Here is a 56423-nt window from a genome sequence, read left to right as displayed (position 1 = left end):
GGTTTGCTGCCCCTGGAAATGAGCGCCCGCATCCGCCACGACGACCTGGACGCGGCGGTCGATCTTGGCCTCTCCGATTGCATAGCCTGTGGCTGTTGCGCCTACGTTTGCCCTTCGCACATCCCGCTGGTCCAGTATTTCTATCACGCCAAGGGCGAGCTTTCGGCGCGTCAGCGGGCGCAGTTGCGCGGTGAGGCAACGAAAAAGATGGCTCTGGCGCGGCAGCAACGCCTCGAACGTGAAGACCGCGAAAAAGCCGCTGCCGCTGCCCGCCGCAAGGCCGAACGGGCGGCTCAGCAAAGTGCTCCGAAAGCAGCTGTCGTGGCGGCTACGCGGCTGCCGGAGCAGGCGGGAGAAAGCGCATGAAAGCGGGCATGAAAGCCGCCACGCCAGCTGTCGGCTCGCTCGCTTCGCCGCATGCGCATGGCGGCAACACAGTGGCCCGCACGATGTTTCGGGTGCAGATGGCGCTGCTGCCGGCAACCGCTTACGGCTTCTGGCTTTTCGGCTGGCAGGCCTTCTTTCTGTGGTTGCTGACCATTCTGTCATGCCTTGGCTGGGAAGCGCTGGCGCTCAAGTTGATGGACAGGCGGCCGATCAAGCGCTCGCTGGGTGATGGTTCGGCGCTGCTCACCGGCTGGCTGCTGGCGATGACCCTGCCGCCGTGGGCGCCATGGTGGGTCGCCGTCGTCGGTGGCTTCATCGCCATCGTGGTCGGCAAGCAGGTCTTTGGCGGAGTGGGGCAGAACGTTTTCAATCCGGCGATGGTGGCCAGGGTGGCCTTGCTGGTCTCCTTTCCGCTACCGCTGACGCAGTGGGTGACGCCGCTGCCGCTGACGCCGCTGGCGGCGCCGGGCTTCGTGGACAGCCTGCACGTTTTTCTGACCAGCCTGCCACCGCCCGATGCCATGGCCAGCGCATCGCTACTCGGCTTCTCGAAAACTGAACTGGGGCGCGGTATCGATCTGCTGCACTCGCTGAGCGGCGCGTCGGCGCCGCTGTTGTCGTGGCTTGGAACGCGCGCCGGTAGTCTTGGCGAATCGGCGTCGCTACTGATTCTTGCCGGTGGCCTGTATCTGCTGCGCAGCGGCGTCATCAGCTGGCACACACCGCTTGCCGTTCTGCTCGGACTGGCACTACCTGCGGCGATCGGGCACGCCGTCGACCCGGGGCGCTACCTGAGCGTTTCGGCGCACCTGCTGTCGGGTGCGGCGATGCTGGGTGCCTTCTTCATCGCCACCGATTACGTCACATCGCCGAACACCGGTGCCGGACAGATCGTCTTCGGGACGGGGGTTGGCCTGCTCACCTGGGTGATCCGCACTTACGGCGGCTATCCCGAGGGGATGGCTTTTGCGGTGCTCCTGATGAATGCCCTGACACCGGTGATCGACCGCTTCATTAAGCCCCGCATCCTGGGGCGCGACCGTAAGGGCAAGCCGCTGAGCATCCCGGAAAGCGCGGCATGAACTTTTCTTCCTTCCGCGAGAAAGTCGCCTACCAGCCGATTCTGCTCGGCAGCTTCGCGCTGCTGGCCAGCGGTGCACTCGCCTGGGTTTCACAAGCGACCGGCGAAGCCATTGTCGCTGCCGAAGCCAGGGATTTGCGAACCTCACTCAGCGATGTGCTGCCGCAAGGCTTTGCCGACAATGACCTGCTGGGCGACACGGTGACCATCGAACGTGACGGCCAGCCGGTAACCATCTATCGCGCGCGTCAGCGCGGCAAGGTCAGGGGTGCGGTGTTCAAGGTCGCCGAGCGCGGTTACGCCGCCGACATCCAGCTGTTGATGGCACTCGACACCGACGGAACGACGCTCGGCGTGCGCGTCATCAAGCACGCCGAAACGCCAGGCCTCGGCGACAAAATCGAAGCCGCCAAGTCACCCTGGATCGAGGGCTTCAGCGGCAAGTCGTTGCACCAGCCGTCGCCGGCGCAATGGGCTGTCAAAAAGGATGGCGGCGCCTTTGAGCAATTCGCTGGCGCGACGATCACGCCGCGCGCGGTGGTCAAGGCGGTCAAGGGCGGGCTGGCGTTCTTCAGCGCGCATCGTCAGGAAATTCTGGGAGAAGAATGATGAGCGAAAATCTCCGCCGGGTCATCAAGGACGGCTTGTGGGACCAGAACGTGGTTTTGTCACAGATGCTGGCGCTTTGTCCGGCGATGGCGGTGACCACCAGCGGCACCAACGGCCTCGGCATGGGCCTGGCGACCACGGCGGTGCTGGTCGCCGCCAACATGCTGGTGGCGATGGTCCGTCATACGGTCAGCTCACAGGTGCGAATCCCGGTTTTCGTGGTGCTCATCGCGACTCTGGTAACAGTGGTCGACCTGGCCATGAATGCCTGGCTGCACGACCTGTACAAGGTGCTTGGCCTGTTCATCGCGCTTATTGTCTGCAATTGCGCCATTCTCGGTCGTGCCGAGGCCTTCGCCGTGAAGTCGAGCGTGCTCGCGGCGGCGGTCGACGGCCTGGCGATGGGGCTGGGGTTCACCGGCGCTTTGACGGTGATCGGCCTGATCCGCGAATTGCTCGGCGCCGGTACGCTGTTCGCGCAGGCATCGAATCTGCTCGGCCCATCGTTCGCTTTCCTCGAAATGCAGATTCCCGACTACGGTGGTGCACTGCTGATGATTCTGCCGCCAGGCGGTTTTGCCGTTCTCGGTTTCCTCCTGGCGGGCAAGCGGATGCTGGAAAGGAGCCTGCAGGCTCGCGCCGGCAAAGCGGCCGGCAGTGCCGCTGGCGTCACCGCCTGAGGAGAGCGAAATGCAGATTGGTATTGCCTATTCAGAACCCGGACAGCAGCTCTGGGTAACTATCGAGCTGCCGGAAGCGTCGACCGTCGCCGACGCCATCGAACGTTCGGGCGTTCTCAGGCAGTTTCCGGATATCGACCTGAAAAGACAGAAAGTCGGTGTCTTTGGCCGCCTAGTCAAGCTCGATGCCGCTCTCAAGCCGGGCGACCGCATCGAAATCTACCGCGCCATCTTCGCTGATCCGGAAACCGTTCCACGGCGGCAACTTGAGGGCGACGACTAGGCCCCAGCTGTCGGCTGCCACGGCAGGCAGCCGGTCTGTTGCCTTCTTGCGTCTCTGTGACGTCGTTTTGTCGGCTTTGCGACAAGCGCAAGACTAGAAAAAGCCATGTAAAACAGATCTGTAGGCATGGCACTCATCTTGCTGAGTATCGGGAGGACAACTGGAGTAGCACATGAAGACCAGCGACATCCGGGTACTGCTCGACGAGCCGGCCTGTAGTCACAACCACAAGGAGAAGTCGGGATGCGCCCGACCCGCACCGGGCGCCACGGCCGGCGGCTGTTCCTTTGACGGCGCGCAGATCACGCTGCTGCCGATCGCCGACGTGGCGCACATAGTGCACGGCCCGATTGGCTGCGCCGGATCTTCATGGGACAACCGCGGCACCCGCTCTTCCGGCGTCAGGCTCTTTCGCATTGGCATGACCACCGACCTGTCGGAAACCGATGTCGTCATGGGTCGCGGCGAAAAGCGCCTGTTTCACGCCATCAAGCAGGCCATCGATACTTATTCGCCGGCAGCGGTGTTCGTTTACAACACCTGCGTTCCGGCTCTGATCGGTGACGATGTCGAAGCGGTCTGCAAGGCCACCAGTGAGCGCTGGGGCACGCCGGTCGTTGCGGTCGATGCGGCAGGTTTCTACGGCACCAAGAATCTCGGAAATCGCCTTGCCGGTGAAGCAATGCTCAAGTACGTGATTGGTACCCGCGAGCCCGAGGCCGCTACGCCGCGCGCCGACGGGTTGCCAACCTACGACGTCAATCTGATCGGCGAGTACAACATTGCCGGCGAATTCTGGCCTATCGCGCCGCTCTTCGACGAACTCGGACTGCGCATCCTGGGCACGCTGTCGGGCGATGCGCGTTTTCGTGAAGTACAGACCATGCATCGCGCACGGGTCAATATGGTGGTCTGCGCCAAGGCGTTGCTCAATGTCGCGCGCAAGCTGCGGGACAGCTACGGGCAACCCTTTTTCGAAGGCAGTTTCTATGGCGTGGCGGACATGTCCTCTGCCCTGCGCGACTTCGCTCGCCTGCTTGCCGACGCGGATCTGGCTCGCCGCACGGAAGCCGTGATCGCCCGCGAAGAAGTCCGCTCGACGGCCGCTCTCGAGCCCTGGCGGCAACGCCTCGCGGGCAAGCGGGTGCTGCTGTATACCGGCGGCGTCAAGTCCTGGTCGATCGTTTCAGCCCTGCAGGACATGGGGATGACGGTCGTTGCGACCGGCACCAGGAAGTCCACCGAGGAAGACAAGGCGCGCATTCGCGAATTGATGGGCGACGACGCCCGAATGATCGACGAAGGCAGTGCCAGAACACTGCTGTCGATCTATAAGGAATATCGCGCCGATATTCTGATCGCCGGCGGACGCAATCTCTACACGGCGCTGAAGGCACGCATTCCTTTCCTGGACATCAACCAGGAACGCGAGTTTGGCTACGCCGGCTACGCCGGCATGGTCGAACTCGCCCGCCAACTGGCTCTGTCCATCGAAAGCCCGGTCTGGGAGGCCGTCAGGCGACCGGCGCCGTGGGCCACCCAGAGCAGCCAGGTCAGCGTACCGGCGGTAGGAGCGGTGGCGGGAGTGGGGGAGGGGGCAAGGAAAAATGGCTGAAGTCATCCATTGCAAGAAGGCCCTGGCGGTCAATCCGCTGAAGGTCAGCCAGACGCTTGGCGCTGCGCTGGTCTTCCTGGGCATCAAGCACAGCCTGCCGCTGATGCATGGCTCGCAGGGCTGCACGGCCTTTGGCAAGGTCTTCTTCGTGCGCCATTTCCGCGAGCCCGTGCCGCTGCAGACGACGGCGATGGATCAGGTGTCGACGATCATGGGCGCCGACGAAAACATCATCGAGGCCCTGCGTACGCTGTGCGACAAGAGCGCTCCAGACGTGATCGGCCTGGTGACTACGGGCCTCTCGGAAACGCAAGGCATCGACATCCAGCGCGTGCTGCGCGATTTCCGCAGCGCTCACCCGGAGTTTGCCCACGTCACCGTGGTGCCGGTGAATACCCCGGACACCATCGGCTGCCTGGAAAGCGGCTACGCGCTGGCCGTCGAATCCTTGCTCGAGACTTTGGTACCGGAAAGCCGTTGCATCGGCAAACGCCCGCGGCAGGTCAACGTGCTCGCCCCGGCGATGCTCACTCCGGGCGATATCGAAGCCGTCAAGGAATGGATCGAAGCTTTCGGACTGCGTCCGGTGATCGTTCCCGACATCGGCGATTCGCTCGATGGTCACCTCGACGAAGCCGAGTTTTCGCCGCTGACCATCGGCGGCACGCCGCGCGCGGAAATCGCGCGCCTGGGCGAGTCTATCGCCACACTGGTCGTCGGCGCGTCGCTGAACGCCGCCGCCGACCGCCTGAAAGCTGCCACTGGCGTGCCCGATTACCGCTTCGTCGGCTTGATGGGCCTGGACGCTTGCGACGAGTTTACGCAGCTATTGGCGACGATTTCCGGCCAGCGGGTGCCGCCGGGAATCGAGCGCCAGCGTGCGCAGTTGCAGGATGCGATGGTTGATAGCCACTTCATGCTCGGCTTTGCGCGCATCGCACTGGCCGCCGATCCCGATCTGCTCGCCATGCTGGTCCGCTTCCTGACCGGCATGGGCGCCGAGATTGTGGCCGCGGTGAGTTCGGCGAAGACCGAGGGCTTGCGGCGGTTGCCGATCGCGAAGGTGATCGTCGGCGATCTGGAGGACCTGGAAACGCAGGCGCGTGCTGCTGGCGCGCAATTGCTGATCGCCAATTCGCATGCGCTCGAGAGCGCACGCCGACTCGGCCTGCCGCTGCTGCGTGCGGGCTTCCCGCAGTACGACCGCGTGGGCGCTCATGCCCGCACCTGGGTGGGCTACCGCGGCACACGGCAGACCCTGTTTGACCTCGCAAACCTGATTATGGGCCAACATCATGAACTCGAACCCTATCAATCCATTTACCGGACCGCTGCCCGCAAGGACGAACGTCGCAGTCAAGTCGACAACCTCGCGTCGCCTGCAACTGGTCTGGTCCCTCAAGGCTGAGCCGGTGGTCATGGTCAGGGTGGCATTTGCCAGTAGCGACCGTGTTCGCGTCGATCAGCACTTCGGTGCCGCCGAGAGCTTCGCGATCTATGAGGTGACACCAGAGCAGGCAACGCTGTTTGCGGTTGGCGATTTCAGCCGCGAAGCGATGGACGGAAACGAGGAGAAACTTGCCGCCAAGGTCGAGTTCCTCGACAACTGCGCGGCGGTCTATGTGCTGGCGATTGGCGCCTCGGCGATCAAGCAGCTGCTGGCCAGGGGTATACAGCCCGTCCGAATCAACGCCGACGACGACGTCCAGGAACTCCTCGACGCCATCGTTCTGGCATTGAACCAGGGCGGCGTGCCGTGGATCGAGCGAGCTTTGGCCGCCCGTGCCGGGCAGCACTCCGAGCACTCCGAGCAGCGCTTTGCGCGCATGGAGGAAGAAGGCTGGGAAGGTTCGGAAGGATGAACGCCGCAATGATCGAACATCGTGCTGTCGTCCAGCGCGTCGAGGGCGGCAGGGCCATTCTCGCCATCAATCTCGCTGCCTGCGCCTCCTGCAGCCAGGGCGGATGCGGTATCGGCAAGATGGGCGGCGGTCGCCCCACGCTGCTCACCCTGCCGGTCAGCGGCCCGCTCAGGGCCGGCGACATGGTGGTCGTCGCGCTGCCCGAAAGCCGGCTGAGCGTGGCTGCGCTTATCGGCTATCTCTTCCCGGTCCTGGCGATGTTGCTCGGCGCTGGGAGCGCAGTCAGTCTGGATGGTAGCGACGCCGCCGCGGGCCTGGGCGCCATCGCCGGGTTGGTCGTCGCGCTGTCCCTTGGCCGTTTGCTCATCGGCCGGCTTCCCGGCCTGATGCCTTCCCCGCAACTGATTCGCCTGGTCCACCAGCACCGTATTTCCAGTCTTTCGTCACAGGAGTTCGACCATGAGCGTTGATCCAATCTTCGAAACCGATTTCGTCAGGGAAATGGCTCGCCAGATGCGTGCCCTGGACATGTACGGCACCTACAGCGGCTGGAGCGTCGAGAAAATTCTCGACCCCTACATCCTGACCAGGGAGCGCCGCGCCGGAATCCCGCTGATCGGCGACCCCGACGACGAAACCATCTCGCGCGTCAAAGCCTTCTACAACGCCATCGCGGTGCTCATCGAGAAGGAATGCAAACTGCTCGCCGTGCCGCTGGTGCACCTGACGCACGAGGGCTTTGGCCGTGCCCTGATTACCGTCGGCAAGCTGCTCGCGGTCGATCGGACGCTACGCGACGTGCATCGCTTCGGCTTTCCCAGCCTGTCGAAGATGAACGATGAAGCCGACAAAATACTCTCCGTCGCCCTCGAACGCATCGGCCAGTACCCGGCCGTCGCCGGGCTGTAGAGGGAGGGCGAGCGCATGAGCAAGGAAGACCTGGTGGCTCTCGACAAGGAAGTCAGGCGGCTGAAGCGAATCGCTTCCGAATGGGCGGCGCGCATGCACGACCTTGTGGAAGAGCGCCTGCCGGCAGCCTATACGGAGATTCCCGCAATGTCGCAATTTACCTTCGACGCGTGCAAGGCCTGGGCTGACGCCAGCGCTCGCCTCACCGCCGCGCAGCAGAAAGGACCCGCAGCATGATCACCGGACTTACCCGTGGTGGCGCCGAATGGACGCCGCAATTCGTCACCGCTCTCGATCAGGGAAAGTGCATCGGCTGCGGCCGCTGCTACAAAGTCTGTCCGCGCGACGTCCTCGACCTGGTCGAGCGCGAACTCGACGCCGAGGATGATGGCGACAACGATGACGACAACACGATGGTCATGGCCCTGGCCAATGCCATGGACTGCATTGGCTGCGGGGCCTGCGGCCGCGTTTGTCCAAAGGATTGCTATACCTACGCGCCCGCGTGATGAGGGTGTTTGTGCAATCCCCTTGCGGCGTTTCTCGGGATCATATCGTCGGGCCGCGACGGCTCGCCGCACTGGCGCTACATAAGGCGGTCGGAGGCGTCAAAAATTGGCCGCTCCTTCCGTTCGAGTGCGCGTCCGGATCTCCGGCAAGCCGTCTTCGCGGCAGCGCCGGGCCGTTCGCCACTGGCAAGCCTGTCGGCTTCGCGTGGTGAAGACGACCCGCTGTCGCAAAGACGACAAATCAGCGATGCCGGAAAAGGCAATGAATTCAGAGCTTACAGTGCAATTCGCGGATGGCACGGGGCTTGCAGTAGTTATTTCAGTAACCCTGGGAGAACGCGCATGATCAATTTGACCCCCGCCGCGATAGACGCCGTCCGGCGTTTTATCCGTGGTTCCGCAACGCCGGTTGCCGGGCTGCGTTTGACGGTCGCCGGCGGCGGCTGTTCGGGACTGCAATACGGCATGAAGCTGGAGGCCGAGAAGGCCGAGGACGACTGGGAGATGGAAGTTGACGGCCTTAAGCTGCTGGTCGATGCACTGACCTTTCCGATGGTGGACAACGTCACCATCGATTTCGTCGATTCCCTGACCCATACCGGTTTCCGATTCGACAACCCGAACGCCAGCGCGCAGTGTTCCTGCGGCTCGTCGTTCTCGGTCTGAGGAGTAGCTGGCATGTGGGAATACTCGGACAAGGTTCGCGAGCACTTCTTCAATCCGCGCAACTCGGGGCCGCTGAAGGACTCCAACGGCATCGGCGACGTCGGCTCGATCCAGTGCGGTGACGCGTTGCGCCTGATGCTCAAGGTTAATGAGCAGACCGAAGTCATCGAGGACGCGCATTTCCAGACTTTCGGTTGTGGATCGGCAATTGCCTCGTCGTCGGCGCTGACCGAAATCATCAAGGGCATGACCCTGGACCAGGCGCTCGAGGTGTCGAACCAGAACATTGCCGACTACCTCGACGGTTTGCCGCCGGAAAAAATGCACTGCTCGGTGATGGGGCGCGAGGCGCTGCAGGCGGCGATCGCCAATTACCGTGGCGAGGAATGGTCCGACGATCACGAGGAGGGCGCGCTGATCTGCAAGTGTTTTGCCATCGATGCCGTGAAGATCGCCGACGTGGTCACCGCCAACCAGTTGAACACGGTCGAGGAAGTCACCTTTTACACCAAGGCCGGTGGCGGATGCACCGCGTGCCACGAGGGCATCGAGGAGATCCTGGTCGGGATCAAGGCCGAACGCGCGGGCCACGGCGAAGTCTCCCCGCCGCTCGTTTCCTCGCTCCCCGCGGCGCCGGCTGCCCTGGTGAGCGCGCCGACTGCGGCGGTCGGCACGCCGCCGCCGGCACGACTCACGCTGGTGCAGAAAATCAGGAAGATCGAGGAAGTCCTCGAATCGGTCCGGCCGATGCTGCAGCGCGATCATGGCGACGTCGAACTGGCTGACGTTCAGGGCAAGACGATCTACGTCACCCTCAAGGGCGCCTGCTCCGGCTGCATGATGGAAGTGGCGACGCTGGGCGGAATCCAGCAGAAGATGATCGAGACGCTGGGCGAACTGGTGAAGGTTCTGCCCGTTTCGCACATGCCGGTCGAAGCCTGACATCCGGTCGTGAAGTCCGAGAAGTCTGAGAAATCCGAAAAGTCAGCCAAAGGCCAGGCAAGCCATTTACAGAGAAGCGAAAGGACGGGACCCATGGAAGCGATCTATCTGGACAACAACGCCACGACGCGCTGCGACCCGGCCGTCGTCGAGGCGATGCTGCCGTTCTTCACCGAGCATTTCGGCAATGCGTCGTCGATTCATTCCTTTGGCAGCGAGGTCGGTAAGGCGCTCAAGAAGGCGCGTGGCCAGGTGCAGGCGCTGCTGGGTGCCGAACATGACTCGGAGATCATCTTTACCTCCTGCGGTACCGAGTCGGATGCCACTGCTATCCTGTCGGCCTTACGGGCACAGCCGGAACGTAACACGGTGATCACCACTGTTGTCGAGCACCCGGCGATCCTGACACTCTGCGACTGGCTCGAGAAGGAAGGCTATATCGTGCACAAGCTCAGGGTGGACAGGAAGGGCCGCCTTGACGTGGACGAATACGGGTCCTTGTTGAACGATCGCGTCGCCATCGTTTCGGCGATGTGGGCCAACAACGAGACCGGGACCCTCTTTCCAGTGCTGGAGATGGCCGAAATGGCCGCTGCCCGCGGGATCATGTTTCATACCGATGCGGTGCAGGCGGTGGGCAAGATTCCCATCGACCTCAAGGACGCTCGGATCGACATGCTTTCGCTCTCCGGTCACAAGCTGCATGCGCCGAAGGGAATCGGCGCGCTCTACCTGCGCCGGGGTTGCCGCTTCCGTCCGCTGTTACGTGGTGGTCACCAGGAGCGCGGTCGGCGCGCCGGGACCGAGAACTCGGCCTCTATCGTTGCCCTGGGCAAGGCCTGCGAACTCGCAAGCGAGCACATGGACGAGGAAAACACGACCGTCAAGCGCCTGCGCGACAGGCTGGAAAAAGGCATCCTCAGTCAGATCGGCCATTGCTTTCCGACCGGCGACGTGAGCAACCGCCTGCCGAATACCAGCAATATCGCTTTCGAATACATCGAGGGCGAGGCCATTCTCCTGTTGTTGAACAAGCTGGGCATTGCCGGCAGTTCGGGTTCGGCCTGTACCTCGGGTTCGCTCGAACCCTCGCATGTCATGCGCGCCATGGGCATTCCCTACACAGCGGCACACGGCACCATCCGCTTCTCGCTGTCGCGCTACAACACCGACGCCGACGTGGAGCGGGTGATCGAAGTCGTCCCCGGGATCATCGCCCAACTGCGCAAGCTCTCGCCCTACTGGACCGACAACGGACCGGCGGAAAATCCCGAGGTCGCCTTTACACCGACCTATGCCTGACATGGGCGCGAGCGGGGGCGCAATGTGGGCAATGTGCGCAGCGTTCGCAATGGGCGTTGCCTGTTCTGCCCCAGGCGGCCAGGCAGAAAAGAGTCAGTCAATCACAAGGACATTCCTTGCCAGGGCGAAGCACTACGCACTGCGGGCAGGGGGCTTTGTCGGCCCGGCTAGCTAGCTCCTGGCGGACGTCTGCTGCCGGCTGTTGGCAAACAGCGACCTGATCCAGTCGCGTTGCGCTGCGGCGCGGCGTTGCTCGGTCAGGCGCTCGATGATCTTCTTGCGGATCTCGGCAAAGGGCAGCGTGCCGTTCGGGAGGACTTCATCGCAGCGCAGGACGTGCAGGCCGATCGGTGATTCCACGACCGTGCTGAGTTCGCGTTCGGCGAGCGCGAAGGCGAGTGCATCGAGTTCCGGGTAGAGCTGCTGGCGTCTGACGATCCCCAACTGGCCACCGTCCATCGCGCTCGGGCAGTGCGAGTGGTGTCGCGCGGCTGCGCCGAATTGCGTCGTCGTGTTCCGTTCCAGGGCGACCCGCAGTGTTTCGAGTTGAGCATTTGCCAGTGCTCGCTCCTGTGCGTTGTCGAAGGTAATCAGGATGTGGCGTAGCCGGCGTGCTTCGGGTCGCGCAAAGGATTGCGGGTGCAGATGGTAGTAGATTTCGGCATCGACCGCGCTCACCGGCGCAACCGCCGACGTCACCCTGTCGAGCAGGGCCTCGACCAGCAGATCACCTTGCACGGCCTTGGCCAGTTCTTCCTCATTGAGGCCGATGCGCTGCAGTTCATCGGCCAGCTCCTGTCCGCTCTGGTAGCGCTGGCGAATCTCGTCGAGTCGCGCGCAAAGCGTGGCGCGCCCTACGAAGACCGACGTCGCCTCGGCACTGGCCAGGAGGTGGCGCTCTATGGTCTGCTGTTTTCTGGCAACCGCAAGCAGGCGCGCGTGCTCGGCTCGGGAAAGCGCTTCCGGCGTCTTCTGGAAAAGTCCCCAGGAGAGTTTCAACGCCAGGTAGGGGTGTGGCATGGTCATCGCGTCTCCTTTCTTGCCGGCGCCAATTCCGCCGCCTGTAGCGCGTCCTCCGAAATCTGCAGGACCCGCCCCGGCAGCGCGTCGAAGTGAACGTGATAGGCGGCACCGTCCGGTGCATCGCGGACCACCTTGACGACCTCGCCTGTGGCGCCGGCGGCGACCAGCACCACGCCGTCGATCGCAAGGCTCTTGGCGGCACAAACACGTTCCCGAAACTCGAAGCGCGAGGGTGCCCACAATTCCTCCGCGCCGATCAGTTCTTCCTCGCGGCAACCCACGGTCTTCGCCTCGCCGAGAAAATTCACGGAGTAGATGATCTGGTCCTGCAGGAAGATACCGATATCGACCACGTAACCAATGCTGCCGCGGCTGACCAGCGGCGCGCCGGCGGCAAGACCCGGGTAGGTGCCATCGTTGCGGATGTTGCGGGTCACGCGCACCGGTTCGCCATAGGCCCAGCGTGCCCCCCTCACTGCTGGAAGACCTTGTCGAGCGGGACGAACGAGGTCGAGCCGCCATCAGCCCTGGAGACGTGGTGAAAGACGGAAAAGACCTTCTCGGTGAGCGCGTCGGACGTAACGAAATCCTGATAAGCGCGCGCCAGCCACGAGCGGTAGACAGCGTGGGCGGCTTCCTCGTCGTCCGGAAGTTCGGCGGCTTGTTTGGCCAGATAGTCGTGAAAACGTTGCAGGATGTGCAGGCGGTTCACCTGTACCACGCCAGGATCAAAGGTGATGTCGAAATACTCGAGAAACTCCTCGGCCGAGTTCAGGTCGGCCAGGGCATCGGCGAGGGGCAAGGGGTCATTCATCGGGTTCTCCTCAGGCTCGGGCAGGGGTGAGAGGGGTGATAGCGGTGATAGCGGTGACTACGGGTTCTTCCTCTTTCTCGAAGGCATCGACGACTGCCAGCAGCCGGGCGGCGCCGAACTGGTCGCGATGGTCGAGCGCGGCAAGCTTGCGCAGCCGATCTCGCGATGCGGCGCTGCGCCCCAGGCGAAGCAGGACTACGCTCGCCGCCTTGAGTGCCAGCAGGTAGAAGCGCAAGAGGCCGAACGAGTTGGCGGCGGCTGGGCCGAGCCAGGTCTCGTCGAGCACACGCCAGTCGGGCGGCAGCCCCAGTTGGCGTCCGGCAAGCTGCATCGCGCGCTCGGCGACCAGCAGGGCTTCTTCGAGGCGTTGCTGCGAGAAGTAGTAGCGATAAAGGCCAACCAATACCGTAAGGTTGTCGGGAAGCAGCAGGTGCGCCTGCAAGAGGGACATTTCGGCGCTCGCTTTTCCGTAATCACCTGCCGCCTGGGCGAGCAGATTTTCAGCTGCGGCGGGCAGCGCCTCTTCGAAATACAAGCTGCAGCCGGAGAAGTCGAGCAGGTTCATGGGCATCTCAGTCCCTTGCGTGCTGGCAGCACAGGTCGCCTGCAGAACAGCTGTCGCACTCGCCGATGCGCCTGAGTGGCGGTGGTTCGTGGCGCAAGTTGGCGAGTTCACGTTCCAGCGTCTCGATGCGCTCGACAAGGCAGGCGATGGACTTGGCGACCGGGTCCGGCAACAGGTGGTGGTCGAGGTTGATGCCCTTCGCGGGGTGTCGTTCGCGGCCGCGCGCGGCGACCACCCGGCCGGGCACGCCGACCACCGTGCAGTCCGCCGGGACGTCCTTGACGACCACCGAATTGGCACCGACGCGAACCCGCTCCCCGATGACGATCGGGCCAAGGATTTTCGCACCGGCACCGACCACTGTTCCGCTGGCCAGCGTCGGGTGGCGCCGGCCCTTGTTCCACGAGGTGCCACCGAGCGTCACGCCGTGGTAGAGCGTGACGTCGTCGCCGACCTTGGCGGTCTCGCCGATCACTACCCCGGCGCCGTGATCGATGAACATGCGCCGGCCGATGCTCGCGCCGGGGTGGATATCGACGTTGGTCAGCGTGCGCCCGACGAACGCCAGCAAGCGCGCGGTGAAGCGCCAGCCGGATCGCCACAGGCGGTGTGACAGCCGGTGCGCCAGCAGCGCGTGCACGCCGGGGTAGGTGGCGAGCACTTCCAGCTTCGAGCGGGCCGCGGGATCGCGCTGAAAGACGCAGGAAAGGTCTTCCTTGAGAACCGTCCACAGGCCGGCTGCGGGAGCGCCGGCGACGGGCATGCTCAGCGCGTCAGACATGCTCGGCACTCCTGGTCGACCGCAGAAGAAGCTGTAGATCGGCCGCTTCCGGCGCATGCTTGTTGGTCGCCACAAAGTTGCGAATGCGTGGCAGAAGCGCCAGTGCGTCGCCTTCGTCGAGGTTGATGCCGAGGCCGGCACAGACCGCCAGCACTGCTCGCGAGCCCGAATGCTTGCCGAGCACGATGCGGTGTGTCTGGCCGACCTCGCGCGGGTCGAAGCCCTGATAGTTGTCCGGATGCTTCAGCAGACCGTCCACGTGGATGCCCGCCTCGTGAGTGAAGACGCCAGCGCCGACGACGCTCTTTTGCCAGGCAACGGCGCGCCCCGAGGCGCTGGCAACCAGGCTGGAGACGGCAGGGAATCCCTTGAGGTCGATACCCGTTTCAATGCCGTAAAGTTTTTTGAGCGCCAACACCACCTCCTCCAGCGGTGCGTTGCCGGCGCGCTCGCCGAGGCCGTTGACCGTCGTATTGACGTGCGTCGCACCGGCGCTGCATGCGACCAGCGTATTGGCCGTGGCCAGGCCCAGATCGTCGTGCGCATGTATTTCGATTTCCAACCCGCAGTTGCGGCGCAGGGCGCTGATGAGCGCGAAGGCGGCAAAGGGTTCAAGCACGCCAAGGGTGTCGGCTATGCGCAGGCGGCAGGCGCCGGCGCGTTCAGCAGTTTCGGCCAGCGCGCAGAGGAAAGCCGGGTTGGCCCGCGAGGCGTCCTCGCAGCCAATACACACCTCCAGCCCGAGGCCTCGCGCGGCAGCGACGAAGCTCGGCAGTTTGCACAGCAGCCAGGCGCGATCTCGGCCGAATTTGTGGGTCAGGTGCTGATCGGAAGCGGGTATGCAAATGTCGACCAGATGCACGCCCAGATCGGCACAGGCGGCGATGTCGGCCGCTCGCATGCGGCTCCAGACCATTAGCCGTGGCGCCAGTCGCAGGGCGACCACAGCGCGTATCGAGTCGCGCTCTTCCTCGCCCATCGCCGGGATGCCGATCTCCAGTTCAGGTACGCCGATCGCTGCCAGTTGGCGAGCGATCTGTAGCTTCTCTGCCAGCGAGAAGGCGACGCCAGCCGACTGTTCGCCGTCGCGCAGGGTGGTGTCGTTGATGGTGACAGGTGGCGGATGGTTCATGGCAATCTCCTCGCAAATGTTTAAGCAAGGTCAGTGCCAGGATCTAAGTCGTGGAAAGATAGGGGAGTTTTTTTCTTTACCGACGAATGTGCGGTTTCGTGTGGTAAACGCGACAGGCTTCACCGCTATCCTGACCTCGCCACCAGCGCGTGATGCCGGGATGAGCAAGGCCCGTGTGCGTTGGATGATCCGCTAACCGGGTCCGGGGCAGGTTCCCTTGCTTCGTGCTGGTGCTGGACAAACTCGCGCAGCACTTGCGATGCTGGCCACTGCGCAGGCTCTGCCTCGGCCATGAACTCCGCGCGCAACTCGTGCAGCTGGGCGGAGGGAGTCATTGCGTGGAGGCGTAGCCGACGCGGCAATCCAGTTCCTCTTCTGACTTCGATTCCGTCGCTGCGACGACAGCGCAAACCGTCAAACCTCGGGATCACCGCTAGCATCATTTTGGATTAGGATGTAGGCCGGTTGCGAGACGCCAGCTGTAAAGATATGCAGTGATCTCGCCCACCACTTGCCAAGTAGCACGCCATTCGACCGGAGGAAGCCAACGCGAGTCGGGACCACGCGAGTGCGACGTCACCGTTTGACTGGTATTCGCCTGGCACCCTACGGAATAGCGTTTGTAGCCACGGGGAAGCTTGCGGACATCTGGAACCTGAGTTGGGGGTGCGGCGCCTGTGGTCGAGTAGCAGCGGTCACTGCCGTTTTGCGGAATGCGGAATGCGGAATGCGGAATGCGGAATGCGGAATGCGGAATGCGGAATGCGGAATGTGGATCCTTGAGCTGCCGGATTTTGTGAAGGAGCACCTTGTGATGAGCAAGACCGCCACGCCACCCCGTTACCGAATTCTCTTTGTCTGCATGGGCAACATCTGTCGCTCGCCGTTGGCGGCCGCGGTAACTCGTGGTCTGGCTCAGCGCGAGGGTCTGGGTGCGCTCGTGGAAACCGATTCGGCGGGGACGCACGGCCACTACCATGCCGGCGAAGCGCCGGATCCGCGCGCCCGCAAGGTTGGCGCCAAGCGTGGCTATGATCTTTCAAAAATGCGCGCGCGCCCGGTCGTGGTGGCCGATTTCGAGCGTTTCGATCGCGTTCTGGCAATGGACCAGCAGAATATGGCCAATCTGCTGCGCCTGTGCCCCGAAGAAAGCCGCGCGAAACTGGGCATGTTTCTCGACTACGTCCCGGAGTTTGGCCTTAGCGAGGTTCCTGATCCCTATTACGGCGCCGAGTCGGGATTCGAACGGGTGCTTGAGCTCTGCGAACTGGCGGCACGAGGCCTGCTCGCCGCCTGTGAGCACGGGCAACTTGCCCCGTGAGCGGCCGAGTCAGGGAAATCGGCTAGCGCCGCACGCCTGATCTGTCCTCGGCGGGTACCAGCTGGGGCAGCAGTTCGGGCGGCAGTTGCAGCCGTGAGAGCAGTGTTTCGCGGCTGATGTTGAGCAGTTTTTCGATGGCTGCGAAGTCCTCCGGGAGGGCGGCATCCGTCCACCCGTCGACCGAGTGGCGGGCCAGGTTGACCGCCAGCTTGACGTTCTGCACGCGTACCAGTTGCGCACTGTCGTTGTCCATCAGCGCGGTGAGCAACTCGGGCAGTTGCCAGGCGCGGCAAAGTGCCAGGTGCAGCTCGCTGAGCGGAAAGCCGAGAACCTCGCGCTGCACGACGCTGCTGCGCAAGTTCTTGTCGACTTGCAGTCGGGCGCGGATAGCGATCGCCTGTTCGGGAGCAAAGCACCACAGCAGGACTTCCGCGAGGTCGTAGAGCAGTGCCGCGAGCGCGACTTCCTCGACGTTCATGTCGTGCCGGGCGAAGGCCCAGTCGTGCGCGTAGCGCGAGGCGCGCTGGCAGCGCAGGATGACCTGCAGTACGCCGAGTAGCGCCTGCGGCTTGCGGCCGAGCATGGTTTCGATGGTTGCCGGGTTTTCAAACTTGTGGAAGAAGGGCTCAACACCGAGCATCATCACCGCCGTGGCGATGTTGGTGACGTCGCTGCGCAGGTGCTTGCTGCCGAAGGACTGGATGTAGGCCAGCACGCGGATGGCGAGCAGGGGATCCTGCAGCACGATAGCGATGATGTCGCGGCCGTTTACCCGGTCGATACGCTGGCGCGCCTCGTCGAGGCGGCGGGCGGTCTGGCGCAGGACGGGCATCTCGGCGCTGCTGAACAAGGTCAGCCAGGCGGCAAGGTCTGGTGGTGCTTGCGGTTCGAGCATGGTGCTTGCCTTGGATAACAGGATCGGGCCGACGAGCGCGGGTCGCCCCTCGCTCAGAAGCGCTCGTCCGCACGCAGATAGCGCCACTGCCCGGGCGGCAGCTTGCCGAGCGAGACGCTGCCGATACGCACGCGCTTGATGTCGGTAACCTGCAGCCCGACCAGTTCGCACATGCGCTGGATCTGCCCTTTCTTGCCGTCCGGCAGAACGAAGCGCATTTGTTGATCGCTGAGCCACGAGACCTGCGCCCGTGGCAGTTTGACGTTGTCGAGCGCCAGGCCGCGGCACAGCAGATCCAGGCCGTCGGCTGCCAACTCGCCTTCGACGCGCACGTGATATTCCTTCTCCAGCCGTGAATCGCCGCCACTCAGACGGCGCGCGACGCTACCTTCCTGCGTAAAGGCGAGCATCCCGCCCTCTTCGGTCTCGAGTCGTCCGGCCTGCGCCAGACCGCGCAGGTGGGTGGGCTGGAAGCTCAATGGGGAATTGTCTTCGGCCCAGTGGTTGTCGGCGCGAATCAAGGCGGCGATGGCATCGCGGCCTTCTTCGGCAGCCGGGCCGGGAAAGTCTCGCGGTTTGTTGAAGACGATGCTGACGCTCTCGCTGCTGCGCGCGCGGGCAACTTCCTTGATCGTGATTTTGGCCTTGGGGTTTACGCGTGCGCCCAGGCGGTTGATGGCCACGCCATCGACGCTGACCCAGCCGTTCTCGATCCATTCGTCGGCTTCGCGTCGCGAGCACTGTGCCAACTCGCTGACCAGCTTCGACAGGCGTGGCGACTCCTTCGCCAAGCCGCGTGGCGGGCTGCTTGTCTCCGTCGCTGCTGCTGCCGGCGCGGGGGAGGGCGGAGCTTGCCGCGCCTCGCTCGGCGATGCTTTGCCGTAGGTGCCGGCCGGCGGCAGGGAGGGCTCGCTGTCAGTGTTCTCTGGCGCTGGCCGGAAGGCGCGCGCTCCGGTGCTGCGTGCGATCCCGCGCGGAGGATGGATTTTCTTGGTCGGCTTGCGGGGTCGGTCGGCAGCGGCGGGGGCGGAGAATTTCTCCCTGAGCGCTGGTCCCGGACGGTCTTCACGGCCGCGGGGGGTGGTGCTCACTACTGACGGGCTGTCGTTACTCGGGGAGGTCGTTTGCGTTTGCGGTGGCGTTTGGGGAGGGATGTCCCTGCTCGCCGTCCTGCTCGGCTTGGCAGTCGGCTGCGGCCTGCTGTCGCTAGGGCGGTAGCCTGCGCGCTTGGATGTCGCTGCGCCGCCGCGGAGCGGTTTACGCGCCGGCGATCTGTTGGGCTCTGCAGCGTTGCCGTTGGTGCTTGTTTTCGGGAGTTTCAGGGTCGGGCGGGGCATGGCAGCGTGTTCCGTTCGGTCGGCCCAGTAGTGTACGCCAGAAGTTGCCAGAGCGCCCCGCGCGAATCTCTTGCACCCCTTCCCGGCCGGCCCTCGGAAGGCGGGCGACGGTCGCTGAGTGCAACGATGCGGCTAGCGCGGTGGTGGCGCGGGGGGGGCGCCCCGCGGTGGCGATGGCGGTGGGGGTGGCGGTGCGCCGAATGGCGGTGCTGGCGGCGGCGAAAGAGGCGCGCCAGCAGGTCTTGTGGTGTAGCCTTCCGATACCGCGAAACCGCCGACCAAGGGCACTTTCTGGCCGCGCGCGTACATGCACTGGATGTAGCTCTGGTCGTAACGTTGCTGCAAGGTGTACGCGGAGGCGTTGCTGGCGGCGACGCCGCCGACGCTGCCAGCGAGCAGGCCGACGCCAGCGCCGACCGCGGCACCGCTCGAACCATCGATCGCGGCGCCCACGGCAGCACCGACGAGCGTTCCCACCGCGGCGCTGGCGACACCGGAATTGACGGCTGTCGTTGCCGGCGTCGCGCCGCCAATCGCCTGGTTGGCGTAGGTCCGGCAAGCTTCATCGTCGTCGCGAAACTTGGTGAAAGACTGTCCCGATCCGGGCAAGGCCATCACGCTCGGTCCGTCCGGCGGATAGCTGGCACAGGCGGCGAGGATGAGGACCAATAAGGGCGCAAAGAAGCGTGGCTGAGGCATGGCTGAACTCATAAAGGGTTTTCGCCACGCCGGGACAAAGGGTGGACGATAGTAAATGTAACGCAGTTGTCCCTTGCGCGCTGACATGCGAGTTCCTCCATGGTCGCGTCCGCTGGCCCGCGGGCGTCGCTTTCTGATACGCTGAAAGGCGCGCCACCAGCAAACCACATCGAGCTGAATGGACCATGACCTTGCCTGAAGAACCGAAAAGCGCCATCGGCAACCTTGCCGACCTCGAGGACGGACAGATCGCCTTGTCGCGCTACATCGTCAAGCGCGCGGACGGCCTGTATGTGAACTTGTCGCGACTCGATTCGCCGGCCGATTTTGCCGACTTTGTCGAGCGCACCTTTGCCTTGGGGCTTTACTTCCGGGCGCTCGATTACGCGCAGTTTCAGTCTCTCCTCTACGACGATCCGGCGAGTCGCGAGCAGGCGGCACCCGCAGAGGTGTTCCTGGCGCTGGATATCGCCACCTTTCGGCCGCAGCGCCAGTCCTTGTACAAGGAACTGCGGATTCAGCGCGGCGAGGCGATTTATCTCTTCGAGCCGATCTACCTCGATGCAGCGAGTGACGAACAGGCAGTGGAAGACAGCGCCAGCAGCCCGCGGCAGCAGTTCGCTGGCGGGCTGCTGGAGACCCGTGCCTGGCTGGATGTGGATGAGTTCATTGCCAGCGCTTGGACGCGCGGGGTGCGCTTCGGAATCGATATCGCGGCGCTGCGGGAGGGCATCCAGCTCGACAAACCCGAGCGGCGCGTGGTCGCCCGCAGCCGGCCCTTCGTGGCCGGCAAGAATGCCGAAGTGACCGAGCAGGCGCCTGGCTTGCATCGCAACAATGCTCCGCGTCGCCTGCTTGGCGACCGGGTCGATCTGCGCCAGTTCGAGACGCGTTATCCGCAAGTCGCTGCCGGCTTGCGCCTGGTGAAGAAGTCACCCCGTACTCTCGGTGTGGACGGGCGGGATGTCACCGGCGAAGCGCTGCCCGCCCCCTTGCCCAAGGATTTCGACCTGGCGCGCATGGCCGGTGCCGGTACGCTGCTCAGCCGCGAAGCAGACGGCGAATTCCTGTTGGCGTCGGTCTGTGGCTTCCTCACTATCGATACTCGCAGCCATCAATTTTCGGTGACCGACAAGATCGTCAGTCACGAGGGCGTCAGCGCACGCACCACCGGCGACCTCATGTTGACCGGCGAAGAGTACGAGCAACACGGTGAAATCCAGGAGAAGCGGGTCGTTACCTGTCGCAGTATCACCGCTTTCGCCGATGTCTTTGGCAGCATCGTGTCCACCGGCGGTACGGTCCGTTTGAAACAGAACCTGGTCGGCGGCAGTGCCAGCAATGACGACGGCGACATCATCGTCGAAGGCGTTGCCTCCGGAGCGACCCTGATTGCGCCGCATGGTTGCGTGACGTTGAAGAGAGCGGACAACTGCACGATCATCGCGCGGCAGGTGGTCATCGAACGAGCGACGCTGTGCGACATCGTTGCCGATGCGCTGTCCCTTGAACTCGCAGAAGCTTGCGCTGCGGCAGCCAGGAATATTCAGGTGCAGAGCGCGCGCATGCGCAAGGAAATCGGCAACGTGTTCCTGTTACTGCTGCCCGATGCATCGAACGAGGAGGCCGGTATTGTCGCCTTGCAGGAGAAGCGCGCCGTGCTGGAAAAAGAAATCGCCGCTCATCGCGCAAAGCTGGACGCCGTGCGTGGCGGCAAGGATGTCACCAGCTATCTGCGCCTGGCCAGCAAGTTTCGGCGCGGCGAAGTGACCCTGACTCCCGAGCAGGAGGCTGGCTGGCGTCGCCTCTCGGCAGTCGTCACCCCGGTCTTGAAGACCTGTTCTTTGTTGGCTGAAGCAATCAATGAGTTGGTCGTCCAGTCGACGCGCATGGGCTTGGAAATCGACGCAGCCCTGGCCGCTGCAGAGCAGGCCTGCGGCGAACTGGCGTGCACGGTCGAGCGCGTCGAAGGCGAGACGCGGATCAGTGCGCTGCAGGTCAAGCTCGCCGATACGCCGCTGAATGCGCTGCCGCGCAAGGAACTGAAGATCCGACTGCGGGCGTCGGATGCGGCGACCAAAGAATTGTTCTCGGGCTCGTCTGGCCGCTTCTCCTGGACCTACCAGAAGCCGCAAGTGCCGCTCTGACGCTGCTCCGCGGCAGCGCCGCGAGAGCAGGCCATTTCAGCCCTCGGCAAGGCGTTTGCTGATGTGTTCGAGAGCTTCTTCGATCTGATCAATCAGGATCAGGCACAGGTCGCCTGGCTGCAATTCGGCCAGCGCGGTGTCGATCGCCAGAAACTCGCCATGAACTTCCTGGACCTTGGACGTGCGCGTGGCGTTGATCAGCCCCTGCTGTAGCAGGGCCAGTACTTCACCATCGGCGCGGCCGCGCTGGCATTGATCCTGATAGAGCACGACACGATCGAAGGCGCCGCCGAGAATCTCGGTCTGGCCGCGGATGTCTTCATCACGTCGGTCGCCGGCACCACTGATGACGACCGAGCGGCGACTGTCGGGCGGCGCCGGCAGGTTGTCGATGGCATCAACCAGGGCCTGGATGGCGTCCGGGTTATGGCCGTAGTCGGCGACCAGCGTGGCGCCACGATAGTTGAAGACGTTGAAACGTCCGGGCGCCGTCTGGGCGTCATTGACGAAGCTGGCCAGAGCGCTTTCGATGGTCGCCCAGGGAATCTCCAGCGCCCAGGCCGCGGCGATGGCGGCCATCGTGTTGTCGACCTGGAAACCGATGGCGCCATTCTGCGTGATCGGAATTCTGGCCAGCGCGACGTGGTGTTCGATCCCGCCTCCCGAGGCGACGATCGAATCGTTGTCGCGGTAGACGACGCGCTTTCTTTGCGCGCGGTGCAGGGCCATCAGCGGATGGTTGCGGTCAGCAGCGAAGAAGGTGACCTTCCCCGGGCAGGAGTCGGCCATTCGTGACACCATCGGATCGGCGGCGTTGAGCACGGCGACGCCGGTCTCGTGCCGGACGTTCTGAACGATGACCCGCTTGACTACCGCCAGGTCCTCGACGGTGCTGATATAGGACAGTCCGAGGTGGTCGCCCAGCCCGATGTTGGTGACCACGGCGACGTCGCAGCGGTCGAAGCCGAGCCCTTCGCGCAGCACGCCGCCGCGTGCCGTTTCGAGTACCGCAGCATCGACGTGGGGGTGGAAGAGAACGTTTCTGGCGCTTTTCGGACCACTGCAGTCACCGCTGTCGATGCGCCGACCCTCGATATAGACGCCGTCGGTGGTAGTCATGCCGACGCGTAGCCCCTGTTCGGCGAAGATATGGGCAATCAGACGGACGGTGGTCGTCTTGCCGTTGGTTCCGGCTACCGCGACCAGCGGGATGCGCGCTTCGTCGCCGTCGGCGAACATGTTGCCGATGATCGCCTCGCCAACCGGTCGCCCCTTGCCGAACGACGGCTGCAGGTGCATGCGCAGACCTGGCGCGGCGTTGAGTTCCACGATGCCACCACCCTGGGCCTCGAGCGGCCGCAGGACGCTGTCGCAGACGACGTCGACGCCGGCAATATCGAGCCCGATGGTCTGCGCCGCGGCGATTGCCTGGGCGGCGAACTCGGGATGCACGTCGTCGGTGACGTCGGTGGCCGTCCCGCCGGTCGACAGGTTGGCGTTGTTGCGCAGAACAACGCGCGAGCCTTTCGGCGGCACCGATTCCGGGGTCAGCCCGCCACTCGCCAGGCGCGCCAGGGCTACTTCGTCGAGGCGAATCCGGGTCAGCGAAGTGGCGTGGCCTTCGCCGCGCCGTGGATCGCTGTTGACCCGCTCGACGAGACCCCGAATGTCATGCACGCCATCGCCGACGACCAGCGGCGGATCGCGGCGAGCCGCGGCGATCAATTTGTTGCCGACCACCAGCAGGCGGTAGTCGTGGCCCGGGATGTAGCGCTCGACGAGGACTTCATCGCTGACTTGGAAGGCGATCGTGTAGGCGGCCTCGATCTGCTCGCGGCTGACCAGGTTGACGGCGACGCCTTTGCCCTGGTTGCCATCCTGCGGTTTGACGACCACCGGGCCGTCGATCTCGCAGGCCGCTGCCCAGGCGTCTTCGCGGCTCAGTACCGGTCGTCCGGCAGGGACTGGAACGCCGGCCGCGTGCAGCAGGATCTTGGCCAACTCCTTGTCCTGGGCGATGGCTTCGGCGACGGCGCTGGTGCGATCGGTTTCGGCGGCCTGTATGCGTCGCTGGCGACTGCCCCAGCCGAACTGCACCATGCTGCCCTCGGTCAGCCGCCGATAAGGGATGTTGCGGGCCATCGCCGCATAGACGATGGCTCCGGTGCTCGGGCCGAGGCGTACGTCCTCGTCGAGTTCGCGCAGACGGTTGAGCGCGTCGTCGAGGTCGAAAGCCTCTTCGTCAACCGCTGCCCGGCAGAGCTCCTGGGCCAGTTCGAAAGCCAGGCGGCCGACGACTTCTTCGCTGTATTCTACGACCACCTGATAGGTGCCGGCTTCCAGGGTCCTGGCGGTACGGCTGAAGGTGACCGGGCAACCGGCCTGTGCCTGCAGGCCGAGGGTCGCGAACTCCAGCGCCTGGGCCATCGACACCGCTTCATCATGGCCCGCCGGATGCAGCATGGCCAGTTCCGGGAAACGCGCGCGCAGACGATCCTCGAAGCCGGGCAGGTCGTCGATACTGCGCTCACCTTCAGCGCAAGAGACGATCGCCTCGATGGCCGTATGCCGGCTCCAGAGGTTGGGGCCGCGCAGAGCGCGGATACGCGATACTTCCATGAACAGTTTCCCTTTCTGCTTCGCTGCGGATGACCAGGGGTGTCCGCATGGCTGCTATGTTTTCCGGGTTCGACGCGCGCCGATCAGGCTATGGCGCGGCCGCTCTGGGCGTACTTCCTTACTTCTAATGGGTGGGCCAGCGGATCATCGTCTCAGGCGACGGTGAAGGTTTCCAGCCCGGTGCGGATCAATTCCGGCCCGATGCCGAGCGCCCAGGCCGCAGCGGTGGCGGCGAGAACGTTCTCGATTTCAAAGTCGACGCGGCCAGCATCGGTCAGCGGAATACTCTCCAGGCTGACGATCGACATCTCCTCCTTACCGCTGGCGAGGACTACCTGTCCGTGGCGAGCGAATACCGCGCGCTTGCCTTGTGCCCGGTGTTCGATCAGGGCCGCTTGCTCGGGGTCCGTGGCAAAGAAAATGACTTCTCCGTCGCACAGGGGCGCCATGTCGACGAGCATTGGATGGCCGGCATTGAGTACCGCGGCACCGCCGGGCAGCACCAGGTCGACCTGGGTGCGCAGGATGGTGAACACCTGCTCCGGGGTTTCGATGTCGTAACGGCCGAAATGCGTGCTCGCATCGACGTTGGTGATCACGCCGATCAGGCAGCGGTCGTAGGCCAGGCCTTCGCCAAGAATGGTGTCGCCGCCGTTTTCCAGTACCGCCGCGTCGACGGCCCGGTTCATCAGGATGCGGTTGGCTGCAGCCCAGTTGGCGCTGTCGTCCTTGGCGATGCAGCGCCGGTCGAGGAACAGTCCGTCGCTGCAGGCCAGCCCGGTGTGTTTGCCGGAGAGGGCCAGAATGCGTGCGATGAGACTGGCGACGGTGGTCTTGCCGAAACTGCCGCTGACGCCGATCACCGGGATGCGGCCGTCGTCACCGTTGGGGAATAATTGGTCGACGATGGCGCGACCCACCGGGCGCGGCTCGCCGCTTTCCGGTTTCAGGTGCATCAGCAGTCCCGGGCCGGCGTTGACCTCGACGATCGCGCCGCGCTGCTCGTCGAGCGGCTGGGAGATGTCTTCGCAGACCAGGTCCACGCCGGCGATGTCGAGTCCGACGATGCGCGCTGCCAGCGCAGCGGTGGCGGCGGTATCGGGGTGTACGCTGTCGGTGATGTCGTCGGTATGGTTGCCGCTGCGCACGATCAGCACTTCGCGACCAGCGGGCGGGATCGAATCGCCGCTGAAGCCCTGGCGCGTGACTTCCAGCCGGGCTACCGGATTGTCGCTCAGCGAGAGGATGTCGAGCGGGTACTCCTCCTCCGCACCACGGCGGGGGTCAGAGTTGATCTGGCTGTCGATCAGCTGGTCGATGGTCGACTCGCCGTCAGCAATGACTTTGGCGGTCTCGCCGCGGGCGGCAGCGACCAGCTTGCCGCCAATCACCAGCAAGCGGTGCTCCGAGCCGCGCACAAAGCGTTCGACGATGACCCCGCTGCCTTCCTCGACGGCGGCGGCATAGGCTGATTCGACTTCTGCACGAGTGATCAGATTGGTGAATACGCCGCGCGCGTGGTTGCCGTCGGAAGGCTTGACGACGACCGGGTAGCCGATGTCCTCGGCGGCTTCGCAGGCGTCGTCGGCGCTGTCGACCAGGCGCCCTTCGGGGACCGGTACGCCGCACGAGGAGAGCAGGCTCTTGGTCAGATCCTTGTCCCGCGAGATGCCCTCGGCGATGGCGCTGGTGCGGTCGGTCTCGGCGGTCCAGATGCGTCGGCTGCGCGAGCCGTAGCCAAGCTGCACGAGATTGCCGGAGGCCAACAGGCGAACCGCCGGGATGCGTCGGTCTTTGTCTGTTGCGGCGTCAACGATGCAAGCGGTGCTCGGCCCGAGCAGTTTGCGTTCGGCCATGTCGGTCAGCTGGGCGACCGTTGCGGCGACGTCGAAAGGCGTATCCTGAATGGCGGCGAGGAGCAGTTCGCGGCCCGAAAACAGGCTGGCGCGGGTCACTTCATCGTGCCAGGCGCGAACGACGACCTTGTACACGCCACGCCTCGAGGTTTCTCGGGCGCGGCCGAAACCCCCGGGCATGCCGGCAAGGTTCTGCAGTTCGAGGGTGACATGTTCGAGGATGTGCGCCGGCCAGGTGCCTTCCTGGAGGCGGCGCAGGAAGCCGCCGCGCTCACCGTAGCTGCAGCGGTGTTCGATCAGCGATGGCAGAAACGCGGTGAGGCGTTCGTAGAAGCCCGGGATGGCGTTCGACGGGAAGTCTTCGAGTTCGCCGATATCGACGACCGCTTCGATGACCGGACGGTAGGTCCAGATGTTCGGACCACGCAGGTAGCGGATCTCGAGAAACTTGATGTCTTTGCTCTTCATTTAGTCATTCCAGGCACGGCGGCTTACTGTGGAAGTCGCGTACGCGACTCACGAATCTCCCTTCTCCCCGCTGCGGGAGAAGGGCCGGGGGAAGGGTTCGAGGGGTCGCAGGATGTTTGCGGCGAGGTACGAGCGCGTTTGTCGTGGCAATAACGCGGCAGCGGCCATTTGGCTGACCGGAGGACCGACCGGGCCGAGCGCTGGACGCGGCCATGGCTGTCGCCAGGTTCACAGGAAGCGGTCCAGAAGCCGCCGGCTATGCGCGTCGAGCGCGTAGCGGTCGCGAATCAGGAAGTGAATGCCATGGCTGTCGGCGATCAGCAAGGCCGGAGCGTCGAGGCGGCGGATATCTTCTTCGCCCTTGAGGACGAAACGGGTCGTGCGGCGATCGGTTTCGACCTCCCAGGTACTCGGCGTGGCAAAGCTTGAAACGCTGATCAGGCGCTTGATTTCGGGAATGAATTCACGGCCCGCGAGTTCGTTTTCGACCAGGGTACGCAGGTCGTCCGGCAGTTCGCTCAGGCGCTCGATCCACGCCAGTTCGTGGCCATGCGGGTCGACCAGGCCGATGCCGTCGTCCGGAGCGCTGATCGGGAAGGCGCGAACAGGCACCACGCCGACGTGCGTTTCACCGTCGGCCGTGGTCAGCTCGAGTCGTCCGAAAGGGTTGCGCTGCAAGCGATAGTCGGGCGCGGGGATCATTGGCGTTCTCCTTCGGCGGCGCGTGCGAGATCAATGCTGGGCAGGCTGTCTTCATCGTCGACGTTGCGCGCCTGCGCCTGGTAGAGGCGGTAGTAGTGACCCTCGCAAGCCATCAGCTGCTCGTGGCTGCCGACTTCGACGACACTGCCGCGGTCGAGAACGACCAGGCGATCGGCATCGCGCAGGGTGGACAGGCGGTGCGCAATGGCAATCGTCGTGCGCCCGCGAACCAGGTTGTCGAGGGCTTTCTGAATCTCTTTCTCGGTGCTCGTGTCGACCGACGACGTCGCTTCGTCGAGGATCAGGATCGGTGGGTCGATGAGCAGCGCCCGGGCGATCGAGATGCGCTGTCGCTCGCCGCCCGAGAGTGCCTGGCCGCGTTCGCCGACCAGCGAGTCGTAGCCGTGCGCCAGGCGCAGGATGAACTCGTGCGCGTGCGCGGCGCGTGCAGCAGCGACGACCTCGGCACGCGTCGCCGCGGGTTTTCCGTAGGCGATGTTTTCGGCAATGGTGCCGAAGAAGAGGAACGGTTCCTGCAGCACCAGGCCGATATGTTTGCGGTACTCGGCCACGGGCAGCGAGCGGATGTCGACACCATCGATCAGGATGGCGCCTTCACTGACGTCATAGAAACGGCAGATCAGGTTGACCAGGGTGCTCTTGCCGGAGCCGCTGTGACCAACCAGGCCGACCATTTCGCCGGGGGCGATGGTGATATTGATGTCGCGGGTGACGCTGCGCGTTCCGTAGCGGAAGCCGACGCCGCGCAGTTCGATGCGGCCGGTGACTTTCGGCAGGTGCACCGGAGTGGCCGGGTCGGGAACGCTGGAGACGTGATCGAGGATATCGAAGATGCGCTTGGCGCCAGCGGCGGCTTTCTGGGTCACCGAGACGATGCGGCTCATCGAGTCGAGGCGCAGGTAGAAGCGGCTGATGTAGGCCAGAAACGCGGTCAGCACGCCGACGCTGATGTGGTCCTTGGCGATCTGCCAGATGCCGAACGCCCAGACGATCAGCAGGCCGATCTCGGTGAGTAGGGTGACGGTTGGCGAAAACAGCGACCAGACTTTGTTGACCCGGTCATTGACCTCGAGATTGTGCGCGTTGGCGGTGCGGAAACGGCTGGTCTCACGCGCTTCCTGGGCAAAAGCCTTGACCACACGAATGCCGGGAATGGTGTCGGCGAGCACGTTGGTGACTTCGGCCCATACCCGGTCCACGCGCTCGAAGCCGGTGCGCAGCCTCTCGCGTACGATGTGGATCAGCCAGGCGATGATCGGTAGCGGCAAGAGGGTCACCAGCGCCAGCCTGATGTCGATCGACATCAGGATGATGGTGGTCATCACGATCATCAGCACGTCGGTGGCGAAATCGAGCAGGTGCAGCGACAGGAAGACGTTGATGCGGTCAGTCTCCGAACCGATACGGGCCATCAGGTCGCCGGTTCGCTTGCCGCCGAAGTACTCCTGCGAGAGCGTCAACAAGTGTTCGTAGGTGGCCGTACGGAGATCGGCACCGATGCGCTCGGAGACCAGCGCCAGGATGTAGGTGCGCGCCCAGCCGAGGGTCCAGGCGACCAGTGCGGCGCCGAGCAGGCCGGAGAGATAGAGCGCGACCAGAGCGGGATCGATCATCTGGCCGTTCTGGTAGGGGATCAGCACCTTGTCCATCAGCGGCATGGTCAGGTAGGGGGGTACCAGGGTTGCCGCGGTGCCCAACAGCGAGAGCAGGAAGCCGGCGAGCAACTGCCCGCGGTAGGGCCTGGCGAAGCGCCCGAGGCGCAGCAGTGTCCAGGTCGAAGGCGCTTGGTGAATCTCCTTGCTGCACACGGGGCACTGTTCCTGGCCGGCTAGGAGGGGCGTTTCGCAGCTTGGACACAGTCTCTGCGTTGTTGCTGCCGGCAGGCTGCCGCTGACGTGGAAATGCAATTGCCGCGTAAAGTGGTCGATCAGCCGTCCGGCTGCGACGTCGGCAGCGAGCGTGTAGTGCCAGTGCGCCAGGCGTGCCTCGGTCGCGCACAGCTCGAGAGTGCCGACTCCGGCATGGTCGCTGCGCGACAGACTGAGGCCGGGCTGGTAAGGCCAGCTGCGCACGCTCTCGTCGCCTGACGACATTGCCAGCAGGCGTGCATTGCTGACCACGATCAGGCCGGCGGCGAAGCGCAAGCTGGTGTCCAGGTCGATTTCCAGCCACGCCAGCACCTGCTCGTCAGCGGCCATTTGCGTGTGCACACGTTGCGACCATGCGCGCGGCAGCGCCGACGCTTCCGTTTCGGCAAGCGCAACAAAAGTGGCGTCTTGGGAGGTTGGTGCGGAGGTGGGTGCGGAGGTCATCGGTAAGTGCTTTGCAAACAAGGCTGCCGGAGGCGTCTGGAGGCGGCAAGTATACTCGTCTTCCGCGCGCTGCCGAGCCCTGCTGGCGGGGTGGCGAAAGCAGCGCTCAGATCGTCAGGCGATCGCCTTGCTGGCGGCGTGCGACTTGCAGGCGAGCGATGGTCGGCAGCAGATTGAGCCCGGTCGCGGCCTGGCATTGATGGGCACGGCTGATCAGTTCGTCGAAACTGCTATCGACCGGGTCGCCGGCGGCGGCAAAGGCGATGGCGTTGCCGCTGTCGCACGACGGAAAGACCAGCGCGCGACCGTCAAAGGCGTCGGCGATGCGCTGGCTGCTGGCCTGGAATCCGCGTTCGCGGCCGAGCAGGTTGACCGCTAGCAGCCCGCTATCGCTCAGGCGCGAACGGCAGGCCTGGTAGAAGGGCTGGGTGTCGAGGACGCCGGCGCGAGCTTTCTTGTCAAAGCCGTCGACCAGGATGTAGTCATAGCGGCTGTCGCCGGCGAGCATGTGTGCGGCGCCGTCACCGATCAGCACCCGCAGGCGCCGCGGGTCGTCGGGGAGTTCGAAGTGCAGTCGGGCGATGACTTCGACCTGGGGGTCGATTTCGACGGCGGTGATTTTCGTTTCTGGCAGCTGATGGTAGATGAACTTGGCCAGCGATCCAGCCCCCAGCCCGATCAGCAAGGCTTCGCGTGGCCATGGCGGCTCGCGGAGCAATAGTCCGGCCATCATCTCGCGGGTGTAGGGAAGCTCGAGCGTGTTCGGGCGCTGCAGGCGCATCGCCCCCTGCACCCAGTCGGAAGAGAAGTGGAGGTAGCGCACGCCGGCCTTCTCGCTGACGTCGATCAAGTTTGCTGCCCTTCGCTCTCGCTGCCAGGGCAACGGCCCTGCCAGCGCTCCCAGCAACCCGCGAATGCGTTCCGCGAAGGCGCTTCTACTGGCTGGGCACATAAGCTGCTATGGCGGCCTTGTCGACCATCGCTGCCGGATGTCGGCTGGGAGGGGATAAGGTTCTTGTCTTTTCGCTGCACGGGGGCGGTTTGCCAGTCAGGATCATCATTCTTGCCGGGTTCTCCTGGTTCGTGCCGCTTGACGGTCAGTGATCTCGTCAATGCGGTGATCGTCAATTGACCCGTGCCGTCCGAACTCGGTATACTAACAAAGTTTTTCTGGCCTTGGCGCGGCCGTGCGACGGGTAGACGAAGAGGTTATATGGAATATCTTTTTTCTGTGGTTCTGGCGGTGCACCTCCTGGCAGCTGTCAGCGTGATCGGTCTCGTCCTGGTGCAGCACGGCAAGGGCGCTGACATGGGTGCTGCTTTTGGCAGTGGCTCTTCGGGCAGCCTTTTTGGCGCGACCGGTTCCGCCAATTTCCTTAGTCGCGCCACCGCGGTGCTGGCGACGGTCTTCTTTGTGACCAGCTTGTCGCTGGCGTATCTGGCATCGAGCGCGCCAAAAACGACTGGCAGTGTGATGGAGGATGCGGTAAGATCTGCGCCTGTTCCAGCGTCGCCATCGGGTGCTGTGGAGCAGGGTCAGGTGCCAGCAAATCCTGACTCGAAGGCGAAGGATATTCCCCGGTAATCGGGTTTGAAAGCGGCGGCGAGAGAAGTTGTGTTGTTGCATTCCTCGAAGTTCTCGCCTGCTGAATGTGGTAATGCCGACGTGGTGAAATTGGTATACACGCTATCTTGAGGGGGTAGTGACTTCGGTCGTGTGAGTTCGAGTCTCATCGTCGGCACCAGGAGTGGCCATTCAAAATGGGTGGCTGTAAGTCTGAATCGAAGCGCTTGTGGGGCGGATCATGCTGGAAGGCTATTTCCCGGTACTTGTCTTCATACTGATTGGTGTGGCCTTCGGCCTCATGCCGGTGGTGATGGGGATGATGGTCGCTCCGCATCGTCCCGACAGCGCAAAGCTCTCCCCGTACGAATGCGGCTTCGAGGCTTTCGAAGATGCGCGCATGAAGTTCGATGTGCGCTACTACCTGATTGCCATCATCTTTATTCTTTTCGATCTCGAAGTCGCTTTCCTCCTGCCGTGGGCGACGATCTTCAAAGAGATTGTCGAAACCGATTCGGTGAAGTGGTTTGGTTTCATCGAGATGGTGGTTTTCATCGCCATTCTGGTCGTCGGCTACGTCTATGCCTGGGCCAAGGGCGCGCTGGACTGGGAGTGAGCGATGGGAATTGACGGCATCCTGCAGGAAGGCTTCGTCACCACGACGGCCGACAAGCTGATCAACTACGTGCGTACCGGTTCGATGTGGCCCATGAGCTTCGGGCTTGCCTGTTGTGCCATCGAGATGATTCATGCCGGCTGTTCGCGCTACGACCTGGACCGTTTCGGCATCGTTTTTCGTCCCAGTCCCCGGCAGTCTGATGTGATGGTTGTCGCCGGGACTCTGACCAACAAGATGGCGCCGGCAATGCGCAAGGTTTACGACCAGATGGCCGAGCCGCGTTGGGTGATCTCGATGGGTTCCTGCGCCAATGGCGGTGGTTACTATCATTACGCCTACTCGGTGGTGCGTGGTTGTGACCGCATCGTTCCCGTCGATATCTATGTTCCGGGCTGTCCGCCGACGGCCGAGGCGCTGATTTATGGTCTGATACAGTTGCAGAACAAGATTCGTCGGACCAGTACCATCGCCCGCTGAACACAACCGATTGAGAGTGAGTCATGTCCGCCAAGTTGGAAGCGCTTAGCCAGAACCTGCAGCAGTGTCTCGGTGATCGAGTGAAGTCCCTGAAGTTGGCGTTCGGCGAGGCGACTCTCGAGGTGGATGCCGCCGACTATTTCTCCGTCATGCTGTCGTTGCGCGACGAGCCTGACCTCGCTTTTGAAGAGCTGATCGACTTGTGCGGTGTTGACTACTCGACGTATGGCAATCAGCCGCGCGAGGGTCGCCGCTTCGCGGCCGTCAGTCACCTGTTGTCGATCGCCAAGAATTGGCGCCTGCGCGTACGCTGTTTTGCGCCTGATGACGATTTTCCGTCCCTGCCTTCGGTGACTTCGATCTGGAACAGCGTCAACTGGTTCGAGCGCGAAGCTTTCGACCTCTTCGGCATCGTTTTTCCGGGGCATGACGACCTGCGCAGGATTCTCACCGACTACGGCTTTATCGGCCATCCCTTCCGCAAGGATTTTCCGATTTCCGGTTACGTCGAAATGCGCTACGACCCCGAGCAGCAGCGCGTGATCTATCAACCGGTGACCATCGAGCCGCGCGAGATAACGCCGCGGATCGTTCGTGAAGCGACCTACGGGAACGCCGAAAATGCCTGAACTGCGCAACTTCACTCTCAACTTCGGGCCACAGCACCCGGCTGCGCACGGCGTGCTGCGGATGGTTCTGGAGCTTGACGGCGAAGTCGTCATGCGTGCCGATCCGCATATCGGTCTGCTCCACCGGGCGACCGAAAAACTCGCTGAAACGAAGACCTGGATTCAGACGGTGCCGTACATGGATCGTCTCGACTACATGTCGATGATGTGCAACGAGCATGCTTATTGCATGGCTGTCGAGCGCCTCCTGCAGGTCGAGGTGCCCATCCGGGCGCAGTACATCCGGGTGATGTTCGACGAAATCACGCGCATCCTCAATCACCTCCTGTGGGTCGGCTGTCATGGCCTTGACGTCGGCGCGATGACCATGGTGCTCTACGCCTTCCGTGAGCGCGAAGACCTGGTTGATGCCTACGAAGCGGTTTCCGGTGCGCGCATGCACGCGGCCTACTACCGGCCGGGCGGCGTCTACCGCGACCTGCCCGATCGCATGTCGCAATACCAGGAGTCGAAGTGGAAGAGCGCCGCGCAGATCAAGCCTTTCAACGAGGCGCGCAGTGGTTCGCTACTCGATTTTCTTGACGATTTCGCCGCACGTTTTCCGAAATTGCTCGATGAGTACGAGACGCTGCTCACCGATAACCGGATCTGGAAGCAGCGCCTGGTCGATGTGGCCATCGTTACTCCCGAGCGCGCGCTGCAGCGTGGTTTTACCGGTCCGATGCTGCGCGGCTCGGGGATTGCCTGGGATTTGCGCAAGAAGCAGCCTTACGAAGTCTATGATCGGGTCGAATTCGACATCCCGATTGGCAAGACCGGTGATTCCTACGATCGCTACCTGGTGCGCATGGAAGAGATGCGGCAGTCGAACCGCATCCTCAAGCAGTGTATCGACTGGCTACGGAAGAATCCGGGCCCGGTGATGTCCGACAACCACAAGGTTGCGCCACCCGATCGCGAAGCCATGAAGTCGAACATGGAAGAACTGATTCATCACTTCAAGCTGTGTACCGAAGGCATGCACGTGCCTGAAGGTGAGGCATATTCGGCGGTCGAGCATCCCAAGGGAGAGTTCGGTATCTACATTATTTCTGACGGGGCGAACAAGCCTTACCGCTTGAAGATACGTGCTCCGGGCTACGTGCACCTGTCGGCAATGGACGAGATGGCGCGCGGTCACATGCTGGCCGATGTGGTTACCATTATTGGTTCGCAAGACGTTGTTTTTGGCGAGATTGACCGCTGATGTTGACTTCAGAATCCCTCAAGAGAATTGACCGCGAAATCGCCAAGTATCCGGCGGAGCAAAAGCAGTCGGCGGTGATGGCCGCCCTGGCGATTGCCCAGGAGCAGCAGGGCTGGTTGTCCAGTGAAGCGATCGAGTGCGTGGCCAACTATCTCGGCATGGCGCCGGTGGCCGCCTACGAGGTGGCGACCTTCTACAACATGTACGACCTCAAGCCTGTCGGCAAGTACAAGCTGTCGGTGTGCACCAATTTGCCGTGCATGCTCAGTGGCGGTGTCGATGCCGGCGAGTATCTCAAGAACAAGCTGGGTATCGGCTATAACGAAACGACGCTGGATGGCCTGATCACACTCAAGGAAGGCGAGTGCATGGGCGCTTGCGGCGACGCGCCGGTGATGATCGTCAACAATCGTCGGATGTGCAGCTGGATGAATCCCGAGCAAATCGACCAACTGCTGGCGGAGCTGAAGTAATGGCCATTCTCGGTGCAATCAACCCGATGTTGAGCCTTGGCCTGGACGGTGATAAGGCCTGGCGTCTAGCGGACTACGTCAAGCGTGGCGGTTACTCGGCGCTGCGGCGTATTCTGGAAGAGAAACAGACGCAGGAATTCGTCATCAACGAGGTCAAGAAATCGGTCTTGCGCGGTCGTGGCGGTGCTGGCTTCCCCACCGGTCTCAAGTGGAGTTTCATGCCCCGGTCCTTCCCCGGTGACAAATACGTGGTCTGCAATTCGGACGAAGGCGAGCCGGGTACTTTCAAGGATCGCGACATCCTTCGCTACAACCCGCATGCGGTGATCGAAGGGATGGCCATTGCTGCTTTCGCGATGGGCGCTAGGCGTGGTTACAACTACATTCACGGCGAAGTCTGGGAGATCTACGAGCGCTTCGAGGAGGCGCTCGACGAAGCGCGAGCGGCGGGCTTCCTGGGCAGCAATCTGCTCGCTTCCGGCTTCAGCTTCGAGCTTTTTGCGCATCACGGTTACGGCGCCTACATCTGCGGCGAGGAAACCGCGCTGCTCGAGTCGATCGAAGGGAAGAAGGGCCAGCCTCGTTTCAAGCCGCCTTTCCCGGCTTCCTTCGGCCTTTACGGCAAGCCAACCACGATCAATAACACCGAGACCTTTGCTTCGATCCCGTACATCATTACCCTCGGTGGCGAGGCCTATCTCGATGCCGGCAAGGCAAACAACGGAGGCACCAAGCTGTTCTCGATTTCGGGTCACGTGAACCGGCCCGGGAACTACGAGATCCCGCTCGGAACGCCTTTCGCGACCCTGCTCGAGATGGCCGGTGGAATGCGCGGTGGTCGGCAGTTGAAGGGCTGTATCCCCGGCGGCTCGTCGTCGCCAGTAGTGCCTGGGCCGGCAATGATGGATTGCACGATGGACTACGATTCGATCAGCAAGGCCGGCTCCATGCTCGGCTCAGGCGCGGTCATCGTAATGGACGAAACGACCTGCATGGTGAAAGCGCTGGAGCGCCTTTCCTTCTTCTACTACGAAGAATCCTGCGGGCAGTGCACCCCCTGCCGCGAAGGAACCAACTGGCTGTACCGAGTCGTGAACCGTATCGAGACCGGGCGTGGGCGTGCCGACGACCTGGATCTGCTGTCCAGTGTCACTACCAACATCATGGGTCGCACCATCTGCGCGCTCGGCGATGCCGCATCCATGCCGGTACAGAGCTTCATCAAGCATTATCACGACGAGTTCGCGTACCACATCGAACACAAGAAGTGCCTCGTGCCCGTTGATGTCCAGCGCGCCGGCAGCGGCTTCTTCACGGCAACGGCTTAAGGTACCAGACGATGGAAATCGAAATCGACGGCAAGATCGCGCAGGTACCTGATGGCAGCACCATCATGGACGCTGCACAGCAGTTGGGTGCCTATATCCCGCATTTCTGCTATCACAAGAAGCTGTCGATCGCGGCTAACTGCCGGATGTGCCTGGTACAGGTCGAGAAAGCGCCCAAGCCGCTGCCCGCCTGTGCAACGCCGGTGACCAACGGCATGAAAGTGTTCACTCATTCCGAACTGGCGGTGACCGCCCAGAAAGGCGTGATGGAGTTCCTGCTGATCAACCACCCGCTCGATTGCCCTATCTGTGATCAGGGCGGCGAGTGCCAGTTGCAGGATCTGGCCGTCGGTTACGGCGGTAGCGCTTCCCGTTTTCAGGAAGCCAAGCGGGTTGTTTTCCACAAGGACGTCGGTCCCCTGATTTCGATGCAGGAAATGGCACGCTGCATTCACTGCACCCGCTGCGTTCGCTTCGGCCAGGAAATCGCCGGTGTCATGGAGCTCGGCATGGCCAACCGCAACATGCACGCCGAGATCATGACTTTCGTCGGCCGCTCGATTGATTCCGAGCTGTCGGGTAACATGATCGACCTCTGTCCGGTCGGTGCGCTGACCTCGAAGCCCTTTCGCTATTCGGCGCGCAGTTGGGAATTGTCACGTCGCAAGTCGGTCAGCCCGCACGACAGTATCGGGGCCAATCTGACCGTGCAGATCAAGAACAATGTCGTGATGCGTGTTCTGCCGCGTGAGAACGAAGAGGTCAATGAGTGCTGGATCTCGGACAAGGAACGCTTCTCCTACGAGGCGCTCAATTCGCCGGCGCGGCTGACGCGACCGATGATTCGCGTTGATGGCGCGCTCCGCGAAGTCGAGTGGAAGACTGCGCTGGACTACGTCTCGCATGCCCTGAAGGACATTACCCGCAGCAACGGTGGTGAGTCGGTGGCCTCTCTGGCGTCGCCGCATGCCACTCTGGAAGAACTCTACCTGCTCCAGAAGCTGACTCGCGGTCTGGGCTCCGGGAGTGTCGATTTTCGTCCGCGTCGGCGTGATTTCAGCGCCGACGGCAAGCTTGGCGGCATCCCCTGGTTGGGGCTGCGCCTTGCCGAGGTCAAGGATTTGGATGCGGTCCTGGTTGTCGGTAGCTTCCTGCGCAAGGACCATCCGCTGTTCGCGCAGCGTCTGCGTCAGGTCGGCAAGAAATGGGGCAAAGTCAGCCTGCTGTCGGTGAGCGCCGACGATCCTTTGATCAACCTGCATGCGCAGCTGACAGTCAGTCCAGCGGACCTGCCTTCGGCATTGGCCAGAATCGTCAAGGCAGCTGCCCAGTTGAAGAACGAAGCGGTTCCGGAAGGGCTCGAATCCGTCGCTCCATGTGCGACCAGCCAGGCCATCGCTGCCAGCCTGGTCGAAGGCGAGAAGGGCGCAATTTTCCTGGGCAATGTTGCTGAACAGCATCCGCATGCAGCGCAGCTGCATGCGCTGGCCTGCGAACTGTCGCGGTTGACCGGCGCCAGTTGCGGTTTCATTGGCGAGGCGGCCAACAGCGTCGGAGGCTACGTCGCCAAAGCCTTGCCGACGGCACTGAATGCCCACGAAATGTTCGCCCAGCCGCGCCAGGCCTACCTGCTGCACGGCATCGAGCCGGAGCTCGACTGCCACGATCCGCAGCAGGCACTGGCGGCACTCAAGCAGGCTGCCCTGGTGGTGATGCTGACGCCTTTCGGGGATGGTGCTTGCAGCGAGTACGCCGACGTTCTGCTGCCGATTACTCCTTATACCGAGACCTCGGGGACATTCGTCAACAGCGAGGGTCGTGTGCAGGGTTTCAATGGTGTCGTCCGTCCTTTGGGGGAAGCCCGCCCCGGCTGGAAAGTCTTGCGCGTTCTCGGCAATTTGCTGGCGCTACCGGGCTTCGACTACGAATCGAGCGAAGAAGTGCGCGATGACGTCATCGCCGCAGGCGAAGGCTTTGTCGATGGCTTGGACAACAAGGTCACTGCGGTTCCCTGCGTTGCGTGGTCGCTGACCAGCATTCCTGGTGGGCTGCAACGAGTGGCCGAGGTGCCGATCTATTCGGCTGACCCTCTCGCTCGTCGAGCCGCTGGTCTGCAGAAGACCCGCGACGCGCTGCCGCCAAGCGCTCGCATATGCGCCGAAACGCTGCAGGCCCTTTCCCTCAATGATGGTGTTTCGGTACGGGTCCGGCAGGGGAGCGGCGAAGTTGTGCTGACCGCCAAGGCTGACCCCACAGTGCCGGCGGGCTGTGTTCGGGTGGCCGCAGCGCATGCCTCGACCGCTGCGCTGGGTGAGATGTTCGGTGCGATCAACGTGGAGCGTGCATGATGCTTGATGCGCTGCGGGAACTGCTGCAAGGTTTGTTTGGCTCGGTTTTTCCATTGGTGTGGACGCTCCTCAAGATCGTTCTGATCATCGCGCCCTTGCTGCTCTGCGTTGCCTACCTGACCTTCTGGGAAAGAAAGGTCATCGGCTGGATGCAGGTTCGCATCGGCCCCAACCGGGTCGGCCCCTGGGGGCTGATCCAGCCGATTGCCGATGGCTTGAAGCTGTTCCTGAAGGAGGTCGTTGTTCCGACCGGTTCGGACAAGAGTGTTTTCGTGATTGCACCGATGTTCGCCTTCGCGCCGGCACTCGCGGCCTGGGCGGTGGTGCCGTTCAACGACACTCTGGTCCTGGCCAACGTCAATGCCAGCCTGCTCTACGTCATGGCCATCAGCTCGATCGGCATCTACGGGATCATCCTGGCCGGCTGGGCCTCCAATTCGAAGTACGCTTTCCTTGGCGGCATGCGCTCGGCAGCGCAGATGATTTCCTACGAAATCTCGATGGGACTGGCGCTGGTCGTCGTGCTGATGGTTTCCAATAGCCTGAACCTCGGCGACATCGTGAGTAGTCAGGGGCGGGGGATTTTTGCCGACCACGGCGTCGGCCTCCTGTCGTGGAACTGGCTGCCGCTACTGCCGATGTTTGTCGTCTATCTGGTGTCGATCGTCGCCGAAACCAACCGTGCGCCATTCGATATGGCCGAAGGCGAATCGGAGATCGTCGGTTTCCACTGCGAGTACTCGGGAATGGCTTTTGCCGTCTTCTTCCTGGCCGAATACGCCAACATGATCCTGGTGTCGACGCTCACCTCGCTGCTCTTTCTGGGCGGTTGGTTGTCGCCGGTCGGCTTCCTGCCCGACGGCCTGTTGTGGCTGTTCCTGAAAATCGCCGCGGTGTTGTTTTTCTTCCTCTGGATTCGCGCCACCTTCCCTCGCTATCGCTACGATCAGATCATGCGCCTGGGCTGGAAGGTTTTCATTCCGCTGTGCCTGATCTGGTTGGTCGTGGTCGGTTGCTGGATGATGTCGCCGCTGAACATCTGGAAGTGAGAGGCTAGTCATGGGTTCGATGAAGGAAATTTTCAACAGCCTCCTGCTCAGGGAGTTGTTCAAGGGTATGTCGGTGACCGGGCGTTACATGTTTGCCCGCAAGATCACCGTTCAGTATCCGGAAGAAAAAACGCCGCAAAGCTTCCGTTTTCGCGGCCTGCATGCGCTACGTCGCTATCCCAATGGCGAGGAGCGTTGTATTGCCTGCAAGTTGTGCGAAGCGGTTTGCCCGGCGCTGGCGATCACCATTGAATCCGACCAGCGCGAAGACGATTCACGGCGTACGACGCGCTACGACATCGATCTGACCAAGTGTATTTTCTGTGGTTTCTGCGAAGAGGCCTGCCCGGTTGACGCCATCGTTGAGACGCGGATTTTCGAGTATCACGGGGAGACGCGCGGCGACCTCTACTACACCAAGGCAATGCTGCTGGCCAATGGTGACCGTTACGAAGAGCAAATCGCCGCTGACCGCGAACTCGACTCGAAATACCGCTAACAGGCCTACGCGATGGAATTCAAGACCTTCGTTTTCTACTTTTTCTCGGCGATCCTGGTGTTTGCCGGCCTGCGCGTGATCACCTCGCGCAATCCGGTGCATGCAGCGCTGTTTCTTGTCCTTGCCTTCTTTTCGGCGGCTGGTGTCTGGATGCTGCTGCAGGCCGAGTTCCTGGCTATCGCGCTGATCCTGATTTACGTCGGGGCGGTGATGGTGCTCTTCCTTTTTGTGGTCATGATGCTGGACATCAACCTTGATCGTTTGCGCGAAGGCTTCTGGAGCTACTTGCCCCTGGGCTCGATCATCGCCTTGCTGATGGTCACCGAAATGGCCCTGGTCCTTGGTGGCAACTACTTCGGCCTGCTTGAAAGCGGCGTGCCGCAGGCGACCGCCGAAGTGAGCAACGTCAAGGCGGTTGGCCGCTTGATCTTCACCGAGTACGTCTATCCCTTCGAGCTGGCATCGGTCATCCTGCTCGTCGGGATTGTCGCCGCGGTGGCCCTGACGCAGCGCGGCAAGCGCAAGAACAAGTCGGTCAACCCGGCGCAGCAGGTGTTTGTCAAGGCCGCGGACCGGGTTCGCGTGCTGCAGATGCCCGCCGAAAAGCGAGATTGACCGCGCCGTCGGCGCAGAGCTGAAACAAGACTGAGAATAAGAGCGGGCGGCAGCCACTTGCCGCCCCGAGTAGAAGGAATCAGGGAGGCATCTTGCTTACACTGTCGCATTTTTTGATCCTGGGCGCGATCATGTTCGCGATCAGCGTCGTCGGCATCTTTCTCAACCGAAAAAATCTGATCATCATCCTGATGTCGATCGAGTTGATGCTGCTGGCGGTGAACATGAACTTCATCGCTTTCTCGCACTTCATGCAGGACCTTGCCGGGCAGGTTTTCGTCTTCTTCATCCTGACTGTTGCTGCCGCCGAAGCGGCGATCGGGCTGGCGATTCTGGTGGTGCTGTTCCGCAACCTGAAGACCATCCATGTGGATGATCTGGACAGCCTGAAGGGTTGAACATGGAAATGCAAAAGCTCTACCTCCTGGTTCCGCTGGCGCCACTTTTTGGCGCCATTATTGCCGGCCTCTTCTGTCGCGTGATCCCGCGCTGGGTGGCGCACACGGTGACCATCGCCGGTGTGGCGATCGCCTTCATCGCTTCCTATATGATCTTCAGGGATGTGCAGGCCGGCAATACCTTCAACGGGCCGGTTTACCGCTGGCTGACCTCCGGTGATTATCACTTCGAGGTCGGTTTTCTGATCGACCAACTGACGGTCACCATGATGCTGGTGGTGACCTTTGTATCGCTGATGGTGCATATCTACACCATCGGCTACATGCAGGATGATCCCGGCTACAACCGCTTCTTCAGCTACATTTCGCTGTTTACCTTCTCGATGCTGATGCTCGTGATGAGCAACAACTTCATGCAGCTGTTCTTTGGTTGGGAGGCCGTCGGCCTGGTCTCCTATCTGTTGATCGGTTTCTGGTATACGCGGCCAACGGCTATTTTCGCGAACATGAAAGCCTTTCTGGTCAATCGCGTTGGCGACTTCGGCTTCATCCTCGGTATTGGCCTGGTGCTCAGCCACTTCGGTACTCTGGACTATGCGGCCGTCTTTGCCAAGTCGTCGGCACTTGCGGCGACGACCATCCCGCTGTTCGGCGCCGGCAGTGAGGTGGCGCTGATGTCCGCGATTTGCATCCTGCTATTCATCGGTGCCATGGGCAAGTCGGCACAGGTGCCGCTGCATGTCTGGCTGCCCGACTCGATGGAAGGTCCGACGCCGATCTCGGCGCTGATCCACGCGGCGACGATGGTCACCGCGGGCATCTTCATGGTCGCGCGCATGTCGCCGCTGTTCGAGTTGTCGGACACCGCGCTGTCCTTCGTCATCGTCATCGGCGCGATCACGGCGCTGTTCATGGGCTTTCTTGGCGTCATCCAGAACGATATCAAGCGCGTCGTCGCCTATTCGACGCTGTCGCAGCTGGGTTACATGACTGTGGCGCTGGGTGCTTCGGCCTACTCGGTGGCGATTTTTCACCTGATGACACACGCTTTCTTCAAGGCCTTGCTGTTCCTGGCCGCGGGTTCGGTGATCATCGGCATGCACCACGACCAGGACATCCGCAACATGGGCGGCCTGCGCAAGTACATGCCAATTACCTGGATCACTTCCCTGGTCGGCTCGCTGGCGCTGATCGGAACGCCTCTCTTCTCTGGTTTCTACTCCAAGGACTCGATCATCGAGGCGGTAGCGCTATCGAACATCCCCGGTTCCGGCTTCGCCTACTTTGCGGTGATGGCCAGTGTCTTCGTCACCGCTCTCTACTCGTTCCGCATGTACTTCCTGGTCTTCCACGGGGAAGAGCGCTTCGGCAAGGCGGCGCATCATGAGCCGGTTGCGCACGTCAAAGCAGCGCATCACGCCGCCGATGACCATCACGACGAGGCACACGACGACGCCCATGGCGAAGAGCATCATGGCCTGGCTCCAGGGCAAAAGCCGCACGAGACGCCGTGGGTGGTGACTCTGCCGCTGATCCTGCTGGCGATCCCCTCGGCCATCATCGGCTTCATCACCATCGAGCCGATGTTGTTCGGCGACTTCTTCAAGGGCGCGATTTTCGTCGATAGCGAAGCTCACCCGGCGATGGCAGAACTTGCTCATCACTTCCACGGCGCTTTCGCCATGGCCACGCACGCGGTGACTACAGCCGTCTTCTGGCTGGCGCTGCTCGGTGTTGTTGCCGCCTGGTACCTGTACATGAAACGTCCGGATATTCCGGTCGCCATCAAGGCCCGCTTTGGCGGGGTGTATTCGCTGCTCGACAACAAGTACTATTTCGACAAGTTCAACGAAGTGGTCTTTGCCGGTGGTGCGCGTTTGCTCGGCCGCGGGCTGTGGCAGGGTGGCGATGTCGGCGTGATCGACGGAATGGTCGTCAACGGTGCCGTACGCCTGGTCAGCTGGTTCGCAACCCTGGCCCGCTTCTTCCAGAGCGGTCATATTTACCACTACGCTTTTACGATGATTATCGGCGTGTTCGTCTTGATGACCCTTTGGGTCACGCGCGCTTGAGCTAGACAGAGACTGGGAACGATATGTTAGCCACGCCGCTTCTCTCGCTTGCCATCTGGGTACCGATCCTTGCCGGTTTTGTAGTCCTGGCGACCGGCGCCGATCGCAATGCACCCCTCGCCCGGATGCTCGCCCTGTTGGGGGCTATCGCCGGCCTGCTGGTGACTATTCCGCTCTACACGGGCTTTGACCTGAACACGCCAGCCATGCAGTTCGTCGAACTGCATGGCTGGATTCCGCGATTCAATGTCAACTACCACCTTGGCGTCGATGGCATCTCGATGCTCTTCGTGCTGCTCAACAGCTTCATCACGGTGACCGTGATTCTCGCCGGCTGGCAGGTCATCAATAGTCGGGTTGCGCAGTACAACGCGGGCTTCCTGATTATGTCCGGCCTGTTGAACGGGATTTTTTCGTCGCTGGATGGCGTGCTGTTCTACGTCTTCTTCGAAGCATCGTTGATTCCCCTGTACCTGATCATTGGCATCTGGGGCGGTTCCAACCGAGTCTATGCGGCGTTCAAATTCTTTCTGTTTACCCTCATGGGCTCGCTGCTTTTCCTGCTTGCGCTCCTCTATCTGTTTGTCGAGTCGGGCGGCAGTTTTTCGATTCTCGACTGGCACAGGCTACCGCTCGGTCTGACCGTGCAAACCTGGCTCTTCCTCGCCTTCCTGGTCGCCTTTGCAGTCAAGGTGCCGATGTGGCCGGTGCATACATGGTTGCCGGACGCGCACGTCGAAGCGCCGACGGGAGGATCGATCGTCCTGGCAGCCATCGCCCTGAAATTGGGTGCCTACGGTTTCCTGCGTTTCTCGCTGCCGATCGCCCCCGATGCCTCGCACGAACTGTCCTGGCTGCTCATCACCCTGTCGCTGATCGCAATCATCTACATCGGTTTCGTCGCCCTGGTCCAGGAAGACATGAAGAAGCTGGTGGCCTATTCGTCGATTGCGCACATGGGCTTCGTTACGCTCGGTTTCTTCATGTTCAGTGCCCTCGGCATCGAAGGCGCGCTGGTGCAGATGATCTCGCACGGCTTCGTCTCCGGCGCGATGTTCTTCTCGATCGGCGTGATGTACGATCGCATGCACTCGCGGAAGATTGCCGACTACGGCGGAGTGGTCAATTCGATGCCCAAGTTCGCCGCCTTCTTCATGCTCTTCGCGATGGCCAACGCCGGGTTGCCGGCCACTTCCGGCTTCGTAGGCGAATTCATGATCATTCTGGCGGCCGTTGACTACAACTTCTGGGTGGCCTTCGCTGCTGCCACGACGATGATCGTCGGCGCCGCCTACACCTTGTGGATGTACAAGCGCGTGATCTTTGGTGCGGTCGCCAACCATCACGTCGCCGAACTCACCGATATCAATGGCCGGGAGTTCCTGATTTTTGTGTTGTTCGCCGCTGGCGCGCTGGGCATGGGTCTCTATCCGCAGCCCTTTACTGAAGTCATGCACAGCTCGGTCAATGAGCTACTGCGTCACATCGCTCTCAGCAAGATCCAATAATTGGTAGCCGCTATGACTCTTGCCGAAATGCAGTTCCAGGTCCCCGATCTTCGCCTCGCGAGCGCGGAGATCTTCATGTTGTTGATGGCCTGCGTGATCCTGATCGTTGATCTCTTCGTCAAGGACCGCAAGCGGACAGTGATCTTCGTCGCCACTCAGCTGACGCTGGTCGGCGCGGCAGTGGTCACTTTCGCGACCAGTACCGGCGAGATCGGCTACACCTTCAGCAACATGTATGTTGGCGACCTGATGGGCGACCTGCTGAAGCTACTGGTTTACCTGACGGTGATCATCGTCCTCTTCTATTCGCGCGATTACATCCTCGAGCGCGAGCAGATGGCCAGAAGCGAGTACTACGTATTGGCGCTGTTCGCCACCCTCGGCATGATGGTGATGATTTCGGCGAACCACTTCCTGACCGTTTATATCGGTCTCGAACTGCTTTCGCTGTCGCTCTACGCGCTGGTGGCGATGAATCGTGATTCGGTGCCGGCCACCGAGGCGGCAATGAAGTACTTCGTGCTCGGGGCCCTGGCTTCCGGCCTGCTGCTCTACGGCATGTCGATGATCTATGGCGCCACCGGTACACTGGAGATCACCGCAGTTGCTGAACGACTGTACACAGGCCAGGTCAACAAGCCGATCCTCGTTTTCGGCCTTGTTTTCCTGGTCTCGGGCATCGCTTTCAAGCTGGGTGTCGTTCCCTTCCACATGTGGATTCCAGACGTCTATCACGGCGCGCCGACGGCGGTCGCCTTATTCATCGCCACAGCTCCGAAGCTCGCTGCGTTTGCGATCGTCATGCGCATGCTGGTCAACGGCCTGATCGTCCTGGCGCAGGACTGGCAGACGATGTTGATTTTGCTGGCTGTGCTGTCCATGGCCGTCGGTAACATCGCCGCCATCGCGCAGACCAATCTCAAGCGCATGCTCGCCTATTCGGCTATTTCGCACATGGGCTTCATGCTCCTTGGGCTGGTCTCCGGCATCGTCGGTGGCGATGCGCGCTTTGCACTGAATGCCTACAGCTCGTCGATGTTCTATGTCATTACCTACGTACTGACCAGCGCCGGAACCTTCGGCATGATTCTCCTGCTCGCGCGTGGCGGTTTCGAATCGGACCAAATCGAGGACTTCAAAGGGCTCAATAAGCGCAGTCCCTGGTTTGCTGCGGTAATGATGATGATGATGTTCTCGATGGCCGGGATACCTTTCTTTGTCGGCTTCTTCGCCAAGTTCTCGGTTCTGCAGGCGGTCGTTGCCAGTGGCAACCTGTGGCTGGCGGTGGTTGCCGTGTTGTTCTCGCTGATTGGTTGTTTCTACTACCTGCGCATCGTCAAGATCATGTACTTCGACCAGCCGACCAATACCACGCCGATCCATACACCGCTGGACATGAAGATTCTGATGTCAGCCAACGGTCTGGCGGTAGCCTTGCTGGGGATTTTCCCGCAAGCGCTGATGTCTGTTTGTGCGTTCGCGCTTCTGCGCTCGCTGTGACAACGGCGTAGTTCGACCGGAACGCCCCGCCTGCCGGGGCGTTTTCATTGAGAGTCCCGAAATGAAAACCGATTACCCCCACCTGCACGAGGAGCAACTCGAGAGCACGCAGGTCTTTCGTGGCCGACTGCTCGACGTCCGCCTTGACCGCGTGCGCCTGCCGGATGGAGAGGAGTGTCAACGCGAGTACGTACGCCATCAGGGTGCGGTGGCGGTCATCGCGCAGCTGGACAATGGTCAGTTGCTTCTCGTTCGCCAGCACCGTTATCCCTTGCGCCGCGCTTTTCTCGAGTTGCCGGCCGGAAAAATCGACCCTGGCGAGGCCATCTTCGACACCGCGACGCGGGAGCTGCGCGAAGAGACAGGGTATAGCGCTGCCGAGTGGCGCCATCTCGGCGTAATGCATCCGTGCGTGGGCTATTCGGACGAGCGCATCGAGATTTTCCTGGCGCGTGGCATCCGCCGCGAAGCCGAGCAGAACCTGGATAGCGGTGAGTTCATGGACCTGCTCAGCCTTTCTCTGCAAGACGCCCTGGCGGCAGTGAAGAGCGGCGAAATCACCGACGCCAAGACGATCACCGGCCTGTTCTGGGCCGAGAAGGCGATTCTCGGCGGCTGGTAAAAGCACGCCTTGCGCGTGGCAGGCACTGGCTGGCGCGCATCGCGCCGCCGGCTCTTGTGATGCCCCAGAAGAGAGGCTGCATTTCCGTGGTTGCCCATTGCTGGCTATGATCCTTCGTTAATATCGAACATAGCGCAAAGGATAAGCGACTTTTTTTGGAGGTTTCGGGCGCGTAAACTTCGCCCGTTTCCTATCCCGCTGGGCACACTAGCGCAACTTGCCCGGCATCCAAATGACTCGTGCACCAGAACAAGCCGCCAGGAAAACCTTATGAAGGACATTGCCAGATTCATCGCCGGTTTCGAGAGATTTCAGGAGAGATATTTCGGAGAGGAGCGCGAGCTGTTCGACAAGCTCAGCCATGGTCAGAGTCCGAAGACACTGATCGTTGCCTGCGCCGACTCCCGGGTGGACCCGGCATTGCTGACCGGCGCCGAGCCCGGCGACGTTTTCGTGGTGCGCAACGTCGCCAATCTGGTGCCGCCTTACCATCCAGGCGGTGACTTTGCGAGCGTGCCAGCGGCCCTCGAGTTTGCGGTTCTGTCGCTCCAGGTGGAGCACATCATCGTCCTCGGTCATGCCAAGTGTGGCGGCATCCACGCTTTGATGCAGGGCCTGGGGTCGAAAACCGAGTTCATCGGCAAGTGGATCAGCATCGCGGAAAGGGCGCGTGCGCGCGTGCAGGCCGAGTTGCCGTCGAAAGAGCCCGCCTTGCAGGACCGGGCCTGCGAGCAGGCGGGGATCCTGGTGTCCCTTGAAAATCTGCTGACCTATCCGTGGATTGCTGAGCGTGTGCAGGCGGGCACGATACACCTCCACGGCTGGTACTTCGATCTGGCGGCTGGGGCCCTCTTGCACTACGATCCCGCCAGCAACGCCTTCAATGCCGTTACGCCCAGTGAGGACATGGTCTAGCGGCGGGAACTTCAGGCGCGAAGGCCGTCACCGACCCGGCGGTCGCGGCGCCGGCCCCGTCCCCGAGGCCATCCTTGCCCGGCCTGTAGGTGTTGCGTACGGCGAAGGGCGCCATTCGCCTCGCTGAGCGGGGTGACTCATCGCCGGGGATGCTCCATTGCGCGAGCTGGGCGGCGGTACATGGTGATTCCCGTCACCGCGAACCCTGGGGGTGCCTCCTGCCCAAGCATGCCCACCATCGCTGAGCATCTGACATGCTTTAGGCATGATGGTGAAAGCCGCTCCGACAAAGTAGAATTGGCTTCTCGCGACCGTTGTGACGGCTAATCGGAGTTGCCTTGAAGCGTCTGACTGCCTATCTCGAGCGACTGACGGTCAGCCGCCGCCTGCTCGCTTTTACTGCGCTTGCCGTCCTGGCCATCCTCGCCGTCTGGGCCTCGATGTTTTCGGCCGCACAGCGCCTGGAGTTGCTCAGCGGTAGCACCGATCACCATCCGCAGTCTGCGCTTGCTAGCTTGAGCGACCTGCGCTACGAGCTGATGTCCATGCAACAACAGCTGGGCGAGCTGAGCCGCGCGGAGGACGCGACCCAGCGTGCCGCGCTCGCCCAGGACCTGGCCGCCGCCAGCGCTCGTTTTGGGGAAGGCTTGCGCAAACTGCGGGCTTCTTACTCCGGCGATGCGCAGGACCTGTTGCAGGCGGAAGCTCTCTATCGACAAAGTGCCGCGTACCGGGCCGCAGTACTCAATGAGTTCGGGCGCGGAGGTGCCCCGACGGTGTGGCAGGAAGTGCTGGCCTCCCCTCCCGGGAATCCTGGGTGGCTACTCTACAAACACCTCAAGCGGATGGGCGAAGCGGAAGCTGCCCAAAGCCACGCCCTGCAGGCGCGGGCCGGCGCCGCCTATCAGCGGGAACGGCAGCAGGCGGTTTTTGTCCTTTTTGCCTGTCTGGCCTTGTTGCTGCTTGCCGCATTGATTGTTTCTCGATCGCTTACGCGGCCGCTACGTCACCTCAGTGACCGCATCGCCAGCCTGGCACAGGGCCGGATGGAGCAGGGCATTCCCTGCCAGGATCAGCAGAACGAGATTGGCGAAATCGGCCGCGGCGTTGCGATCCTGAAGAACAGCTATCAAGGCATGGCGGCGCAGCGCTGGATCAGGACCAATATTTCGGCTGTTTCGAGAGAGCTGCGACAGGCCGCGAGCTTTACCGATCTCGGCGAAAAACTGATGGCTGGCCTGATGCCCTTGCTTGGTGCCGCGCAAGGCGCTTTCTTCATCGTCACGGAAAAGCGCCAGACCCTGAAAATGATCGCCACTTACGGCATTGATCGGCACGCAGAGCTGGCCATCATCGCGTTTGGTGAAGGGCTGGTCGGACAGTGCGCGAGCGACGGCCGCTTGCGGGTGATCAGCGACCCGCCCGAGGGCTATGTGCGCATTCGCTCCGGGCTGGGTGAGGCCGCTGCCAAGGCCATTCTGTTGGCGCCCGTGATGCGCGCCGAACGATCGCTGGCGGTCATCGAACTGGCTTCGTTGCGTTCTTTCAGCGACGACGAGCGAGCGGTCCTCGATGGCTTGCTGCCGATCGTGGCCATGAATCTCGAAATCATCGAGCGCAATACGCGAACCGAGCGACTGCTTGAGGCGACTCAGCAACAGGCCGAACAGTTGGAAAAGCAGGCCGTCGAGCTGGCGGCGATGGAGGAGCACAGCCGCTTGATTCTGGGCTCGGTGAGTGATGGCATTCTCGGCCTCGACCGCGATGGCCTGTTGATTTTCGCCAACCCCGCAGTCCTTCGCCTGCTCGGCTACACCGCGGCAGAGATTTTCCACCAGCCCTTCCACGAGTTAGCGCACTATGCCTATGCCGATGGTCGTGATTTTCCCTTCGCCTGCTGTGCGATGCATCTGACCGCGCAGGATGGACAGACGCGTCAGGTCGACAATGAAGTCCTGTGGCGCAAGGATGGCACGCCATTGGCGGTGGAGTACGCTACGACGCCGTTCCGCAAGGCCGATACTCTGGTCGGTACGGTCATCGTCTTTCGCAACATTACCGAGCGGCGCGCCGCAGAAGCGCGCCTTCGGCAGGCACATGACGAGCAGACGGCGATTCTTGAAACCGCCAGTCTCGGGATAGCGTTCATCAAGGAGCGCGTTTTCGTCACTGTCAACCGCCGCTTGGGGGAATTGCTCGCTTGCGCTGCCGAGGATCTCATTGGCACGCAGGCGACACTTTGCGTTCCGGAAGGCGCATACCCGCTTGCCGACGGGGGCTTCAACAGCGGCTTGACGCCTGGCGAGATCCTGGTGCGCATCATCGAACTGCAGCGCCAGGACGGCGCGCGCTTCTGGTGTCGGGTCAGCGGCCGGGCGGTCGACGCCGCTTCGTTGGGGCAGGGAACGGTGTGGACCTTCGAAGACGTGAGCAAGGAACGCGAGGCTGCCGAAGCGATGCAGCGCTCGCAGGAGTTGGCCGAGGAAACGCTACGCATGAAAACGGGGTTTTTGGCCAACATGAGCCATGAAATTCGCACCCCGATGAACGCCATCATCGGCATGTCGCATCTGCTCGCCGAGACCGAGCTGAGCTCATGCCAGCGCGACTATGCGAAAAAAATCCGCGACTCGGGACAGCATCTGCTGGCCATCGTCGACGACATTCTCGATTTCTCCAAGATCGAGGCAGGCAAGTTGATCATCGAGCAGGCCGAGTTTGCGCTCGAAGACGTCCTTGAGCAGGCACTCGACCTGATGCGGGCCAAGATCGAGGGCAAAGGACTGGAAGTACTTGTTTCCCTGGATCCTTCGCTGCCGCCGCGCCTCGTCGGTGACTCCTTGCGTCTGGGGCAGATTCTCATCAACTACACCAACAACGCGGTCAAGTTCACGGAGCAGGGCGAGGTGGAGATCCGGGTCGGCGTCCGTGACAGCGATGCGCAAAGCCTGCTTCTCCATTTTGCCGTCAGAGACACCGGCATCGGCTTGACCGCCGAGCAGATGTCGCGGCTATTCGAAAGTTTTTCGCAGGCCGATACCTCGACCACTCGTCGTTTTGGCGGTACCGGTCTCGGTCTGGCGATTTCCAAGAAGCTTGCCGAACTAATGGGGGGCGAAGTTGGCGTCAGTAGCGAGTACGGCAAGGGCTCGACCTTCTGGTTCACCGCGCGGCTGCGCCCTTCCGCTTACGCGCCGCAAGCTGCCGTAGCTGCGCCGGGAGCGGAGCTGCGCCTGTTGAGTGGCGAGGCCGAGGCGTCCCAGCACCTGCTTGCCTCGCCCTTGTTCGAGGCGGCCAGTGTTGACCAGGTGCGCTTGCAGCAGGTCTGTGGCAAGCTCTCGGCTTTGCTGCTCGACAGCGACTCGGAAGCAGCCGATTTCCTCGCCGCCGAGGCGGCAAGGCTGCGCGTGGCCTTTGGCGGCAGCTATCGGGCGATTGAGCTGGCGGTGCGCGCCTACGACTATGAAGCGGGGCTGGCAGCGCTGCGCACCGCGGCCGCTGCTGCCGGGATTGCAGTTTGACCAAGACGGGTGATCGATATGGACGCACTGCCCTTCAACGACAAAGCCACCATCCTGGTGGTCGACGACACGCCAGACAATCTGGCGTTGATGTCGGCGTTGCTCAAGAAGACCTACCGGGTGAAAGTTGCCAACCACGGTGACAAGGGACTCCGGATCGCGACATCGGTGACGCCTCCTGATCTGATCCTGCTGGATGTGATGATGCCGGATATCGACGGATACGAGGTCTGCCGACGCCTGAAGGCCGACCCCAGGACCTGCCACATTCCGGTTATCTTCCTGACCGCCCGATCGGAAGCCGAGGACGAACAGAGGGGGCTGTCACTCGGCGCCGCGGACTATATCACCAAGCCGATCAGCCCTCCGATTCTGCTCGCCCGCGTGGCGACTCAGCTGACACTGAAGGCCAGTTCCGACTTTCTTCGTGACCGGAATGACTTCTTGACCTCCGAGGTGGCGCGGCGGACGCGCGAACTCGAGGCGGTTCAAGATGTGACCATTCTAGCGCTGGCGTCGCTGGCGGAAACCCGCGATGCCGAAACCGGCAAGCACATCCTGCGTACACAGCGTTACGTCAAGGCACTGGCAGAAAAATTGCGGATGCATCCGCGTTTCTCGAGCTTTCTCTCCGAGCAGAATATCAAGACGCTGTTCAAATCCGCGCCTTTGCATGATATTGGCAAAGTCGGTATCCCCGACCGCATCCTCTTGAAACCTGGTCGTTACGAGCCGCATGAGCTTGAAATCATGAAGAATCACACCCTGCTTGGCAGGGATGCCATTCAGTTCGCCGAAGACTCGCTGGGCGCACGGGTCGAGTTCCTGACCATCGCCAAGGAAATCGCCCTCTACCATCAGGAAAAATGGGACGGCAGTGGCTATCCGGAAGCGCTGGTGGGTGACAGCATTCCGGTCTCGGCTCGGCTAATGGCGGTCGCCGACGTTTATGACGCGCTGATCAGTCGGCGCGTTTATAAGGCGCGCCTATCGCATGAGAAGGCAGCGCAAATCATCGTCGAGGGGCGGGGTAGTCATTTCGACCCGGACATGGTCGACGCCTTTATCGAGATTCAGGACGAGTTTCGCGAAATTGCGCAGCTCTATCCGGACTCTGACGGCGACTTCCAGAAAAAAATCGAGTTTCTGGCGCAGGCGGTCGCCGACCAGGCGTGAGCAAGCGTGCAGTGCTCGTCTAACGGTCATGACATGGCGAGATACCCCGGATCATGAAAGTCATGACCGCCCCCCTCTTCTCCCGGCCCTTCTCCCGCAAGGGGAGAAGGGAGGTTTGTGAGTCGCATGCGCGACTTTCACATTAACTTAACGCTCGGCCGCTATCACTTCCGAATCAGCGAGCGGCGCTGGTTTCTCGCCAGCGAGCGCCTGGACGGCCGCCCGCAGTTCAAGGACCTCGCTTTCCAGGCGCGCCACTCGCTCTGCAAGTTCTGCGTTCGTGCTGTTGCTAGCCGTGGCCTGCTCTTCACCCGGCTGGACAGGCGCCGGCGCTCCGCAGAGCAGGTGCACCCAGCGATGCTCCCGTGAACCCGGCTGTTTGGGGAGTTTAATGACCATTGCGCCGCCGCTGCGCGCTGTCAATTCCTCGAGATACGCTTCAACCGACGAGGCATCGTCGAAGCGATACAAGCGTTCGCAGTTGGCACGCAACTCACTGACTGTTTGCGCGCCGCGCAACATGAGCATCGCCAGCAAAGCGACACCGGCTGCCGGCACGCCGTACACCTTGGCAAAATTCTGTGCATAACGGAGTACGCGGCCCGAGGCGCCGTAAGTTTCAAGTACCAACAGACGGCTGCGCAGTTCTTCGAGCGTTGTTTGCAGTTCGCTATCGCTGGCGTGGATCACCGGCTCGCGCGCGGTTTTCTGGTTGCAGCCGGCACTCAAGCTGTTCAGCGTCAGCGGATAGGCGTCTGGTGTTGTCTTTTCCTTTTCGATCAACACTCCGAGGATGCGCGATTCGAGAAAGCTCAGCTCTTGCGGGGGGGCGGACGCTAGGGTCATGCTTGGCTCCATTCTCGATCGATCGGCAGGCTAGGCTGTATTCGGGCGGTTAACTTCGTGCTCAAGTGAGCAACTGCCCGTGCTCGCGTGAGCTGTGGAAGCCGACACTCGGCCACTTCTCGCTGGTCACCTCGAGGTTGTAGCGCGTGCTGGCCAGGTAAACGGGATTGCCGTCGACATCCTTGGCCATGCGGTGTAGTTGCTCGCGCTCAAAGTTGCGCCGCGTGTTGGCATCGGGGAAGGTCAGCCAGCGGGCGGTGTAGATGTCGGCCGATTCAAAGATGGCATCGACCTTGTACTCGCTTTGCAGGCGCTGGGCAACCACTTCGAACTGCAGCGTGCCGACGGCGCCGAGTAGCAGCGCGCCGCTGCCGAGGTTCTCGAAGACCTGGATCGCGCCCTCTTCCCCGAGCTCCTGCAGTCCTTTCTGCAACTGCTTGCTTTTCAGCGGGTCGCGCAGCCGTGCTACGCGAAAGAGCTCCGGCGAGAAATAGGGGATGCCCTTGAAAGCCAGCACCTCGCCTTCACTGAGGCAATCGCCGATGTGCAGGTTGCCGTGGTTATGGATGCCGATGATGTCGCCAGCAACGGCGTCCTCCATTAACAGGCGCTCATTGGCCATGAAGGTCAGCACGTTGGCCAGTTTCATTTCCCGATCGAGGCGCACGTGTTTGACTTTCATTCCCGGCGTGTAGCGGCCCGAGCAGACACGGAAAAAAGCAATCCGGTCGCGGTGCTTGGGGTCCATATTGGCCTGAATCTTGAAGACGAAGCCGCTGAATGCAGCTTCCGCCGGTCGCACTATGCGCTCGCCACCGTTGCGTTCCTGTGGTGGCGGTGCCCAGTTGAGCAGCGCTTCGAGAATCTCCTGGACGCCAAAGTTGTTGATGGCCGAGCCGAAGAAGACCGGCGACTGGCGACCGGCGAGAAAACCGGCCAGCTCGAAAGGCCCGCTGGCCCCCTGGATCAGCTCGACGTCCTCGCGCAGTTTGGCGACCTCGGTGGGGAACTGCGCGTCGAGCAGGGGGTTGGCCAGACCGTCGAGGCGTTCTGACTCGCTGCGCCTTTCCTGTCCGGCAGCGAAATGCAGCAGGCGGTCGTTGAGGAGGTGATAGACGCCACGAAAAGTCTTGCCCATGCCGATCGGCCAGGTGATCGGCGCGCATTCGATGCCGAGCACCGATTCTATTTCCTCGAGCAGCTCGAAAGGTTCGCGGACCTCGCGGTCGAGCTTGTTGACGAAAGTGATGATCGGCGTATCGCGCATGCGGCAGACATTGAGCAGCTTGATCGTCTGCGCTTCGACGCCCTTGGCCGCGTCGATGACCATTACCGCCGCATCGACGGCCGTCAGTACGCGGTAGGTGTCTTCGGAAAAGTCTTCGTGCCCGGGTGTGTCGAGCAGATTGACGGTGTGTCCCTGGTAGTCGAACTGCATCACCGAGCTGGTCACCGAAATGCCGCGTTGTTTCTCGACTTCCATCCAGTCCGACGTGGCGTGGCGAGCGCTCTTGCGCCCCTTTACCGTTCCCGCGAGCTGGATCGCGCCGCCGAAAAGCAGCAGCTTTTCGGTCAGTGTCGTCTTGCCGGCATCCGGGTGGGAAATGATCGCAAAGGTCCTCCGCTTGGCGACATCGCGCTGGATGTCAGGCGGAAAGGCGCTTTCGCTGCGGCTGTCTTGCGGGGAGTCGTTGGTGGCTGTGGTGTTGGCGGTGGTGCTCATCAGGAAGCTTTCGGCGGCAGGAAAACAAAAGCCGCCGGCCGGGAAGATGAAGAATGACCCGCTGGCGGTGCGCAGGCCGAACTATAGCAAGACTCGGCGCACGCTGGAACCGCGCTGCCTGCGGCCCGTCACTTGATGTCGAGCGCCCACTGAATCACGTATTTGGCGGCGAAGCCGAGCATGCCGAAGGTCAGGCCCAGGAAGATCACGAAAGTTCCGAGCTTGCCGGCCTTGGATTCCCACGCCAGTTGTCCGACGATGAACAGCATGTAGAGTATGAATGAGCCAAGGCCTACGGAAAGACCAAAGGCAGCAATCTGTTCCTCGGAGAATCCAAGTATCGACTCGTTCACTGGGCTCGCGGACGCTCGGGCAAGGCGCTGGCATCAACCAGCGCGCGGTAAGCGTGCCAGCTGGCGTGGCCCAACACGGGAATGAGCAGGATCAGACCGAGCATGGCTGTCGCAAAACTGATCAGTACCAGAAACATGATCAGTGCCGCCCAAACGGCCATCGGGCCCGGGTTGGCGAGAACGACCCGCCAGCTGGTCAGGACGGCCATCAGCAGGTTGCTGCGCCGGTCGAGCAGCAAGGGCATGGCGACGACGCTGGAGGCGAAGATCGGCGCTGCCAGTACGCCTCCCATGGCCAGCCAGGTTTCGAACAGGAGATTGTCTCGACTAAGTACGACGTAGCGCAGGAAGTCCGCTGGCGCCTTGATGGGCACGGGGGCGAGCAGGGTAATCAGCGCCGCCGAGGTGACTACCCATCCCGTGCCGGCGAGTGCCAGCAGAAGACCGAAGCGTACCAGGCACCAATAACCGCCCGACTCCATGAAGCGGGATTGCTGCCAGCTCAGCCAGGTGTCCCGTAGCAGTGGCCAGCCGATGCTACTGCTATGTTCGACGGCGCGACTCATGGCGTACAGACTGGTCGCCAGGACCGGGGCCACGACCAGAAAGCCCGAGAAGGCGCCGGCCAGCAGCCAGAAATGCTGGTAGGCGTTGGCCATCAGCGCGAGGCCGAAAGCGGCCAGCAAGACCCCATGCGCCAGACTCAGGGGGCCACAACGGCGCAGGTCGCGCCAGCCCAGACGCAGCCATTGCAGAGGCGCGCTCAGGGGGACGACGAGCACCTGGGGCTGCAGCGGGGAGATCTCGGCCGGGGGAGGGGTCATGAGTGTCGCGAGTTGGTCATTGCGGGAAAGAGTTTAGTGCACTGCGGCGTTCTTGGCGAGCCCGTGCGCATTGCCGAACCCACGCTTTTCGCGCGCAGCTTGTCAGTTTCCCGTTCAACCTTTTAGCCAGTCTCGCACACCGCGGCCTGCCGCGTGGCCGCTGGCGAGGCAGGCGGTGAGCAGATAACCGCCGGTCGGTGCTTCCCAGTCGAGCATTTCGCCGGCACAGAAAACGCCGGGAAGGTCCTTCAGCATCAGCTGTTCGTTGAGGGCGGTGAAGCAGATGCCGCCGGCGCTGCTGATTGCTTCGTCGAGCGGGCGCGTGGCGAGCAGGCGTAGCGGCAGAGCCTTGATCGCTGCCGCCAGGCATGCCGGATCGACAAGCTCAGCGCTGGCCAGGCATTCGTGCAGCAGCGCGACCTTGGCACCCTTGAGCCGCAGGCGGCTTTGCAAATGGCTGGAGAGTGAGCGCGCGCCACGTGCTCGCGCCACTTCGGCGAGCACGCGTGCGGCTGTGTGCTCGGGTAGCAGGTCGAGGTGCAGCGTTGCCGACCCCTTGGCGTCTATGGTGTCGCGCAGGG

At 62.3% G+C, this 56423-nt stretch carries 54 protein-coding genes, 1 tRNA gene and 1 pseudogene (2 of these 56 cut by a window edge); 37 read left to right on the top strand and 19 right to left on the bottom strand.

Going from position 1 to position 56423, the window contains the following annotated elements; all coding sequences use genetic code 11:
* From rsxC to nifS, 15 genes are all read left to right on the top strand, one after another.
* Nucleotides 1-366 carry the final stretch of an electron transport complex subunit RsxC gene (gene rsxC / locus QZ648_RS10495; RefSeq protein WP_291996957.1) on the top strand. Its footprint begins 1161 nt before the window's first position, so only the last 366 of its 1527 coding nucleotides appear in the window; its start codon lies off the left edge, out of view; its stop codon occupies nt 364-366.
* The gene (locus tag QZ648_RS10490; RefSeq protein WP_291996956.1) at nt 363-1469 is read left to right on the top strand and encodes an RnfABCDGE type electron transport complex subunit D; all 1107 of its coding nucleotides are present in this window, start codon (nt 363-365) and stop codon (nt 1467-1469) included. Before rsxC ends, QZ648_RS10490 begins: the two co-directional genes overlap by 4 nt.
* On the top strand, nt 1466-2077 hold the full coding sequence (gene rsxG, locus QZ648_RS10485) for an electron transport complex subunit RsxG (RefSeq protein ID WP_291996955.1): 612 nt from the start codon (nt 1466-1468) through the stop codon (nt 2075-2077). Before QZ648_RS10490 ends, rsxG begins: the two co-directional genes overlap by 4 nt.
* Nucleotides 2077-2757: an electron transport complex subunit E gene (locus tag QZ648_RS10480; RefSeq protein ID WP_291996954.1), complete on the top strand. Its 681-nt coding sequence runs from the start codon at nt 2077-2079 to the stop codon at nt 2755-2757. The genes rsxG and QZ648_RS10480 overlap by 1 nt, the downstream gene beginning before the upstream one ends.
* Nucleotides 2758-2767: 10 nt before the next feature.
* Nucleotides 2768-3040: an RnfH family protein gene (locus QZ648_RS10475; RefSeq protein ID WP_291996953.1), complete on the top strand. Its 273-nt coding sequence runs from the start codon at nt 2768-2770 to the stop codon at nt 3038-3040.
* Between the two features lie 172 nt (nt 3041-3212).
* Nucleotides 3213-4655 (top strand): nitrogenase iron-molybdenum cofactor biosynthesis protein NifE, encoded by a 1443-nt coding sequence (nifE, locus tag QZ648_RS10470; RefSeq protein WP_291996952.1) that lies wholly within the window; start codon nt 3213-3215, stop codon nt 4653-4655.
* Nucleotides 4648-6063 (top strand): nitrogenase iron-molybdenum cofactor biosynthesis protein NifN, encoded by a 1416-nt coding sequence (gene nifN, locus QZ648_RS10465; RefSeq protein ID WP_291996951.1) that lies wholly within the window; start codon nt 4648-4650, stop codon nt 6061-6063. The genes nifE and nifN overlap by 8 nt, the downstream gene beginning before the upstream one ends.
* Before the next feature lie 10 nt (nt 6064-6073).
* Entirely contained in the window at nt 6074-6517 is a 444-nt protein-coding gene (locus QZ648_RS10460; RefSeq protein WP_291996950.1) for a NifB/NifX family molybdenum-iron cluster-binding protein, read from the top strand.
* Between the two features lie 8 nt (nt 6518-6525).
* Nucleotides 6526-6987, top strand: a complete 462-nt coding sequence (locus QZ648_RS10455; RefSeq protein ID WP_291996949.1) for a SoxR reducing system RseC family protein — start codon at nt 6526-6528, stop codon at nt 6985-6987.
* On the top strand, nt 6977-7426 hold the full coding sequence (locus QZ648_RS10450) for a NifX-associated nitrogen fixation protein (RefSeq protein ID WP_291996948.1): 450 nt from the start codon (nt 6977-6979) through the stop codon (nt 7424-7426). The genes QZ648_RS10455 and QZ648_RS10450 overlap by 11 nt, the downstream gene beginning before the upstream one ends.
* Before the next feature lie 15 nt (nt 7427-7441).
* The gene (locus tag QZ648_RS10445; RefSeq protein WP_291996947.1) at nt 7442-7663 is read left to right on the top strand and encodes a CCE_0567 family metalloprotein; all 222 of its coding nucleotides are present in this window, start codon (nt 7442-7444) and stop codon (nt 7661-7663) included.
* Nucleotides 7660-7935 carry a ferredoxin III, nif-specific gene (gene fdxB, locus QZ648_RS10440; RefSeq protein WP_291996946.1) on the top strand — a complete coding sequence of 92 codons (276 nt, stop codon included), beginning with the start codon at nt 7660-7662 and terminating at the stop codon, nt 7933-7935. Before QZ648_RS10445 ends, fdxB begins: the two co-directional genes overlap by 4 nt.
* Before the next feature lie 342 nt (nt 7936-8277).
* Nucleotides 8278-8601 (top strand): iron-sulfur cluster assembly accessory protein, encoded by a 324-nt coding sequence (locus tag QZ648_RS10435; RefSeq protein ID WP_291996945.1) that lies wholly within the window; start codon nt 8278-8280, stop codon nt 8599-8601.
* A 12-nt stretch (nt 8602-8613) separates the two neighbouring features.
* On the top strand, nt 8614-9543 hold the full coding sequence (nifU, locus tag QZ648_RS10430; RefSeq protein WP_291996944.1) for a Fe-S cluster assembly protein NifU: 930 nt from the start codon (nt 8614-8616) through the stop codon (nt 9541-9543).
* A 93-nt stretch (nt 9544-9636) separates the two neighbouring features.
* The gene (gene nifS / locus QZ648_RS10425) at nt 9637-10845 is read left to right on the top strand and encodes a cysteine desulfurase NifS (protein ID WP_291996943.1); all 1209 of its coding nucleotides are present in this window, start codon (nt 9637-9639) and stop codon (nt 10843-10845) included.
* 171 nt (nt 10846-11016) lie between these two features.
* On the opposite strand, the gene nifM is transcribed toward nifS, so the two are convergent.
* From nifM to nifV, 6 genes are read right to left on the bottom strand one after another with little or no spacing between them, the layout of a single operon-like run.
* Entirely contained in the window at nt 11017-11871 is an 855-nt protein-coding gene (gene nifM, locus QZ648_RS10420) for a nitrogen fixation protein NifM (RefSeq protein ID WP_291996942.1), read from the bottom strand.
* Entirely contained in the window at nt 11868-12344 is a 477-nt protein-coding gene (locus QZ648_RS10415; protein WP_291996941.1) for a nitrogen fixation protein NifZ, read from the bottom strand. Before QZ648_RS10415 ends, nifM begins: the two co-directional genes overlap by 4 nt.
* Nucleotides 12341-12682: a nitrogenase-stabilizing/protective protein NifW gene (locus QZ648_RS10410; protein WP_291996940.1), complete on the bottom strand. Its 342-nt coding sequence runs from the start codon at nt 12680-12682 to the stop codon at nt 12341-12343. The genes QZ648_RS10415 and QZ648_RS10410 overlap by 4 nt, the downstream gene beginning before the upstream one ends.
* A 10-nt stretch (nt 12683-12692) precedes the next feature.
* Nucleotides 12693-13247 carry a hypothetical protein gene (locus QZ648_RS10405; protein ID WP_291996939.1) on the bottom strand — a complete coding sequence of 185 codons (555 nt, stop codon included), beginning with the start codon at nt 13245-13247 and terminating at the stop codon, nt 12693-12695.
* Nucleotides 13248-13254: 7 nt separating this feature from the next.
* Nucleotides 13255-14010, bottom strand: a complete 756-nt coding sequence (cysE, locus tag QZ648_RS10400; protein WP_291997025.1) for a serine O-acetyltransferase — start codon at nt 14008-14010, stop codon at nt 13255-13257.
* Nucleotides 14011-14020: 10 nt separating this feature from the next.
* Nucleotides 14021-15160, bottom strand: coding sequence for a homocitrate synthase (gene nifV / locus QZ648_RS10395; protein ID WP_291996938.1), 1140 nt, complete (start codon nt 15158-15160; stop codon nt 14021-14023).
* An 814-nt stretch (nt 15161-15974) separates the two neighbouring features.
* On the opposite strand from nifV, the gene QZ648_RS10390 reads away from it, so the two are divergent.
* Nucleotides 15975-16481, top strand: coding sequence for a low molecular weight protein-tyrosine-phosphatase (locus QZ648_RS10390; RefSeq protein WP_169064746.1), 507 nt, complete (start codon nt 15975-15977; stop codon nt 16479-16481).
* Between the two features lie 22 nt (nt 16482-16503).
* Here the strand turns inward: QZ648_RS10390 and QZ648_RS10385 are convergent, their stop codons facing one another.
* The 3 genes from QZ648_RS10385 to QZ648_RS10375 form a co-directional block, all read right to left on the bottom strand.
* Nucleotides 16504-17376: an HDOD domain-containing protein gene (locus QZ648_RS10385; RefSeq protein WP_169064745.1), complete on the bottom strand. Its 873-nt coding sequence runs from the start codon at nt 17374-17376 to the stop codon at nt 16504-16506.
* 53 nt (nt 17377-17429) lie between these two features.
* A complete protein-coding gene (locus QZ648_RS10380) occupies nt 17430-18467 on the bottom strand; it encodes an RNA pseudouridine synthase (protein ID WP_291996937.1) in 1038 nt (345 codons plus the stop codon).
* Nucleotides 18468-18845: 378 nt separating this feature from the next.
* Complete coding sequence (locus QZ648_RS10375) at nt 18846-19412, bottom strand: glycine zipper family protein (protein ID WP_291996936.1); 567 nt, start codon at nt 19410-19412, stop codon at nt 18846-18848.
* 185 nt (nt 19413-19597) lie between these two features.
* On the opposite strand from QZ648_RS10375, the gene QZ648_RS10370 reads away from it, so the two are divergent.
* Nucleotides 19598-21559: a flagellar assembly protein A gene (locus QZ648_RS10370; RefSeq protein ID WP_291996935.1), complete on the top strand. Its 1962-nt coding sequence runs from the start codon at nt 19598-19600 to the stop codon at nt 21557-21559.
* Between the two features lie 36 nt (nt 21560-21595).
* Here the strand turns inward: QZ648_RS10370 and cphA (QZ648_RS10365) are convergent, their stop codons facing one another.
* The 5 genes and pseudogenes from cphA (QZ648_RS10365) to QZ648_RS10345 form a co-directional block, all read right to left on the bottom strand.
* The gene (gene cphA, locus QZ648_RS10365) at nt 21596-24178 is read right to left on the bottom strand and encodes a cyanophycin synthetase (protein ID WP_291996934.1); all 2583 of its coding nucleotides are present in this window, start codon (nt 24176-24178) and stop codon (nt 21596-21598) included.
* A 158-nt stretch (nt 24179-24336) separates the two neighbouring features.
* Nucleotides 24337-26502 (bottom strand): annotated as a pseudogene (gene cphA / locus QZ648_RS10360) (cyanophycin synthetase); the annotation flags it as partial.
* Nucleotides 26503-26730: 228 nt separating this feature from the next.
* A complete protein-coding gene (locus QZ648_RS10355; RefSeq protein WP_211203578.1) occupies nt 26731-27204 on the bottom strand; it encodes a DUF1854 domain-containing protein in 474 nt (157 codons plus the stop codon).
* Complete coding sequence (locus QZ648_RS10350) at nt 27201-29423, bottom strand: ABC transporter ATP-binding protein (RefSeq protein WP_248595170.1); 2223 nt, start codon at nt 29421-29423, stop codon at nt 27201-27203. The genes QZ648_RS10355 and QZ648_RS10350 overlap by 4 nt, the downstream gene beginning before the upstream one ends.
* A 220-nt stretch (nt 29424-29643) precedes the next feature.
* Nucleotides 29644-30387 carry a fused MFS/spermidine synthase gene (locus tag QZ648_RS10345; RefSeq protein WP_291996933.1) on the bottom strand — a complete coding sequence of 248 codons (744 nt, stop codon included), beginning with the start codon at nt 30385-30387 and terminating at the stop codon, nt 29644-29646.
* Between the two features lie 363 nt (nt 30388-30750).
* Between QZ648_RS10345 and secG the strand changes: the two genes are divergently transcribed.
* From secG to QZ648_RS10245, 20 genes are all read left to right on the top strand, one after another.
* Nucleotides 30751-31122 (top strand): preprotein translocase subunit SecG, encoded by a 372-nt coding sequence (gene secG, locus QZ648_RS10340; RefSeq protein WP_169064922.1) that lies wholly within the window; start codon nt 30751-30753, stop codon nt 31120-31122.
* Nucleotides 31123-31197: 75 nt separating this feature from the next.
* A tRNA-Leu gene (locus QZ648_RS10335) sits at nt 31198-31282 on the top strand.
* 60 nt (nt 31283-31342) lie between these two features.
* The gene (ndhC, locus tag QZ648_RS10330) at nt 31343-31717 is read left to right on the top strand and encodes an NADH-quinone oxidoreductase subunit A (protein ID WP_291996932.1); all 375 of its coding nucleotides are present in this window, start codon (nt 31343-31345) and stop codon (nt 31715-31717) included.
* Between the two features lie 3 nt (nt 31718-31720).
* Complete coding sequence (locus QZ648_RS10325) at nt 31721-32197, top strand: NADH-quinone oxidoreductase subunit B (protein ID WP_211203576.1); 477 nt, start codon at nt 31721-31723, stop codon at nt 32195-32197.
* Between the two features lie 23 nt (nt 32198-32220).
* Entirely contained in the window at nt 32221-32826 is a 606-nt protein-coding gene (locus QZ648_RS10320; protein ID WP_169064914.1) for an NADH-quinone oxidoreductase subunit C, read from the top strand.
* A complete protein-coding gene (locus QZ648_RS10315) occupies nt 32819-34072 on the top strand; it encodes an NADH-quinone oxidoreductase subunit D (protein ID WP_291996931.1) in 1254 nt (417 codons plus the stop codon). The genes QZ648_RS10320 and QZ648_RS10315 overlap by 8 nt, the downstream gene beginning before the upstream one ends.
* Entirely contained in the window at nt 34072-34545 is a 474-nt protein-coding gene (nuoE, locus tag QZ648_RS10310; RefSeq protein ID WP_169064913.1) for an NADH-quinone oxidoreductase subunit NuoE, read from the top strand. Before QZ648_RS10315 ends, nuoE begins: the two co-directional genes overlap by 1 nt.
* 26 nt (nt 34546-34571) lie before the next feature.
* Complete coding sequence (gene nuoF, locus QZ648_RS10305; RefSeq protein WP_291997024.1) at nt 34572-35873, top strand: NADH-quinone oxidoreductase subunit NuoF; 1302 nt, start codon at nt 34572-34574, stop codon at nt 35871-35873.
* An 11-nt stretch (nt 35874-35884) separates the two neighbouring features.
* Complete coding sequence (nuoG, locus tag QZ648_RS10300) at nt 35885-38221, top strand: NADH-quinone oxidoreductase subunit NuoG (protein ID WP_291996930.1); 2337 nt, start codon at nt 35885-35887, stop codon at nt 38219-38221.
* Nucleotides 38218-39270 carry an NADH-quinone oxidoreductase subunit NuoH gene (gene nuoH, locus QZ648_RS10295; RefSeq protein ID WP_291996929.1) on the top strand — a complete coding sequence of 351 codons (1053 nt, stop codon included), beginning with the start codon at nt 38218-38220 and terminating at the stop codon, nt 39268-39270. The genes nuoG and nuoH overlap by 4 nt, the downstream gene beginning before the upstream one ends.
* A 10-nt stretch (nt 39271-39280) precedes the next feature.
* Nucleotides 39281-39769 carry an NADH-quinone oxidoreductase subunit NuoI gene (gene nuoI / locus QZ648_RS10290; protein WP_291996928.1) on the top strand — a complete coding sequence of 163 codons (489 nt, stop codon included), beginning with the start codon at nt 39281-39283 and terminating at the stop codon, nt 39767-39769.
* A 12-nt stretch (nt 39770-39781) separates the two neighbouring features.
* Entirely contained in the window at nt 39782-40384 is a 603-nt protein-coding gene (locus tag QZ648_RS10285) for an NADH-quinone oxidoreductase subunit J (protein WP_169064911.1), read from the top strand.
* A gap of 92 nt (nt 40385-40476) precedes the next feature.
* Nucleotides 40477-40782: an NADH-quinone oxidoreductase subunit NuoK gene (gene nuoK / locus QZ648_RS10280; protein ID WP_042335334.1), complete on the top strand. Its 306-nt coding sequence runs from the start codon at nt 40477-40479 to the stop codon at nt 40780-40782.
* A 2-nt stretch (nt 40783-40784) separates the two neighbouring features.
* Nucleotides 40785-42854, top strand: coding sequence for an NADH-quinone oxidoreductase subunit L (nuoL, locus tag QZ648_RS10275; RefSeq protein WP_169064910.1), 2070 nt, complete (start codon nt 40785-40787; stop codon nt 42852-42854).
* Nucleotides 42855-42877: 23 nt separating this feature from the next.
* Nucleotides 42878-44362, top strand: a complete 1485-nt coding sequence (locus QZ648_RS10270) for an NADH-quinone oxidoreductase subunit M (protein ID WP_291996927.1) — start codon at nt 42878-42880, stop codon at nt 44360-44362.
* 27 nt (nt 44363-44389) lie between these two features.
* The gene (nuoN, locus tag QZ648_RS10265; RefSeq protein WP_291997023.1) at nt 44390-45862 is read left to right on the top strand and encodes an NADH-quinone oxidoreductase subunit NuoN; all 1473 of its coding nucleotides are present in this window, start codon (nt 44390-44392) and stop codon (nt 45860-45862) included.
* A gap of 61 nt (nt 45863-45923) precedes the next feature.
* Nucleotides 45924-46484, top strand: coding sequence for an NUDIX hydrolase (locus QZ648_RS10260; protein WP_169064908.1), 561 nt, complete (start codon nt 45924-45926; stop codon nt 46482-46484).
* Between the two features lie 270 nt (nt 46485-46754).
* Nucleotides 46755-47399, top strand: a complete 645-nt coding sequence (locus QZ648_RS10255; RefSeq protein WP_291996926.1) for a carbonic anhydrase — start codon at nt 46755-46757, stop codon at nt 47397-47399.
* Between the two features lie 338 nt (nt 47400-47737).
* Entirely contained in the window at nt 47738-50920 is a 3183-nt protein-coding gene (locus tag QZ648_RS10250) for an ATP-binding protein (RefSeq protein WP_291996925.1), read from the top strand.
* 18 nt (nt 50921-50938) lie between these two features.
* Nucleotides 50939-52096 (top strand): two-component system response regulator, encoded by a 1158-nt coding sequence (locus QZ648_RS10245; protein ID WP_291996924.1) that lies wholly within the window; start codon nt 50939-50941, stop codon nt 52094-52096.
* 147 nt (nt 52097-52243) lie between these two features.
* Here QZ648_RS10245 and QZ648_RS10240 read toward each other — a convergent pair whose 3' ends face one another.
* The 5 genes from QZ648_RS10240 to QZ648_RS10220 form a co-directional block, all read right to left on the bottom strand.
* On the bottom strand, nt 52244-52942 hold the full coding sequence (locus QZ648_RS10240) for a YceH family protein (RefSeq protein WP_291996923.1): 699 nt from the start codon (nt 52940-52942) through the stop codon (nt 52244-52246).
* 61 nt (nt 52943-53003) lie between these two features.
* A complete protein-coding gene (locus tag QZ648_RS10235) occupies nt 53004-54665 on the bottom strand; it encodes a peptide chain release factor 3 (RefSeq protein ID WP_211203574.1) in 1662 nt (553 codons plus the stop codon).
* 128 nt (nt 54666-54793) lie between these two features.
* Complete coding sequence (locus QZ648_RS10230; RefSeq protein ID WP_169064917.1) at nt 54794-55006, bottom strand: DUF2788 domain-containing protein; 213 nt, start codon at nt 55004-55006, stop codon at nt 54794-54796.
* An 8-nt stretch (nt 55007-55014) separates the two neighbouring features.
* On the bottom strand, nt 55015-55842 hold the full coding sequence (locus QZ648_RS10225) for a DUF2189 domain-containing protein (protein WP_169064904.1): 828 nt from the start codon (nt 55840-55842) through the stop codon (nt 55015-55017).
* A 114-nt stretch (nt 55843-55956) separates the two neighbouring features.
* A protein-coding gene (locus QZ648_RS10220; RefSeq protein ID WP_291996922.1) for a TIGR03862 family flavoprotein crosses the window boundary here: on the bottom strand, nt 55957-56423 show its end. It continues 805 nt past the right edge of the window; only the last 467 of its 1272 coding nucleotides appear in the window; the start codon falls outside the window, past its right edge; its stop codon occupies nt 55957-55959.

Origin of the sequence: Candidatus Accumulibacter sp. ACC012 (genome assembly GCF_907163155.1) — a bacterium.
Lineage (GTDB): Bacteria > Pseudomonadota > Gammaproteobacteria > Burkholderiales > Rhodocyclaceae > Accumulibacter > Accumulibacter delftensis.
This window is presented reverse-complemented; position numbering and strand designations above follow the sequence as displayed.

Excerpts from the sequence above, each read along its gene's own strand:
- QZ648_RS10490 (WP_291996956.1), top strand. The coding sequence starts at position 363 with ATGAAAGCGGGCATGAAAGCCGCCACGCCAGCTGTCGGCTCGCTCGCT.
- rsxG (WP_291996955.1), top strand. The coding sequence starts at position 1,466 with ATGAACTTTTCTTCCTTCCGCGAGAAAGTCGCCTACCAGCCGATTCTG.
- QZ648_RS10480 (WP_291996954.1), top strand. The coding sequence starts at position 2,077 with ATGAGCGAAAATCTCCGCCGGGTCATCAAGGACGGCTTGTGGGACCAG.
- QZ648_RS10475 (WP_291996953.1), top strand. The coding sequence starts at position 2,768 with ATGCAGATTGGTATTGCCTATTCAGAACCCGGACAGCAGCTCTGGGTA.
- nifE (WP_291996952.1), top strand. The coding sequence starts at position 3,213 with ATGAAGACCAGCGACATCCGGGTACTGCTCGACGAGCCGGCCTGTAGT.
- nifN (WP_291996951.1), top strand. The coding sequence starts at position 4,648 with ATGGCTGAAGTCATCCATTGCAAGAAGGCCCTGGCGGTCAATCCGCTG.
- QZ648_RS10460 (WP_291996950.1), top strand. The coding sequence starts at position 6,074 with ATGGTCAGGGTGGCATTTGCCAGTAGCGACCGTGTTCGCGTCGATCAG.
- QZ648_RS10455 (WP_291996949.1), top strand. The coding sequence starts at position 6,526 with ATGATCGAACATCGTGCTGTCGTCCAGCGCGTCGAGGGCGGCAGGGCC.
- QZ648_RS10450 (WP_291996948.1), top strand. The coding sequence starts at position 6,977 with ATGAGCGTTGATCCAATCTTCGAAACCGATTTCGTCAGGGAAATGGCT.
- QZ648_RS10445 (WP_291996947.1), top strand. The coding sequence starts at position 7,442 with ATGAGCAAGGAAGACCTGGTGGCTCTCGACAAGGAAGTCAGGCGGCTG.
- fdxB (WP_291996946.1), top strand. The coding sequence starts at position 7,660 with ATGATCACCGGACTTACCCGTGGTGGCGCCGAATGGACGCCGCAATTC.
- QZ648_RS10435 (WP_291996945.1), top strand. The coding sequence starts at position 8,278 with ATGATCAATTTGACCCCCGCCGCGATAGACGCCGTCCGGCGTTTTATC.
- nifU (WP_291996944.1), top strand. The coding sequence starts at position 8,614 with ATGTGGGAATACTCGGACAAGGTTCGCGAGCACTTCTTCAATCCGCGC.
- nifS (WP_291996943.1), top strand. The coding sequence starts at position 9,637 with ATGGAAGCGATCTATCTGGACAACAACGCCACGACGCGCTGCGACCCG.
- nifM (WP_291996942.1), bottom strand. The coding sequence starts at position 11,871 with ATGACCATGCCACACCCCTACCTGGCGTTGAAACTCTCCTGGGGACTT.
- QZ648_RS10410 (WP_291996940.1), bottom strand. The coding sequence starts at position 12,682 with ATGAATGACCCCTTGCCCCTCGCCGATGCCCTGGCCGACCTGAACTCG.
- QZ648_RS10405 (WP_291996939.1), bottom strand. The coding sequence starts at position 13,247 with ATGAACCTGCTCGACTTCTCCGGCTGCAGCTTGTATTTCGAAGAGGCG.
- cysE (WP_291997025.1), bottom strand. The coding sequence starts at position 14,010 with ATGCCCGTCGCCGGCGCTCCCGCAGCCGGCCTGTGGACGGTTCTCAAG.
- nifV (WP_291996938.1), bottom strand. The coding sequence starts at position 15,160 with ATGAACCATCCGCCACCTGTCACCATCAACGACACCACCCTGCGCGAC.
- QZ648_RS10390 (WP_169064746.1), top strand. The coding sequence starts at position 15,975 with ATGAGCAAGACCGCCACGCCACCCCGTTACCGAATTCTCTTTGTCTGC.
- QZ648_RS10385 (WP_169064745.1), bottom strand. The coding sequence starts at position 17,376 with ATGCTCGAACCGCAAGCACCACCAGACCTTGCCGCCTGGCTGACCTTG.
- QZ648_RS10375 (WP_291996936.1), bottom strand. The coding sequence starts at position 19,412 with ATGCCTCAGCCACGCTTCTTTGCGCCCTTATTGGTCCTCATCCTCGCC.
- QZ648_RS10370 (WP_291996935.1), top strand. The coding sequence starts at position 19,598 with ATGACCTTGCCTGAAGAACCGAAAAGCGCCATCGGCAACCTTGCCGAC.
- cphA (WP_291996934.1), bottom strand. The coding sequence starts at position 24,178 with ATGGAAGTATCGCGTATCCGCGCTCTGCGCGGCCCCAACCTCTGGAGC.
- QZ648_RS10355 (WP_211203578.1), bottom strand. The coding sequence starts at position 27,204 with ATGATCCCCGCGCCCGACTATCGCTTGCAGCGCAACCCTTTCGGACGA.
- QZ648_RS10350 (WP_248595170.1), bottom strand. The coding sequence starts at position 29,423 with ATGGCCGCTGACGAGCAGGTGCTGGCGTGGCTGGAAATCGACCTGGAC.
- secG (WP_169064922.1), top strand. The coding sequence starts at position 30,751 with ATGGAATATCTTTTTTCTGTGGTTCTGGCGGTGCACCTCCTGGCAGCT.
- ndhC (WP_291996932.1), top strand. The coding sequence starts at position 31,343 with ATGCTGGAAGGCTATTTCCCGGTACTTGTCTTCATACTGATTGGTGTG.
- QZ648_RS10325 (WP_211203576.1), top strand. The coding sequence starts at position 31,721 with ATGGGAATTGACGGCATCCTGCAGGAAGGCTTCGTCACCACGACGGCC.
- QZ648_RS10320 (WP_169064914.1), top strand. The coding sequence starts at position 32,221 with ATGTCCGCCAAGTTGGAAGCGCTTAGCCAGAACCTGCAGCAGTGTCTC.
- QZ648_RS10315 (WP_291996931.1), top strand. The coding sequence starts at position 32,819 with ATGCCTGAACTGCGCAACTTCACTCTCAACTTCGGGCCACAGCACCCG.
- nuoE (WP_169064913.1), top strand. The coding sequence starts at position 34,072 with ATGTTGACTTCAGAATCCCTCAAGAGAATTGACCGCGAAATCGCCAAG.
- nuoF (WP_291997024.1), top strand. The coding sequence starts at position 34,572 with ATGTTGAGCCTTGGCCTGGACGGTGATAAGGCCTGGCGTCTAGCGGAC.
- nuoG (WP_291996930.1), top strand. The coding sequence starts at position 35,885 with ATGGAAATCGAAATCGACGGCAAGATCGCGCAGGTACCTGATGGCAGC.
- nuoH (WP_291996929.1), top strand. The coding sequence starts at position 38,218 with ATGATGCTTGATGCGCTGCGGGAACTGCTGCAAGGTTTGTTTGGCTCG.
- nuoI (WP_291996928.1), top strand. The coding sequence starts at position 39,281 with ATGGGTTCGATGAAGGAAATTTTCAACAGCCTCCTGCTCAGGGAGTTG.
- QZ648_RS10285 (WP_169064911.1), top strand. The coding sequence starts at position 39,782 with ATGGAATTCAAGACCTTCGTTTTCTACTTTTTCTCGGCGATCCTGGTG.
- nuoL (WP_169064910.1), top strand. The coding sequence starts at position 40,785 with ATGGAAATGCAAAAGCTCTACCTCCTGGTTCCGCTGGCGCCACTTTTT.
- QZ648_RS10270 (WP_291996927.1), top strand. The coding sequence starts at position 42,878 with ATGTTAGCCACGCCGCTTCTCTCGCTTGCCATCTGGGTACCGATCCTT.
- nuoN (WP_291997023.1), top strand. The coding sequence starts at position 44,390 with ATGCAGTTCCAGGTCCCCGATCTTCGCCTCGCGAGCGCGGAGATCTTC.
- QZ648_RS10260 (WP_169064908.1), top strand. The coding sequence starts at position 45,924 with ATGAAAACCGATTACCCCCACCTGCACGAGGAGCAACTCGAGAGCACG.
- QZ648_RS10255 (WP_291996926.1), top strand. The coding sequence starts at position 46,755 with ATGAAGGACATTGCCAGATTCATCGCCGGTTTCGAGAGATTTCAGGAG.
- QZ648_RS10245 (WP_291996924.1), top strand. The coding sequence starts at position 50,939 with ATGGACGCACTGCCCTTCAACGACAAAGCCACCATCCTGGTGGTCGAC.
- QZ648_RS10240 (WP_291996923.1), bottom strand. The coding sequence starts at position 52,942 with ATGACCCTAGCGTCCGCCCCCCCGCAAGAGCTGAGCTTTCTCGAATCG.
- QZ648_RS10235 (WP_211203574.1), bottom strand. The coding sequence starts at position 54,665 with ATGAGCACCACCGCCAACACCACAGCCACCAACGACTCCCCGCAAGAC.
- QZ648_RS10225 (WP_169064904.1), bottom strand. The coding sequence starts at position 55,842 with ATGACCCCTCCCCCGGCCGAGATCTCCCCGCTGCAGCCCCAGGTGCTC.